51 protein-coding genes (2 of these 51 running past the window's edge) are annotated in these 56,929 nt (G+C 64.3%); 36 read left to right on the top strand and 15 right to left on the bottom strand.

The window, feature by feature from the left end:
• From AC1DMA_RS02195 to def, 4 genes are all read left to right on the top strand, one after another.
• A protein-coding gene (locus tag AC1DMA_RS02195; RefSeq protein WP_478126357.1) for a cell division protein ZipA C-terminal FtsZ-binding domain-containing protein crosses the window boundary here: on the top strand, positions 1–858 show its 3' portion. 237 nt of this gene lie to the left of the window's left edge; the window shows 858 of its 1,095 coding nt (coding positions 238–1,095); the start codon falls outside the window, past its left edge; the stop codon is at positions 856–858.
• A 133-nt stretch (positions 859–991) separates the two neighbouring features.
• The gene (gene ligA, locus AC1DMA_RS02190) at positions 992–3,079 is read left to right on the top strand and encodes an NAD-dependent DNA ligase LigA (RefSeq protein ID WP_478143093.1); all 2,088 of its coding nucleotides are present in this window, start codon (positions 992–994) and stop codon (positions 3,077–3,079) included.
• 97 nt (positions 3,080–3,176) lie between these two features.
• Positions 3,177–3,560, top strand: coding sequence for a hypothetical protein (locus AC1DMA_RS02185; RefSeq protein WP_478143092.1), 384 nt, complete (start codon positions 3,177–3,179; stop codon positions 3,558–3,560).
• 27 nt (positions 3,561–3,587) lie between these two features.
• Positions 3,588–4,127 (top strand): peptide deformylase, encoded by a 540-nt coding sequence (def, locus tag AC1DMA_RS02180; protein WP_478143091.1) that lies wholly within the window; start codon positions 3,588–3,590, stop codon positions 4,125–4,127.
• Here the strand turns inward: def and AC1DMA_RS02175 are convergent, their stop codons facing one another.
• Positions 4,128–4,532: a DoxX family protein gene (locus AC1DMA_RS02175; protein WP_478126353.1), complete on the bottom strand. Its 405-nt coding sequence runs from the start codon at positions 4,530–4,532 to the stop codon at positions 4,128–4,130. It lies immediately after the preceding gene.
• A gap of 159 nt (positions 4,533–4,691) precedes the next feature.
• Here AC1DMA_RS02175 and AC1DMA_RS02170 point away from each other — a divergent pair, with 159 nt between their 5' ends.
• Genes AC1DMA_RS02170 through AC1DMA_RS02160 form a run of 3 tightly spaced genes read left to right on the top strand, consistent with a single transcriptional unit; the run spans position 4,692 to position 7,785 of the window.
• Positions 4,692–5,723, top strand: coding sequence for an amino acid ABC transporter substrate-binding protein (locus AC1DMA_RS02170; protein WP_478126352.1), 1,032 nt, complete (start codon positions 4,692–4,694; stop codon positions 5,721–5,723).
• Positions 5,720–6,724, top strand: a complete 1,005-nt coding sequence (locus AC1DMA_RS02165; RefSeq protein ID WP_478143090.1) for an amino acid ABC transporter permease — start codon at positions 5,720–5,722, stop codon at positions 6,722–6,724. Before AC1DMA_RS02170 ends, AC1DMA_RS02165 begins: the two co-directional genes overlap by 4 nt.
• A complete protein-coding gene (locus AC1DMA_RS02160; protein WP_478126350.1) occupies positions 6,721–7,785 on the top strand; it encodes an amino acid ABC transporter permease in 1,065 nt (354 codons plus the stop codon). Before AC1DMA_RS02165 ends, AC1DMA_RS02160 begins: the two co-directional genes overlap by 4 nt.
• Positions 7,786–7,800: 15 nt before the next feature.
• Here AC1DMA_RS02160 and AC1DMA_RS02155 read toward each other — a convergent pair whose 3' ends face one another.
• Positions 7,801–10,386 carry a [protein-PII] uridylyltransferase gene (locus AC1DMA_RS02155; protein ID WP_478143089.1) on the bottom strand — a complete coding sequence of 862 codons (2,586 nt, stop codon included), beginning with the start codon at positions 10,384–10,386 and terminating at the stop codon, positions 7,801–7,803.
• A gap of 29 nt (positions 10,387–10,415) precedes the next feature.
• Positions 10,416–11,246, bottom strand: a complete 831-nt coding sequence (gene map / locus AC1DMA_RS02150) for a type I methionyl aminopeptidase (RefSeq protein WP_478126348.1) — start codon at positions 11,244–11,246, stop codon at positions 10,416–10,418.
• A gap of 127 nt (positions 11,247–11,373) precedes the next feature.
• Here map and purL point away from each other — a divergent pair, with 127 nt between their 5' ends.
• Entirely contained in the window at positions 11,374–15,402 is a 4,029-nt protein-coding gene (gene purL, locus AC1DMA_RS02145; protein WP_478143088.1) for a phosphoribosylformylglycinamidine synthase, read from the top strand.
• A gap of 37 nt (positions 15,403–15,439) precedes the next feature.
• Here purL and AC1DMA_RS02140 read toward each other — a convergent pair whose 3' ends face one another.
• The 7 genes from AC1DMA_RS02140 to AC1DMA_RS02110 form a co-directional block, all read right to left on the bottom strand.
• Positions 15,440–16,912, bottom strand: coding sequence for a hypothetical protein (locus tag AC1DMA_RS02140; protein WP_478143087.1), 1,473 nt, complete (start codon positions 16,910–16,912; stop codon positions 15,440–15,442).
• A 148-nt stretch (positions 16,913–17,060) separates the two neighbouring features.
• Entirely contained in the window at positions 17,061–17,423 is a 363-nt protein-coding gene (locus AC1DMA_RS02135) for a hypothetical protein (RefSeq protein ID WP_478143086.1), read from the bottom strand.
• Positions 17,424–17,727: 304 nt separating this feature from the next.
• Positions 17,728–18,513 carry a peptidylprolyl isomerase gene (locus AC1DMA_RS02130; RefSeq protein ID WP_478126344.1) on the bottom strand — a complete coding sequence of 262 codons (786 nt, stop codon included), beginning with the start codon at positions 18,511–18,513 and terminating at the stop codon, positions 17,728–17,730.
• A gap of 78 nt (positions 18,514–18,591) precedes the next feature.
• Positions 18,592–18,855 carry a BolA family protein gene (locus tag AC1DMA_RS02125; RefSeq protein ID WP_478126343.1) on the bottom strand — a complete coding sequence of 88 codons (264 nt, stop codon included), beginning with the start codon at positions 18,853–18,855 and terminating at the stop codon, positions 18,592–18,594.
• Positions 18,852–19,391, bottom strand: coding sequence for a septation protein A (locus tag AC1DMA_RS02120; RefSeq protein ID WP_478126342.1), 540 nt, complete (start codon positions 19,389–19,391; stop codon positions 18,852–18,854). Before AC1DMA_RS02120 ends, AC1DMA_RS02125 begins: the two co-directional genes overlap by 4 nt.
• Before the next feature lie 8 nt (positions 19,392–19,399).
• A complete protein-coding gene (gene msrB, locus AC1DMA_RS02115) occupies positions 19,400–19,819 on the bottom strand; it encodes a peptide-methionine (R)-S-oxide reductase MsrB (protein WP_478126341.1) in 420 nt (139 codons plus the stop codon).
• Positions 19,816–21,297 (bottom strand): protein adenylyltransferase SelO, encoded by a 1,482-nt coding sequence (locus tag AC1DMA_RS02110; RefSeq protein WP_478143085.1) that lies wholly within the window; start codon positions 21,295–21,297, stop codon positions 19,816–19,818. The genes msrB and AC1DMA_RS02110 overlap by 4 nt, the downstream gene beginning before the upstream one ends.
• 67 nt (positions 21,298–21,364) lie before the next feature.
• Between AC1DMA_RS02110 and AC1DMA_RS02105 the strand changes: the two genes are divergently transcribed.
• The 20 genes from AC1DMA_RS02105 (at position 21,365) to AC1DMA_RS02010 (ending at position 44,554) form a co-directional block, all read left to right on the top strand.
• Positions 21,365–23,005, top strand: coding sequence for a carboxylesterase/lipase family protein (locus AC1DMA_RS02105; protein ID WP_478143084.1), 1,641 nt, complete (start codon positions 21,365–21,367; stop codon positions 23,003–23,005).
• A 146-nt stretch (positions 23,006–23,151) separates the two neighbouring features.
• Complete coding sequence (locus AC1DMA_RS02100) at positions 23,152–24,795, top strand: 3-(methylthio)propionyl-CoA ligase (protein ID WP_478143083.1); 1,644 nt, start codon at positions 23,152–23,154, stop codon at positions 24,793–24,795.
• A 165-nt stretch (positions 24,796–24,960) separates the two neighbouring features.
• Positions 24,961–26,196 (top strand): branched-chain amino acid ABC transporter substrate-binding protein, encoded by a 1,236-nt coding sequence (locus AC1DMA_RS02095; protein ID WP_478126337.1) that lies wholly within the window; start codon positions 24,961–24,963, stop codon positions 26,194–26,196.
• Positions 26,197–26,276: 80 nt separating this feature from the next.
• Entirely contained in the window at positions 26,277–27,230 is a 954-nt protein-coding gene (locus tag AC1DMA_RS02090; protein WP_478126336.1) for a branched-chain amino acid ABC transporter permease, read from the top strand.
• A 162-nt stretch (positions 27,231–27,392) separates the two neighbouring features.
• On the top strand, positions 27,393–28,736 hold the full coding sequence (locus AC1DMA_RS02085; protein ID WP_478143082.1) for a branched-chain amino acid ABC transporter permease: 1,344 nt from the start codon (positions 27,393–27,395) through the stop codon (positions 28,734–28,736).
• Positions 28,733–29,503: an ABC transporter ATP-binding protein gene (locus tag AC1DMA_RS02080; protein ID WP_478143081.1), complete on the top strand. Its 771-nt coding sequence runs from the start codon at positions 28,733–28,735 to the stop codon at positions 29,501–29,503. The genes AC1DMA_RS02085 and AC1DMA_RS02080 overlap by 4 nt, the downstream gene beginning before the upstream one ends.
• A gap of 1 nt (position 29,504) precedes the next feature.
• Positions 29,505–30,200 (top strand): ABC transporter ATP-binding protein, encoded by a 696-nt coding sequence (locus tag AC1DMA_RS02075; RefSeq protein ID WP_478126333.1) that lies wholly within the window; start codon positions 29,505–29,507, stop codon positions 30,198–30,200.
• A 304-nt stretch (positions 30,201–30,504) separates the two neighbouring features.
• Positions 30,505–32,610, top strand: a complete 2,106-nt coding sequence (locus tag AC1DMA_RS02070; RefSeq protein ID WP_478143080.1) for a 3-hydroxyacyl-CoA dehydrogenase NAD-binding domain-containing protein — start codon at positions 30,505–30,507, stop codon at positions 32,608–32,610.
• 31 nt (positions 32,611–32,641) lie between these two features.
• Entirely contained in the window at positions 32,642–34,111 is a 1,470-nt protein-coding gene (locus AC1DMA_RS02065; RefSeq protein ID WP_478143079.1) for a M20 family peptidase, read from the top strand.
• Between the two features lie 43 nt (positions 34,112–34,154).
• The gene (locus AC1DMA_RS02060; RefSeq protein ID WP_478123152.1) at positions 34,155–35,330 is read left to right on the top strand and encodes an acetyl-CoA C-acyltransferase; all 1,176 of its coding nucleotides are present in this window, start codon (positions 34,155–34,157) and stop codon (positions 35,328–35,330) included.
• Between the two features lie 59 nt (positions 35,331–35,389).
• Positions 35,390–35,785, top strand: a complete 396-nt coding sequence (locus AC1DMA_RS02055; RefSeq protein ID WP_478143344.1) for a PaaI family thioesterase — start codon at positions 35,390–35,392, stop codon at positions 35,783–35,785.
• Between the two features lie 51 nt (positions 35,786–35,836).
• A complete protein-coding gene (locus AC1DMA_RS02050; protein WP_478143078.1) occupies positions 35,837–37,669 on the top strand; it encodes an acyl-CoA dehydrogenase in 1,833 nt (610 codons plus the stop codon).
• A complete protein-coding gene (locus AC1DMA_RS02045) occupies positions 37,669–37,881 on the top strand; it encodes a hypothetical protein (RefSeq protein WP_478123154.1) in 213 nt (70 codons plus the stop codon). Before AC1DMA_RS02050 ends, AC1DMA_RS02045 begins: the two co-directional genes overlap by 1 nt.
• A gap of 10 nt (positions 37,882–37,891) precedes the next feature.
• Positions 37,892–38,686, top strand: coding sequence for an SDR family oxidoreductase (locus tag AC1DMA_RS02040; protein ID WP_478143077.1), 795 nt, complete (start codon positions 37,892–37,894; stop codon positions 38,684–38,686).
• A 9-nt stretch (positions 38,687–38,695) separates the two neighbouring features.
• On the top strand, positions 38,696–39,157 hold the full coding sequence (locus AC1DMA_RS02035; protein ID WP_478123156.1) for a PaaI family thioesterase: 462 nt from the start codon (positions 38,696–38,698) through the stop codon (positions 39,155–39,157).
• A gap of 125 nt (positions 39,158–39,282) precedes the next feature.
• Positions 39,283–40,299, top strand: a complete 1,017-nt coding sequence (locus AC1DMA_RS02030; protein WP_478143076.1) for an NADP-dependent oxidoreductase — start codon at positions 39,283–39,285, stop codon at positions 40,297–40,299.
• Positions 40,300–40,322: 23 nt separating this feature from the next.
• A complete protein-coding gene (locus tag AC1DMA_RS02025; RefSeq protein ID WP_478143075.1) occupies positions 40,323–41,963 on the top strand; it encodes an isovaleryl-CoA dehydrogenase in 1,641 nt (546 codons plus the stop codon).
• 32 nt (positions 41,964–41,995) lie between these two features.
• On the top strand, positions 41,996–42,934 hold the full coding sequence (locus tag AC1DMA_RS02020) for a glutathione S-transferase family protein (RefSeq protein WP_478143074.1): 939 nt from the start codon (positions 41,996–41,998) through the stop codon (positions 42,932–42,934).
• A gap of 171 nt (positions 42,935–43,105) precedes the next feature.
• On the top strand, positions 43,106–44,011 hold the full coding sequence (locus AC1DMA_RS02015) for an SDR family oxidoreductase (protein WP_478143073.1): 906 nt from the start codon (positions 43,106–43,108) through the stop codon (positions 44,009–44,011).
• A 66-nt stretch (positions 44,012–44,077) separates the two neighbouring features.
• A complete protein-coding gene (locus AC1DMA_RS02010; protein WP_478123161.1) occupies positions 44,078–44,554 on the top strand; it encodes a DUF4262 domain-containing protein in 477 nt (158 codons plus the stop codon).
• On the opposite strand, the gene AC1DMA_RS02005 is transcribed toward AC1DMA_RS02010, so the two are convergent.
• Positions 44,541–45,212 carry an RICIN domain-containing protein gene (locus tag AC1DMA_RS02005; RefSeq protein WP_478143072.1) on the bottom strand — a complete coding sequence of 224 codons (672 nt, stop codon included), beginning with the start codon at positions 45,210–45,212 and terminating at the stop codon, positions 44,541–44,543. The genes AC1DMA_RS02010 and AC1DMA_RS02005 overlap by 14 nt on opposite strands.
• Before the next feature lie 90 nt (positions 45,213–45,302).
• Entirely contained in the window at positions 45,303–45,560 is a 258-nt protein-coding gene (locus AC1DMA_RS02000) for a type II toxin-antitoxin system Phd/YefM family antitoxin (RefSeq protein WP_478123163.1), read from the bottom strand.
• Between the two features lie 97 nt (positions 45,561–45,657).
• Between AC1DMA_RS02000 and AC1DMA_RS01995 the strand changes: the two genes are divergently transcribed.
• On the top strand, positions 45,658–46,017 hold the full coding sequence (locus tag AC1DMA_RS01995) for a DUF1428 domain-containing protein (protein ID WP_478123164.1): 360 nt from the start codon (positions 45,658–45,660) through the stop codon (positions 46,015–46,017).
• A 33-nt stretch (positions 46,018–46,050) separates the two neighbouring features.
• Here the strand turns inward: AC1DMA_RS01995 and AC1DMA_RS01990 are convergent, their stop codons facing one another.
• A complete protein-coding gene (locus AC1DMA_RS01990) occupies positions 46,051–47,067 on the bottom strand; it encodes an alpha/beta fold hydrolase (RefSeq protein ID WP_478143071.1) in 1,017 nt (338 codons plus the stop codon).
• A 308-nt stretch (positions 47,068–47,375) separates the two neighbouring features.
• On the opposite strand from AC1DMA_RS01990, the gene AC1DMA_RS01985 reads away from it, so the two are divergent.
• Positions 47,376–47,939 (top strand): thioredoxin family protein, encoded by a 564-nt coding sequence (locus AC1DMA_RS01985; RefSeq protein WP_478143070.1) that lies wholly within the window; start codon positions 47,376–47,378, stop codon positions 47,937–47,939.
• Positions 47,940–47,965: 26 nt separating this feature from the next.
• Here the strand turns inward: AC1DMA_RS01985 and AC1DMA_RS01980 are convergent, their stop codons facing one another.
• Positions 47,966–48,709, bottom strand: coding sequence for a response regulator (locus tag AC1DMA_RS01980; RefSeq protein WP_478143069.1), 744 nt, complete (start codon positions 48,707–48,709; stop codon positions 47,966–47,968).
• Between the two features lie 158 nt (positions 48,710–48,867).
• Between AC1DMA_RS01980 and AC1DMA_RS01975 the strand changes: the two genes are divergently transcribed.
• Both AC1DMA_RS01975 and AC1DMA_RS01970 read left to right on the top strand, forming a co-directional pair.
• Entirely contained in the window at positions 48,868–50,268 is a 1,401-nt protein-coding gene (locus AC1DMA_RS01975; RefSeq protein ID WP_478143068.1) for an ATP-binding protein, read from the top strand.
• Complete coding sequence (locus tag AC1DMA_RS01970; RefSeq protein WP_478143067.1) at positions 50,262–52,040, top strand: cytochrome c biogenesis protein DipZ; 1,779 nt, start codon at positions 50,262–50,264, stop codon at positions 52,038–52,040. The genes AC1DMA_RS01975 and AC1DMA_RS01970 overlap by 7 nt, the downstream gene beginning before the upstream one ends.
• A 27-nt stretch (positions 52,041–52,067) precedes the next feature.
• Here AC1DMA_RS01970 and AC1DMA_RS01965 read toward each other — a convergent pair whose 3' ends face one another.
• Entirely contained in the window at positions 52,068–53,249 is a 1,182-nt protein-coding gene (locus tag AC1DMA_RS01965; RefSeq protein WP_478143066.1) for an MFS transporter, read from the bottom strand.
• 97 nt (positions 53,250–53,346) lie between these two features.
• Here AC1DMA_RS01965 and AC1DMA_RS01960 point away from each other — a divergent pair, with 97 nt between their 5' ends.
• The 4 genes in view from AC1DMA_RS01960 to AC1DMA_RS01945 are tightly spaced (each overlapping or abutting the next) and all read left to right on the top strand, a layout consistent with a single transcriptional unit that may run on beyond the window.
• Entirely contained in the window at positions 53,347–54,267 is a 921-nt protein-coding gene (locus tag AC1DMA_RS01960) for a LysR family transcriptional regulator (protein WP_478143065.1), read from the top strand.
• Positions 54,264–54,887 (top strand): paraquat-inducible protein A, encoded by a 624-nt coding sequence (locus AC1DMA_RS01955; RefSeq protein WP_478143064.1) that lies wholly within the window; start codon positions 54,264–54,266, stop codon positions 54,885–54,887. The genes AC1DMA_RS01960 and AC1DMA_RS01955 overlap by 4 nt, the downstream gene beginning before the upstream one ends.
• A complete protein-coding gene (locus AC1DMA_RS01950; RefSeq protein ID WP_478123173.1) occupies positions 54,884–55,579 on the top strand; it encodes a paraquat-inducible protein A in 696 nt (231 codons plus the stop codon). The genes AC1DMA_RS01955 and AC1DMA_RS01950 overlap by 4 nt, the downstream gene beginning before the upstream one ends.
• Positions 55,576–56,929: the 5' portion of a PqiB family protein gene (locus AC1DMA_RS01945; RefSeq protein ID WP_478123174.1), read on the top strand. Its footprint extends 284 nt past the window's final position; only the first 1,354 of its 1,638 coding nucleotides appear in the window; the start codon lies at positions 55,576–55,578; the stop codon falls past the right edge of the window. The genes AC1DMA_RS01950 and AC1DMA_RS01945 overlap by 4 nt, the downstream gene beginning before the upstream one ends.

The following is a 56,929-nucleotide window of genomic DNA, read 5'->3' as shown; positions in this document are numbered from 1 at the left end:
GCGCCGGCGGCCTTGCCCCTACCAACGGCGGATCGCCGTGGGGGTCTCGATCCGCTGATCGACGTCATCGCGCCGATATCGCTCGAAGGGCTGGCTTCCGGTGACGCTGCGATTGCCGCGATGCCCTCGACCCGGCGCGCCGGCAGCAAGCCCGTCGCGGTCGAAGGCTTGAACGAACACACGGGCAATTGGGAGCCGCCCGTGCCGGGCCAGCGCTACGGCGCCTTCCAGGTCGGTGTGCAGCTGGCCAATCGGACAGGCGCGCTCAACGAGATCGAATATTCCGAATTCGTCGTCAAGGCACAGGCTTTCGCCGACGCAGTGAACGGTGCGCCCGAGTTCCCCGAAATGCTCGATGAAGTCGCCCGTGGCCGCGAACTTGACCAGTTCGCGAGCACGCATGATGCACAGCTCGGCTTTGTGCTGCGCGCGCGCCATGCCGCCTGGAGCCCTGGCTATGTGCAGCAGAACGCCGCTCGCATGGGCTTCGTCGCCGGGATGATTCCGGGGCGCATGGTTCTGCCCGCCGCCGAACCGGGCTTGCCACCGATCCTTGGCTTGTCCTTTGATACGCAGGCGGCGCTGGCGGACGACCCCGCCCAATCGGCGATCCGCGAGCTCACGCTGAGCCTGGATGTGCCGCAAGTCGGACGCGAAGAACGGCCCTTCGACCGCATGCGAGAGGCTGCCGCGGCGCTGGCCCGCGAAATGGACGGCGTCGTGACCGACAGCGACGGGCAGCCATTGCGCGATGAGACCATGGACGTCATCGGCGCCGATCTCCAGCAGCTCTACGACACGCTCGACTCGCGCGATCTCTCGGCGGGGTCGCCGCTGGCGCGGCGACTTTTTAGTTGACCACCCCCAGGCTTGCCCACTTCGTGTGGCCGCCACCCCCCTTCGAGGGGGCGATACCTGCGGCCCGGCGAAGCCGGTTCCGCGGTATCTCTGGAACTAGGTACAGAACTAGGTACATTGCCATTCGATACCCATGAAGACTACGCATGAAGACGCAGTTCGCGAAGCCGCCGCTCTGAGCGAGCAGCTTCACCGGCACGCTCATCTCTACTACGTTCTCGACGCGCCGGAGTTGCCGGACGCCGAGTACGACAGGCTGTTTCAGCGTCTTCAAGCGCTGGAGGCCGAATTCCCGGAACTGCGCACGCCCGATTCGCCGACGCAACGCGTGGGCGGCAAGCCGCTCGAGGGCTTCATCAAGGTTCGCCACAAGGTGCCGATGCTGTCCATTCGCACCGAGACGGACATCACGCCGGGCGGTGCCAGCGCCTTCGATGCGCGCGTTCGCAGGGAACTCGGGCTCGCGGAAGACGCGGCGCAGGTCGACTATGTCTGCGAACTCAAGTTCGATGGCCTGGCGCTCAACCTGCGCTATGAAAAGGGCGTGCTGGTGCAGGCCGCAACCCGTGGCGACGGCGAAGTCGGCGAAGACGTCACGCAGAACATCCGGACGGTGCAGCAGATTCCGCTCAGGCTGCGCGGCAACGAATCCGAGATTCCGGCGGTCGTGGAAGTCCGCGGCGAGGTCTACATGCGGCGCGACGATTTCGACGCGCTCAACGAGCGTCAACGCCAGAAGATCGCCGCCGGGCAGAAGAACGAAAAGGTGTTCGTCAACCCCCGCAACGCCGCGGCCGGCGCGGTGCGCCAGCTCGATCCCGCGATCGCGGCCGATCGTCCGCTGAGCTTCTTTGCCTACGGCCTTGGCGAGGTCACGCCGCCGGAGCAGGGTGGCCCCAACTGGCCGACGCAGTTCGATTGGCTGCAGCAGTTTCATGCCTGGGGATTTCCGGTTGCCACGCAGACCGCGCGCGCCCGAGGCGCGCTGGAACTGATCGCCTTCCACGAGACGATCGGCCGTCAGCGCGATGCGTTGCCCTACGACATCGATGGTGTGGTCTACAAGGTCGACAGCCTCGAATTGCAGCGGCAACTCGGCTTCGTCTCGCGCGAGCCGCGCTGGGCCGTGGCGCACAAATATCCGGCGCAAGAGCAGATGACCGAAGTTCTCGGCATCGAGGTGCAGGTCGGCCGCACCGGAAAGCTGACGCCCGTGGCCAAGCTCAAGCCGGTGTTCGTCGGCGGCGTGACGGTGACCAACGCCACACTCCACAACGAAGACGAGGTGCGTCGCAAGGACGTGCGGGTGGGCGACACCGTGATCGTCCGACGCGCGGGCGACGTCATTCCCGAGGTGGTCAGCGTACTGCCGGAGAGCGTCGCCAAGGCCGACGACCAGCGGGGGCCGATCTTCACGATGCCTCACAAATGCCCGGTGTGCGATTCGGATGCCGTGCGCGAGGAGGGCGAAGTCGACTACCGCTGCACGGGCGGACTTTTCTGCAGCGCACAACGCAAGGAAGCGATCCTTCATTTCGCGGCGCGGCGCGCGCTCGACATCGAGGGCCTTGGCGGCAAGCTGGTCGAGCAGATGGTCGATACCCAACTGATCCGAACCTTGCCCGATCTCTACAGGCTCGGCTTGTCGACGCTGGCCGGCCTGGACCGGATGGCGGAAAAGTCCGCAAAGAATATCGTCGATGCGCTGGAGGCATCGAAGAAAACCACATTGCCGCGTTTTCTCTTCGGGCTGGGGATTCGCCACGTGGGCGAAAGCACCGCCAAGGACCTTTCCAAGCACTTCGGCAAGCTCGACGCGATCATGGATGCGACCGAAGAGCAACTGCTCGAAGTCAACGACGTCGGCCCCGTCGTAGCGCAGAGCGTGCGTACTTTCTTCGACCAACCACACAACCGCGAAGTGGTCGAGCAGTTGCGCGCCTGCGGGCTGCAATGGGAGGAGGGCGAGCCTGCCGCGCGAGTGCCAAAGCCGCTGGCGGGCAAGACTTTCGTCATTACAGGAACGCTTCCTACGCTGAGCCGCGACGAGGCAAAGGACAAGCTTGAGGCGGCTGGCGCCAAGGTGTCGGGTTCCGTCAGCAAGAAGACCGATTACGTCGTTGCGGGCGCCGAAGCGGGCAGCAAGCTGGACAAGGCGCGCGATCTCGGTGTCGCAGTGATCGATGAGGCGCAGATGCTGGAAATCCTTCGGTCGCCCTGAACGAACCGCAGAAGGCGCTTTACACGCCGGCCCGGCAAGCCCTGTCAACAAGGCGGACGATGGGGCGTTGAACTGATGCGTGTCGACAGGAGTCCTCATGAATCGAATTCGTCGTCTGGGCGCTTGCATCGCCATCGGGGGTGCCGCCTTACTCAGCGGTTGCGTGGCGTACCCGACAGGGCCCTACTACAGCGGTGCCGTGTACTCAGGGGCTTACCCTTACTCCTCCTACCCTTACTACTACCCTTATTCGTATCCCTACGGGGGGTGGGGCGGATCGTCGCTCGTCATCGGCGGCGTCTACGGATCCGGCTATTACGGCGGTGGTTGGGGACGCCCCTATTGGGGGCACGGCGCAGGATGGGGTTACGGCGGTTGGGGTCATGGGGGATGGGGCCACGGCGGTCCCGGTCCAGGACGGGGGGCGGGTGGAGGCGGCGGGCGCTGGGGCGGCGGGGGCGGTGGAGGCCGACACTCCTGACGGCCGTGGCCTCGCGATAATCGCGCCATGGCCATCCGCGAAATCCTGAAAATGGGCGATCCCCGGTTGTTGCGCGTCGCGCAACCGGTCGCTGCCTTCGACACTGACGAGTTGCATCTGCTCATCCGAGACATGTTCGAGACGATGCATGCCGCCAACGGCGCCGGCCTTGCCGCGCCGCAGATCGGAGTCGACCAGCAGATCGTGATCTTCGGCACCGGCGCTGTGAACCCGCGCTACCCCGATGCCCCCATCGTGCCGCGAACGGTGCTGATCAATCCGGTCATCACCCCCATCGGCGACGAAGAAGAAGAGGGCTGGGAAGGCTGCCTCTCCGTGCCCGGCCTGCGCGGCGTGGTGCCGCGCTTTGCAAATCTTCGATACACCGGCTTCGACCCCTACGGCGACCCGGTCGACAGGACCGTGAGCGGCTTCCATGCCCGCGTCGTCCAGCACGAAGTCGACCACCTATGGGGCAAGCTCTATCCGATGCGTGTGCGCGACTTCACGCGCTTCGGCTTCACCGAGGTCCTGTTTCCGGGCCTCGATGCGAGCGAGGACGACTGATCAGTTCAGGCGGCCGCCGCTGCCGGCGACGCTGAATCGACCGCCGCCGAGGAAGGCGAGGGCGAGGGCCCCGAACAGGTACATGCCCTGCAGTTCGAGTGCCCAGCCGCCGTTGCTTCCGAGGGCCCACATCTGCTTGGCATGCACCAGCCAGATTGCCACCAGCATGTTGAGCACCACGATCCACGCCGCCGCGCGCGTGTAGATCCCGACAATCAGAAGCACCGGTGCCAGGACTTCGCCGACCAACACGAGGTAGGCCAAAGCACCCGGGAGGCCCTGCGCGGTGAGCTGGCCGGAGACGAATCCGATGCCGCCGGTGAGCTTGGCGATGCCGTGAAGAAGAATGAGCACGCCAAGCGCAAGGCGCAGAACGAGCTTGCCGGTGTCATCGGAACGGATCATGGACGAGGAACCTTTTTGGTCGTTTGAAGAGGCCCGATTGTGTTCGATCTGGATGAGCATTTTGCGAATTTGCTTCGAACCCCCGGTTCTTTGGCAGACTGTCACCTGCCTCGTAAACTGCCCGCTGCAGCAATTTCCAACAATGAAGAGGGTCTCCCAATGAACCAACGTTTTCGCCCGGCGCTTGCCGCCGCAGCCGCCGCCATGGCTTTCATTGCCGCGCCGGCCTTTGCCGGCAAGACGCTCGACGCGGTCAAGCAACGCGGCAGCGTCAAGTGCGGCGTGACCAACGGGGTCGCCGGCTTCTCCGCGCCTGACACGCAGGGCAACTGGTCGGGGCTGGACGTCGACACCTGCCGCGCCATCGCGGCGGCGGTGCTCGGGGACGGCAAGAAGGTTGAATTCGTACCGCTCAATTCGCAGCAGCGGTTTTCAGCACTGCAGGCTGGAGAGATCGATATCCTCGCGCGCAACACCACCTGGACCCTGACGCGCGATGCATCGCTCGGCTTTCATTTCACGACCATCACCTACTACGATGGCCAGGGCTTCCTTGTACCCAAGAAGATCAAGGTGACGAGCGCCAAGCAGCTCAAGAACGCCACCATCTGCACGCAGTCGGGCACGACCAACGAGAAGAACGTCGCCGACTACTTCAAGGCGCAGAACATTCCGGTCAAGACCGTCGTGTTCGAGAGCTTCGAGGCGTCGTTCAAGGCGTTTTTCTCCGGCCGCTGCCAGGCGTTCACGACCGACGCATCGGCGCTCGCCGGCTTGCGCAACAAGGAGGCATCCAACCCCGATGACTATGTCATCCTGCCCGAGCTGATCTCCAAGGAGCCGCTCGCGCCGCTGGTGCGCCGGGGCGATGACGAATGGTTCGCGATCGCCAAATGGGTGCCCAATGCACTGATCGAGGCCGAGGAGTTCGGCATCACGCAGGCCAACGTCGATGACCTGAAGGCCAACAGCAAGGACCCGCAACAGCAACGGCTGCTGGGCACGAGCGAAGACCTCGGCAAGCTGCTCGGTCTCGACAAGGACTGGTCTTACCGCGCGATCAAGGCGGTGGGGAACTACGGCGAGGTCTTCGAGCGCAACGTCGGTCCGAAGTCGGTGCTCAAGCTGCCCCGCGGCGTCAACAACCTCTGGAACAAGGGCGGCCTGATGTACGGATTGCCGGTCCGATGAATCGGCCGGCGGCCAGCGGGCGCCGCGCCGTCTGGCTTGCCTGGGCGGTGCAGGCTTTGCTGATCGCGCTGGTGGTGGGCGCCGCCTTCTGGCTCGTCCTGCACGCCCTCGAAGTGCTTCGGGGGCGCGGCGTGCGGTCCGGCTTCGACTTCCTTCTTCAGCCAGCCGGTTTCGAGATCTCGGAAGGATGGCTCGACTTCAACGCGGGCCAGCCCTTCTGGCGTGCCTTTCTGGCCGGTTTGATCAACACGATCCGAGCGGCGATTCCCGCTGCCGTCATCGCGGTGGTGTTCGGGACGCTGCTCGGTATCGGCAGGCTTGCGCCGCATGTGCTGATGCGTGGCCTTTGCGGTGCCTACGTCGAGACGATTCGCAACGTGCCGCTGCTGGTGCAGTTGCTGATGTTGTACTTCGCCCTCACGCAACTGCTGCCGGATTCGACCGAGCCGATTGAACTGGCGAGCGGCTTCTGGCTCAGCAAGGGCGGTCTCTCGATGCCGTGGCCGGTCATCGAAGATGGGGGCTGGTGGCCGAGCCACTTCGAATGGCCCGAGCGTGGCAGCTTCAACATCAGCGGCGGCGCGGCGCTCAGCCCGGAATATCTTGCCGTGGTGATCGCGCTGGCGCTGTACACGGCGGCCTTCGTCGCCGAGATCGTGCGAGCCGGCATCACTTCGGTCTCGCAGGGGCAGAAACTCGCAGCGCAAGCGCTCGGGCTTTCGCCGCGGCAACAGCTTCGAATCGTCGTGCTGCCGCAAGCGCTGCGCGTGATCGTGCCGGCGCTCACCAACCAGTTGCTGAGCCTGACCAAGAACTCTTCGCTCGCCGTCGCGGTGGGCTATCCGGAACTGGTGTCCATCGCCAACACGTCGATCAATTCAACCGGCCGCGCCTTCGAGTGCATCGCTGTGATCATGGCGGTGTACCTGGCGCTGTCGCTGCTTATTTCAGGCGGGATGAATCGCTACAACGCGCGCGTCGCGCTCAGGGGCTGGCGGTGAGCGGCGCGAGAAGCGCAAGCCAGGCCATCGCATGGCGCGCCGAGCTGTGGGGATCGCCGCTGCGTGCAGCTTCGACGATTGCGCTGATCCTTGTGTTCGCCTGGGCCGGTTTTCACATCGTCGACTGGGCTGTGCTGCATGCCGTGTTTCGACCGGATGCCGAAGCTTGCCGGGCGGTGCAGCACGGCGCGTGCTGGGGCGTGATCGCCGAAAAATGGCGTCCGATCCTTTTCGGCCGCTACCCGTACGAAGACCAATGGCGGCCGGCCATCGCCGTCACGGTGCTTTCGGCGACAACCATGCTGAGCGCGTGGCCGCGCACCTGGCGGTGGTGGCTGCTGCCGCTTTGGGTGGCGACGCTCGCGTTGTTCCTCGTATTGATGCGCGGCGGCATTTTCGGGCTCGACTCGGTGCCGACCAACCGCTGGGGCGGGTTGCCGCTCACCATCGGGCTGGCGGTCGTCGGCCTGGCGCTTGCGTTTCCACTGGCGCTGGCGCTTGCGCTGGGGCGGCGCTCGCAATGGCCGGCGGTCCGTACGCTATGCGCGACCTACATCGAACTGGTGCGGGGCGTGCCGCTGATCTCGGTGCTGTTCATGGCCTCGTTCCTGTTGCCGTTGCTCTGGCCAGCGGGATGGCAGCCCGATGTGTTGATCCGTGTTCTTGCAGGGCTTTCGCTGTTCGTTGCGGCCTATCTGGCGGAGATCATTCGTGGCGGACTGCAGGCGGTGCCGCGCGGGCAGACTGAAGTCGCGATGGCGCTGGGATTCGGGCGGTGGCCGGTGCAGCGCGACATCGTGCTGCCGCAAGCGTTGCGCATCGTGGTTCCGGCGCTCACCAACAGCGTGGTGGGCACCTTGAAGGACACCTCATTGGTGACGGTCGTTGGCTTGTTCGAGCTGACGGGCGCGCTGGGGCTTGCCCTCGGCGGCGATCCCACGTGGAGGCCGTTCTACCTGGAGGGCTACCTGTTTATCGCGCTGGTGTACTGGGTGCTGTGCTTCGGGCTGTCGAGGTATAGCGTGTGGCTGGAGCGGCGGCTGGCGAGCGGGAGGATGTAGCCGCCAAGTCCAAAGTCACGAAGCCAGCGCGTCCAGCAATTCCGTCTCGATCGCCGCCTGCGCCCGTTGCCCTTGCAACTCCGGCCCGCTGATCAGGAACGTATCTTCGACACGCTCGCCCAGCGTCGAAATCTTCGCAAGCTGAAGATTGAGGTGGTGTCGAGCCAGCACCCGCGCGACCGAATACAGCAAGCCCGCACGGTCGCTCGCGGAGATGCTGAGCAGCCAGCGCTGCGCTTTTTCGTCGGGCAGCAGACTGACGCGCGGCTTGATCGGGAAGCTGCGCACCCGGCGTGACACACGACCCTTGCTCGGCGTCGGCAGCGGCCCGGCTTCGCTCAGCGTCTTGGTCAGCCCGGCTTCGACCATGTTGATCAGATCGCGGTAGTGCTCCGGAATGAAGGTGGTGACCACCTGGAAGGTATCGAGCGCAAAGCCATTGGTGGTGGTGTGCACCTTGGCATCCAGAATGCTGAAGGACGACTGGTCGAAATAGCCGCAGATCCGCACGAAGAGATCGGGCTGATCGGGCGTATACACGGCCACCTGCAAGCCTTCGCCCACCGGCGACAGGCGCGCGCGGACGAGCGGCGGCGTGCGCGGATCGATGGGCACGCCCCGGTGCGGCACGTGGCGCGACAACTGCTTCGCGTGCCAGGCGATCTCGGATGCATCGTGCCGCATGAAATAGCCGACGTCGAGCGTTTCCCAGAGCGCCTTGTGCGAGTCCAGAGGCTCCGCATGCAGCGCGAGTTGCACCAGCGCTTCGCGCTTGCGCGATTCGATCTCCGCACCCGGATCGGGCATGCGGCCGCCCAAGGCGCGCAATGTCAGGCGATACAAGTCTTCGAGCAGCTTGCCCTTCCACGCATTCCAGACGCGCGGTGACGTTCCCCGGATGTCCGCGATGGTGAGCAGATAGAGCGCCGTCAGGTAGCGCTCATTGCCCACGCGCTTGGCAAAGGCGCCGATCACTTCCGGATCGCCCAGGTCCTGCTTCTGCGCGACCTGGCTCATCACCAGGTGTTCGCCGACCAGGAATTCGATCAGCTTGGCGTCTTCGCGCGGAATCTCGTGCTGGCGGCAGAAGCGCCGCACGTCGCGCGCGCCCAGCGTCGAATGGTCGCCGCCGCGGCCCTTGGCAATGTCGTGGAAGAGTGCAGCGATGTACAGGATCCACGGCTTGTCCCAGCCCGCCGCGAGCTGTGAGCAGAAGGGGTATTCGTGCGCGTGCTCGGCGATGAAGAAGCGCCGCACGTTACGCACCACCATCAGGATGTGCTGGTCGACCGTGTAGACATGGAACAGGTCGTGCTGCATCTGCCCCACGATGCTGCGAAAGACGCGCAGGTAGCGGCCCAGCACCGACGTCTGGTTCATGAGCCGCAGCGCATGCGTGATGCCGCGCGGTTGCAGCAGCATGCGCATGAAGGTCATGTGGTTCACGCGGTCGTTGCGGAACTTGCTGTCCATGACGTGGCGCGCGTTGTAGAGCGCGCGCAGCGTGCGGGCCGATAGGCCGTTGACACCAATGGTCTTCTGGTAGAGCAGGAAGGTCTCGAGGATCGCGTGCGGATCCTTGACGTAGAGATCGTCGCTCGCGACTTCGATCAGCCCGGCCTTTTCATAGAAGCGCTCGTTGATCGGTGTCGGCTGCTCGATCTGCGGTTGGAGACGATCGGCAATGTTCAGGAGCAGGATCTGATTGAGCTGCGTCACTGCCTTGGCCGCCCAGTAGTACCGCCGCATGAGGGCTTCGCTGGCCTTGCGCTGCGATTCGCCGACGTAGCCGAAGGTCGCGGCCACAGCGGTCTGCAGATCGAACACCAGGCGATCCTCGCGGCGGTTGGCTGTCACGTGCAGGCGCGCGCGAATCAGGCTCAGAAGCGCTTCGTTGCGCTTGATCTGCTGGATCTCGAAGGTTGTCGCAAGGCCGTTCTTGGCAAGGTCGTCCCAGCGGTTGCCGAAACCAGCCGCCTTGGTCATCCAGAGGATCGTCTGCAAATCGCGCAGGCCTCCGGGCGATTCCTTGCAGTTGGGTTCGAGCGCGTAGGGCGTGTTTTCGAACTTCTGATGCCGATGGCGCATTTCCTGCGACTTGGCGGTGAAGAACGCTTGCGGATCGATGGCCGCGAAAAAGCTCTTGCGGAAGGTGGCGTAGAGCTTCTTGTCGCCAATGATCAGGCGCGATTCGAGCAGCGAAGTCTGTACCGTGACGTCCTTCGCCGATTCGGCGAGGCATTCGGACACGGTTCGCACGCTGGAGCCGATTTCGAGACCGGCGTCCCAGCAATGGCCGATGAAGGCTTCGAGGCGCGCCGGTTCGATGTCCGTTCCATGGTCTTCGGGCAGCAGCAGCAACACGTCGACGTCCGAATACGGAAACAGCTCGCCACGCCCAAAACCGCCGACGGCGACCAGCGCCAGCTGGGTGCCGAAGCCGGCATCCGCCCAGAGCGCGCTCAGGGTTTCGTCGGCCAGCGCGGCAAGTTGGCGCAGTACCGTATGCACGCTGCGCGCGGGCGCGCGAGCGCTCCGGAGCTGGTCGAACAGCGCCAGCTTGTGGGTTCGGTAGGCGTCACGCAACGAGGAAATATCCACCGTGGCAGCCTTGCAAGGCCAATGCCACGTCAGGCCGCAACGGCAGCGGCGACGAAGGCGGGTGGCGGCGGGCTGCCGGCCGAGAGCGTGAGCACCTCGTAGCCGGTTTCAGTGACGAGCACCGTGTGCTCCCACTGCGCGGACAGCGAGTGGTCGCGCGTCACGATCGTCCAGCCGTCATATTGGCCTCCCCGGGCGTCTTCCTTGATCTCGCGCTTGCCCGCGTTGATCATCGGCTCGATGGTGAAGGTCATGCCGGGCTTGAGCTCTTCGAGCGTGCCGGGCCTGCCGTAGTGCAGCACCTGCGGCTCTTCATGGAACCCGCGCCCGATGCCGTGCCCGCAAAATTCGCGCACCACCGAGAAGCCATTGCTTTCGGCAAAACGCTGGATCGCGAAGCCGATGTCACCCAGGTGGGCCCCCGGCTTGACCTTGACGATGCCGTGCCACATGGCTTCGTAGGTGAAAGCGCAGAGCCGCTTGGCCGCGATGGATGCGTCGCCGACCACGAACATGCGGCTCGTGTCGCCATGCCAGCCGTCCTTGATGACGGTGATGTCGCAGTTGATGATGTCGCCCTTCTTGAGCGGCTTGTCGTTCGGGATGCCGTGGCACACGACGTGATTGACGGAGGTGCAGATCGACTTGGGGTAAGGCACGCTGCTCGCGCCCATGTAGTTCAGCGGCGCCGGGACCGCGCCCTGCACCTGCGTGATGAAGTCGTGTGCGAGCTTGTCGATCTCGTTGGTCGTGACGCCAGGCTTGATGTGGGGGGTGAGGTAGTCCAGCACTTCGGAGGCGAGGCGGCACGCCACGCGCATGCCGGCCACGCCTTCGGCGTCTTTGTAGGTAATGCTCATGGCGGGAATTATCCCATCGGGACCGCTAAAATTCAGGGTTAGCGCGGATGGCCCCAGTCAGCGGTTGCCGCCTCATTTTCTTCATTCCCAACGCGGCCGACCGGCCGATCCGAACGTGACGTTGCCCGTGAAACCGCCCCTTCATTCCGTTGCACCTGTGGTGACTTTCTTCGAGGGCGGCAGCGCACTCAGCGAATTCCGGGCGCAGCAACTGCTGCCGAAGCTTCAGGCGGTCGACTCCCGAATCGAGGGGCTCAGCGCCCGTTTCGTCCATCTCGTCGTCACCGATTCCGCGCTGGACGTTTCGGCGAAGGAGCGCTTTGCAGCGCTGCTGGGCTACGGCGAACCCTTCTTCGCGCCCGGCAGGTCGGGCCCGAAAGTGATCGTGACACCCCGCCTCGGCACTGTGTCACCGTGGGCGTCCAAGGCGACGGACATCGCGCACAACTGCGGCCTTGCACTGCGCCGCGTCGAGCGCGTCACCGAATATCACCTGACACTGAAAGTACCGCTGCTCGACAAGGCGCTGGGCAAGGCGGCCACTCTCGAAGGCGACAAGCTCGCCGCTGTCGCCGATCTGCTGCACGACCGCATGACGGAATCGGTGCTGGCCCAGCTCGACCAGGCCGCCGGTCTTTTTGCGGAGTTGCCGGCCCAGCCGATGGCACAGGTTGACGTGCAGGGCGGCGGCCGCGCCGCGCTGGTGCAAGCCAACAAGACCTTCGGCCTTGCCCTTGCCGAGGACGAGATCGACTACCTCGTCGACGCCTTCACCCGCCTGGGCCGCAACCCGAGCGACGTCGAACTGATGATGTTCGCGCAGGCCAACAGCGAGCACTGCCGCCACAAGATCTTCAACGCCGACTTCATCATCGACGGCCAGCCGCAGCCACAGAGCCTGTTCTCGATGATTCGCCACACCGAGCGGCAGAACCCGCAGCACACCGTCGTCGCCTATTCCGACAACGCGTCGATCATGGAAGGCACACGCATCGAGCGCTTCGTTGCAGCGTCCGACACCGGCGCCTACGCCAAGCAGGACGCGCTGAGCCACGTGCTCATGAAGGTCGAGACGCACAACCATCCGACCGCGATTTCGCCTTTTCCGGGCGCCTCGACCGGTGCCGGCGGCGAAATCCGCGATGAAGGTGCGACGGGCCGCGGCTCCAAGCCGAAAGCGGGCCTGACCGGCTTCACAGTGTCGAAGCTCTGGCCCAAGGACGGCAGCTACGGCAAGCCGGATCACATTGCGAGCCCGCTGCAGATCATGACCGAAGGTCCGCTGGGCGGGGCCGCTTTCAACAACGAATTCGGCCGGCCGAACCTGCTCGGCTATTTCCGCGAATACGAACAGGCTGTCGAGAGCGATGGTGGTACGGTGCAGCGCGGCTATCACAAGCCCATCATGATCGCCGGCGGGCTGGGCAGCATCGACGCCGACCAGACAAAGAAGATCCAGTTCCCGGCCGGCGCGCTGCTGATCCAGCTTGGCGGACCCGGCATGCGCATCGGCATGGGCGGCAGTGCCGCGAGCTCGATGGCGACGGGCGCCAATGCAGCCGAACTGGACTTCGATTCGGTGCAGCGCGGCAACCCCGAAATCGAACGCCGCGCGCAGGAGGTCATCAACCACTGCTGGCAGCAGGGCGATGCGAATCCGATCCTGGCGATCCATGACGTGGGCGCTGGCGGCCTGAGCAACGCCTTTCCGGAACTGACCAACGACGCGGGGCGCGGTGCGCGCTTCGACCTGCGCGCCGTGCCGCTCGAAGAATCCGGCATGGCGCCCAAGGAAATCTGGTGCAACGAGAGCCAGGAGCGCTACGTGCTGGCGATTGCGCCTGAGTCGCTCGATCAGTTTCGCGCTTTCTGCGAGCGCGAGCGCTGCCCGTTTGCCGTGGTGGGCGTCGCGACCGAAGAGCGCCAGCTTCTGGTGGGCGACGAAAGCGCCGAGGCGCAGCCGGTCGACATGCCGATGGATGTCCTGCTCGGCAAGCCGCCCAAGATGCTGCGCGATGTCAAGACTGTCGAACGCCGCTTCAAGCCGCTCGACCTGACCGGCGTCGATCTGCAGAAGGCGGCGATCGACGTACTGTCGCATCCCACCGTCGCGTCCAAGCGCTTCCTCATCACGATCGGTGACCGCACCGTCGGCGGATTGACCCACCGCGACCAGATGGTCGGCCCCTGGCAGGTGCCGGTGGCCGATTGCGCCGTCACGCTGGCCGACTACAAGGGATTTGCCGGCGAGGCGATGAGCATGGGCGAGCGTACGCCGCTGGCTGCTATCGACGCTCCCGCATCCGGCCGCATGGCGGTGGGTGAAGCCATCACGAACCTGCTTGCCGCGCCGATCGAGTTGTCGCGCGTGAAGTTGTCCGCCAACTGGATGGCCGCCTGCGGCGAGCCCGGCGAGGATGCCGCGCTCTACGAGACCGTCAAGGCCGTCGGGATGGAACTGTGTCCGGCGCTCGGCATTTCGATTCCGGTCGGCAAGGATTCGCTGTCGATGCGAACCCAGTGGCTGGACGGCGGCACCCAGAAAAAGGTGACTTCGCCCGTGAGCCTGATCGTGAGCGCCTTCGCAACGCTGACGGATGTGCGCGGCACGCTCACACCGCAGCTTGATGCGCAAGAGGCCGACAGCACGCTGGTCCTCATCGACCTCGGCCATGGCAAGCACCGCATGGCCGGAAGCATCCTTGCGCAGACGCTCGAACAGAGCGGCGATACGGTGCCCGATCTGGATGATCCGCAAGACCTCGTCAAACTGGTCGCTGCCGTCAACGCACTGCGCGCGGAAGGCAAGATCCTCGCCATGCACGACCGCAGCGACGGCGGCCTGTTCGCCGCCGCCTGCGAAATGGCCTTCGCTGGGCACGTCGGCGTGGCGCTGAATGTCGACCTGCTGGTCACCGAAGGCGACGGCATCAGCGACAGCCGCGCCGAATACGGCGACGCCAAGAACTGGGCCGGACAAGTCAGCGCGCGCCGCGAGGAACTCACGCTCAAGGCGCTTTTCAACGAAGAGCTCGGCATGCTGCTGCAAGTGCGCACGGCGGATCGCAACCAAGTCATGCAGACCCTGCGCGCCCACGGGCTGAGCACCCACAGCCATTTCGTCGGCAAGACCCGGCCCGCTGCGTCCACCATGGACGCCGGCAAGGGCAAGGTCGAAGTCTGGCGCGACGCCAAGTCCGTCTTCAGCGCAAACCTGAGCGATCTGCACCAGGTGTGGGATTCCGTCAGCTGGAAGATTTGCCGCGAGCGCGACAACCCCGACTGCGCCGATGCCGAACACGCCGCAGCCGGCGACCCGCAGGACCCGGGCGCGCACGTGCGGCTTGCGGACGGCGTTGCCGAAAACGTCGCCGCGCCTTTCCTGAATCTCGCAAAGCCGAAGGTCGCCATTCTTCGAGAGCAGGGCGTCAATTCGCACGTCGAAATGGCCTATGCCTTTACCGAAGCGGGCTTCGAGGCTTTCGACGTCCACATGACCGATCTTCAGACGGGCAGGGCAGACCTCGCGGACTTCAAGGGGGTCGTCGCCTGTGGCGGGTTCAGCTACGGCGACACGCTGGGTGCCGGCATCGGCTGGGCGCGCAGCATCACCTTCAATCCGAAGCTTGCCGAGCAGTTCAAAGGCTTCTTCGGCCGCACCGACACTTTCGGGCTGGGCGTCTGCAACGGCTGCCAGATGTTCGCCGAACTCGCCGAGATCATCCCCGGCGCCGAGGACTGGCCACGCTTCACCACCAACCAGAGCGAGCGTTTCGAAGCGCGCCTGTCGATGGTCGAGGTTCTCGATTCACCCAGCCTCTTCTTCGCCGGCATGGCCGGAAGCCGTCTGCCAATCGCGGTCGCGCACGGCGAGGGCTACGCCAACTTCAAGCACCGCGGCAACCCAGCCAAAGCCATCGCCGCCATGCGCTTCGTCGACAACCATGGTCAGCCCACAGAGCGCTACCCGTTCAACCCCAACGGCAGCGCAGGCGGCCTCACGTCAGTAACCACCGCCGACGGCCGCTTCACGGCCCTGATGCCCCACCCCGAACGAGTGTTCCGCAACATCCAGATGAGCTGGACCTCCGGCGACAAAAGCGAGTTCAGCCCCTGGATGCGAATCTGGCGCAACGCGCGAAAGTGGATAGGCTAACCAAGCGAACCCCCAGGCTGTCGGAGCCAGGGCGACATCAACGATCGTCACCATCGCGGCCTTCGGATGCGGGCACCGCAGGGCGCACGGACTTTTGGCTTCCGCTCAGCACCCAGCCTCTCTGGCTCGGGGCAAAGCGCGGTGCCAGCATCCCGTCGTTGATCTCACGCGTGACCGCGAAGCGGTCGAAAGAGGTTGGCGGAAGGAACAGCCGTGTGTTGTCCGCGAAGCCATCGGAGGCCGTGTCGACGTCGCCTTCAACGGCCGAAATCACGCCGTCGCCATTGGTGTCGACGCGCTTCACTTCGATCGCGTACGCGTCGAACAAGCGCTGCGGGAACGGCGTACCCGGCTCGAAGGACCTGACCCGCTCGTAGACATCGAGGTAGATCTCGTGCGCCAAGCCGCTCGGGATGAATCGCATCCGGTACTCGCGCTGTGCGTCGGCTTCCCCGTCGAACCTGTCAGGGTCGCGCGGTCCGCTGCCCATCAGCGTGCCGAGGGTGTTCGGGTTGTCGCCATAGGTCAAAGGGTTGTTCTTCATGCCGGCGGGGCCCGACCCCGGCACGAGTGAGGACAGTGCGCCGACCTGGCCGGCCTCGAAGCTGCCCGGCAAGCCGCCGGTGAATGGCAGCTCATAGGTCGGATGGGTCCAGTTCGTCGTGTAGTTGAATTCCCAGTACGAATGGCAGTCGCTTTGCTGCAGGCAGTTGTACGCCCCCATGCTCAATTGGATCGGCACGACGTTGGTCTGCCGGCTCGGGAACTGGTCATTGGCGCTTGGGAAATGCACGTCGCGCCCGTCCATCGTGAAGAATTGGCCCGGCACATTGTGCCCACCGCCCATTGCTTTCAGCGCGGCAGCGTCCTCCGCGGTGATCGTGCCGAACGCCGGCCTGCCGGACGCCGGTGCTGCCACCGGCGCGACGCGGAGATCGTGAATCATCCAGCCTTCGTACCAGCCGCTTTCGTTGTTGATGACGAACAAGCCCGAGAGGTCGGTGAAGATGTCGATGAACGCACGAACGTCGGTCGGGTCGGTCGGCAGCCCCGGTTTGGGTTCCACAACGAGCCTCACCGCTCCGATCGTGGACAGACCGCAGTCGAATCCGGTGGCGGTCAACTGCACCTGGTCGTTGACGCCTGGGAACCGACTGGTGAACGGATTCGGCTCGAAGCCTGTGGTGTCGAGCAGGTAGTACTGGAACAGCTGGCTCGCCTGATCGGCTTCGGCGTAGGCCTGGGTCGGCAGTGCAGAATGCGGACGCTCGGCCAACGCCTCCAGGCGCTCCCTCAATGGATCCGGTAGATGCCGCACGTCGCCGCGTTGCTCGACGGCCTCGCCGTCGGCCCTGGCATGCGGGTTTGGATGGCAAGGCGGCGGCGGCTGGTTCGGCGCTGCGCAAGCCTCGACGCTCCACAGGCCGATGCCGCACGCGGCGGCAAGGCAGGCGCCGGCAACGCGACTGAGGCGAAGCTGATGGGCGGTCAACAACGGTCGGATATTCATGGTTGCCTCCAAGCAGATCGGGACATGGACTCGGACGGCGCTTGCCGACCGGAACGGTTCATTCGCGAAGACGGACGATCGGTTCAATACCCATGTCGGCAAAAGCCCGCACGGCGTTCGCCTGGCACGGGCGGTGGCGACAGGACCCTCAATGGGCGCGCATGGCGCGACGCAGGATGTACGCGAACACGGCGACACCCGCGAGCGCCGCGACAACCACAAGACTCACGCCTGCGTTGTCGGCATCCGAGGATGGCTTCGCAGTGGCTTCATGCGGGTTGTTGGATTTGGATGCGTCGGCGAGGGGGTTGTAGATTGCCCCTCCGGGGCTCACCGTGGCCTCGGTCTTCGCGATATTCGAGTCATCGTCGGGCGACTCGGTGCTCTCGACCGGTCGGTGTGACACGCCACGGTGGGACGGGCCACCGCCCATGACTTCGGTGCGGGCATGGGCAGGCGTCATAGTGGCAAGCACAACAAGAACCGCTCCGATATATGCTCCTGGGGTCATGCCATGCCTCGTTCGCTCGGCGCGCTCCGCAGCCGATTTTGATTCGGACGGCGCTTGCCGACCGGAACGGTTCATTCCCGGAAGCGGACGATCGGTTCAATACGCATGGATGCGCCTCAATGGCAGCCTCAGGGGTGTTCCTTGGAAGGAGAGCCAAGGATCGTATCCAACAAAAAAGCGGCCCAAGGGCCGCTTTTTAAATTCCAGAAACACCGCGGAACCGGCTCCGCCGGGCCACTGGTGTTGCCCCCGGCAGGGGGTAGGCGAAGCGACACGAAGTGCGCGAAGCCTGGGGGCGAGTCAATCACTCAACTTTGGCCTTGGCCCGCAGTTCTTCCTGATACTTCTGCAATCGCTGCTGCTGCAGCTGCTGCACGATCTGCGGCTTCACTTCATCGAACTTCGGCAACTGCGCCTGGCGAACATCGTCCACGCGGATGATGTGATAACCGAACTGCGTCTTCACCGGTGCAGCCGTGGTCTCGCCCTTGTTGAGCTTGATCATCGCTTCGGAGAATTCGGGCACGAAGCTCGACGGCGAAGCCCAATCCAGGTCGCCGCCATTGGCGCCCGAACCCGGGTCCTTGCTTTGCTTCTTGGCGATGTCCTCGAACTTGGCACCCTTCTTCAGGTCGGCGAGGATCTTCTTGGCTTGGTCTTCGGTCTCGACGAGGATGTGACGAGCCTTGTATTCCTTGCCGCTGTTGGCGGCGGCAAACTTGTCGTATTCGGCTTTCGCGTCGGCATCCGAAACGACATTGGACTTGCGATAGTTTTCGAACAATTGGCGGATCAGGATGGCCTGGCGCGCGAGTTCGAGTTGATTCTTGTAGTCATCCGTCGCGTCGAGACCTTGCTTCTGCGCTTCCTGCATGAAGACTTCCCGGGTCACCACTTCTTCGCGCAGTTGCCCTTGCATCTCCGGCGTGACCGGGCGGCCTGCCGCGGCCAGTTGCTGTGCCAGCACGTCCATGCGCGCCTTCGGCACGGGCTTGCCGTTGACGATGGCTGCGTTCTGCGCGAGCGCCGCGAGAGGAACCGCGCCAACGAGCACGGCGGCCGCGAGGGCCTGCAAGATGTGTTTCTTCATAGGGGGAGCGAAAAACGCTGGGATAAAAAAGGGGGGAATCTTTGGCCGCACGGGGCGGCGGGTGTGATCAAGAACGCATCAAAGCGTTTCGATGGCAATCGCGTGAAGACCCTGTGCGATGAAAAGTTGCAGCGCATCATACACAAGCCGATGGCGCGCCACGCGCGGCTTGCCGGCGAACATCGGCGAGGCGATGCGAACCCGGAAATGCGTGCCGTAGCCCTCGGCGTTGGCACCCGCATGACCGGCGTGCGCAGCGCTTTCGTCGATCACTTCGAGATGCGTTGGCGCCAAAGCGTCGCGCAGCCGCGCTTCGAGATCGGCAGGCGTGGGAAGGGTCATGCGGCCGGCTCGTCGGATTTGAGATGGGGCGAGATATACAAGCCCTGCGCGATCAGGAAGACGATGGGAAACGCATAGCCCCAAAGCTTGAAGTTGACCCAGGCCTCGGTGCTGAAATACGCCGCCACATAGCCGTTGAGCACCGCCATGAAGACGCAGTAGGCGATCCAGGCGACGTTCAGGCGACCCCAGATGTTGCCGGGCAATTCGAGTTGCGCACCCAGCAACATCTTGAGGAAGTTCTTCTTGAAGACCCACAGCGCCACGCCGAGCGCCAAAGCCATCGCGCCGTAGAGCACGGTCGGCTTCCACTTGATGAACCGGTCGTCGTGCAATACCAATGTCAGCGTTCCGAAAAGCAGGATCAGCACCAGCGTCGCCTTCTGCATGGGCTGCAGCTTGCGCTCGGTGAACCAGATGATCGCCATCTGGATGACCGTGCCGGCCATGAGGACGCCTGTGGCGGTATAGATGTCGTATAGCTTGAACGCGCCGAAGAACAGCAGGATCGGGAAGAAGTCGAGGATCAGTTTCATGGTGTGGGTCAGTCGGTCTCGCGCTTCTGGAAATCCAGCGAGGCCGAGTTCATGCAGTAGCGCAGGCCGGTTTCGGTTGGGCCGTCCGGAAACACGTGGCCGAGGTGCGCACCGCAATTGGCGCACACGTTTTCAGTGCGGACCATGCCGTGCGAGCGGTCGACGATGTTGCGGATCGCCCCAGGCACTGCCTCTTGCGAAAAACTGGGCCAGCCGCAGCCCGCATCGAACTTGGTGGCCGATTCGAACAGCTTGGCTCCGCAGCAGACGCAATGGTAGGTGCCGTCGTCCCAGTGCGCTTCGTACTTGCCGGTGAAAGGGCGCTCCGTCGCGGCATGGCGAGTGACTTCGAAAGCGGCGGGTTCAGCGCCTTTCTCCGCGAGCAGGGCTTTCCATTCGGCGTCGGTCTTCTGGATGGGTGTGGTCATGATGAGCAGCTGATTTCAATCGTGGAAGCCCAGTCGGGCGGAAAACCGGCAAAGGCATCGTGGCCGGCATGCTCTTCAAATGGGGTTTCGAGCAGCCCGAGCAAGGTGGCAACGCCCGAATAGTCCTTTTGCTGCGCGGCTTCGATGGCTTGCTGGCCCAAGTGGTTGCGCAGCACGAACTTGGGATTGGTCTTGATCATGAGGTCGGCCGACTGTGCTGCCGGAATGCCCGCACGGCGTTCCGAATATGAGGACAGCCAGCCGTCAATGCCGGCGCGGTCGATGAAGAGATCGCGGACGACATCGGGATTGTCGCCTGCCACAAGCCCGGAAAGTCGGCGCCAGAAGATCGTGTAGTCGACCTTTTCCTGTGCGAGCAGTTTGAGCACGCCTTCGATGAGCGCGCGATCGGACTCGGCTGATTCCCTCAAACCCAGCTTGGCGCGCATGCGGGACTCGAATTCGCTCGGGAAGACGGTCTTGTACGACTCCAGCGCCGCAACCGCCACGTCCTGCTCGCCGATCAGCGGCAGCAGCGCCTGGGCGAGGCAGAAAAGGTTCCAGTAAGCGACGTTGGGCTGCTGGTTGTACGCGTAGCGGCCCGCGGTGTCGCTGTGGTTGCAGATGTGGCCGGGGTCGAAGCCGTCGAGAAACTGGAACGGCCCGTAGTCGATGGTGAGCCCCAGGATGCTCATGTTGTCGGTGTTCATCACACCATGGCAAAAGCCGACCGCCTGCCACTGCGCCAGCAGGGCGGCCGTGCGCTCGCTGACTGCTTCGAGCAAGGCCGCGTAGGCATTGCCGTTGAAGCGGTCGGTCGTGCGGCAAGCGGGGTAGTAGCGATCGATGACGAAGTCGGCCAGGGCGCGAAGTTCTTCGTCGCGCTGGTTGGCCGCAAAGTGCTCGAAGTGTCCGAAGCGAACGAAGCTCGGCGCCACGCGGGTGACGACGGCCGCGGTTTCGAGTTCTTCGCGGCGTACGCGCGCGTCGGAACCGGTCACGCACAAGGCGCGGGTCGTCGGGATGCCCAGCGCGTGCATCGCCTCGCTGCAGAGGAATTCGCGGATGCTGGAGCGCAGCACCGCCCGGCCGTCGCCCATGCGGGAGTAGGGCGTGAGTCCGCTGCCCTTGAGCTGGACTTCGAGGCCGCTCGTGGTTTCGCCGAGCAGGATCGCCCGGCCGTCGCCGAGCTGGCCCGCCCAGACGCCGAACTGGTGCCCGCTGTAGACCGTGGCGATCGGCCGAGTACCGGCGATTGGCGCGTTTCCGGTGAAAGCCGCCAGCCCTTCGTCGGATTCGAGCCACGCGGGGTCGAGTCCGAGTGCGCGCGCGGCGGCCAGGCTGCGGCCGACCCAGTAGGGCTCCGGAAGCGGGCGAGGGCGGAGTTCGGTGAAGAATTGGGAACCCAGGCGTGAAAAGCCGGGGACCCAGCGCAGGCCGAGGTCAATGACTTCGGCTTCGTCTGCAAGCATGCTCATGCGCGGATTGTCCCGCACCGGACCCAGCCCCCCAAACTCCAAGGGGAATGGTGCTACCGTCGCGCCCATGGACGGACTCATGGTGCGCGCTACGGCGCAAGGCAAGCTCGAAGGCGTCGACGACACCGTCGGAAGCGGTACCTACTTCTGGAAGGGCATTCCCTTCGCCCAGCCGCCCGTTGGCGATCTGCGCTGGCGCGCTCCCATCGAGCCGGCACCGTGGACCGGGATCCGCCAGGCCCGCGAATTCGGCCATGCCAGCCTGCAGATCGGCCGCATCTACGGGCCGGGCGCCAACAACACGTGCGACGCGACCATCGCCAGCACGCTGAACACACCTGTCGGCGGCGAGGATTGCCTGACGCTCAACATCTGGCGCCCCGCTGGCATCGAAGAAAAGTTGCCGGTGATGCTGTTCATCCATGGCGGCAGCAACATCTCTGGCTACAGCGCGGACCCGCTCTATGACGGCGCGAACCTGGCACGCAAGGCGAACGCCGTGGTCGTCACGGCGAACTACCGGCTCGGTATCTTCGGTTTCCTGAACATGCCGCAGTTGCGCGTCGGCGGATCGGAAGGCGACGACTCCGGCAATTTCGCGCTCCTCGACAACTTGGCGGTGCTGCGCTACATCCAGCAGAACATCGCCGTTTTCGGGGGCGATCCCGGCAATGTCACGGCCATGGGGCAGTCCGCTGGGGCCATCAATCTGCTGGCGCTGATCGCTTCGCCCCTGTCGGCCGGGCTCATTCACAAGGCGATGCCACTGAGCGGCGGGATTTCGCTCCCCAGCAACCTGCCGCAAGGCAGCCTGCCGACGCTGATGCCTGCGTCGGCCTACCTCGCCCAAGGCCACGCGCTGCTGCTGAATCTTCTGGTAGCTGACGGCAAGGCGGCCGACCTGGATGCCGCCGGGGCGTTGGCCGCCAGCCAGACGAATGAGCAAATCGCCGCGTTCATGCGATCGCTGGACGGAAAAGCGATCCTGAACACCGTCCTTGCCAAGGGCCTGACGGGCTCCGGGCCGATTCCGGATGGCGCGCTCTTGCCGACCGACCCGATTGCAGCGCTCGCGGCCGGGCGCTACGCCAGGATGCCCATGGTCGTCGGCGTCACGCGCGACGAGGGAAAGCTGTTCTCGCAGTTCCTGACGCTGTTCGGCGGCAAGCCCGGACTGAAAATCGACGACGCCACGCGCTTCACGATGATGCAGAACTTCGATCCGGATGCGCCGGGCAGCCTGACCGCGGCCGACCTCATCGATCCGTCCTACCTGCCGGTGGAAAAGCCGGATACCGGCTACGACGCGATGACCGGCAGGATCACGCAAAGCTTCATGATGCGCAGCCGGGACAACCTGCTCGACACCCTGAAAACGCAGCAGGCGAACATCTGGCACTACCAGTTCGATTGGGCGCAGGAGCCGGCGCCGTGGGACGCCGTCTACGGTGCGGCGCACGTTTTGGATCTTGCCTTCGTCTTCGGAAATTTCGGACCGTCGCTGTTTTCCAATGTGACGAACAGCGTTGCCAACCGCGCCGGCCGCCTGGCGTTGTCGGACGCGATGATCGCGAGCATCGCCGCCTTCCTCCGCACTGGCGATCCGAACACGCCGGAGCTCGGTGCCCACTGGGCGCCCTGGCCCTCGAAGATCGTCTTCGATGCCAGTCCAGACGCCGCCCGAATCCACGCGCAACAGGCGCAATAAACCTGCCCCGCAGGGGTGATCAGAAGCCCGCAACTGCGGGTTTGTGTCATTGTGTGCGGTGCACAACATCGGCGAACCTCGGGCGGTAAGGGATCGCCGCTTCGGCGCCCCGTTTTCAAGAAGCCCATTCAACAAGGAGCCACTAGATGCTGGGTTTGATGCAGGACCAACCATTGCTGATCTCGTCGCTGATCGAGTTCGCAGAGCGCCATCACGGCGACGCGGAAATCGTTTCGCGACGGGTGGAGGGCGACATCCATCGCTCCACCTGGAGAGAGATCGCGTCCCGCTCCCGCCAGGTCGCCAATGCGCTCGACGATGAGCAGTTGCTGTTCAGCGACCGCGTGGCAACCCTCGCCTGGAACGGGTATCGCCATCTGGAGCTGTATTACGGCGTGAGCGGCTCCGGTCGCGTGCTGCACACGATCAATCCGCGGCTGCACCCCGATCAGATCGCGTGGATTGCCAACCATGCCGAAGACCAGATCCTGTGCTTCGACACGAGCTTCCTTCCGCTCATCCAGGCGGTGCACGCCAAGTGCACGACCGTGCGCAAATGGATCGCGCTCTGCGATGCGGACAAGCTGCCAGCGGACACCGGCATCCCCAATCTCGTCAGCTACGAGGCGTGGATGAGCCAGCGCTCCACCGACTACGCGTGGCCGAGCTTCGATGAAAACTCCGCGTCGAGCATGTGCTACACGAGCGGCACGACGGGCAACCCGAAGGCGGCGCTCTACAGTCATCGCTCGACTCTGCTGCATGCATACGCCGCGGCCTTGCCCGACGTGATGATGTTTTCGGCGCGCGACTCGATCTTGCCCGTGGTGCCGATGTTCCACGTCAACGCCTGGGGCATTCCGTATTCGGCCGCTCTGGTCGGCGCCAAGGTGGTCTTCCCCGGACCGGCCTTGGACGGCAAGTCGGTTTACGACTTGATCGAAGCCGAGAAGGTGAATGTCGCCGCCGGCGTGCCGACGGTCTGGCAGATGCTGCTGGGGCACCTGCAGGCCAACGGGTTCAGGTTCTCCACGCTCAAGCGCACGGTCATCGGCGGTTCCGCATGCCCGCCGGCGATGATCAACGCGTTCCAGCAGCAATACGGCGTGGAAGTGCTGCACGCCTGGGGCATGACCGAGATGTCGCCGCTGGGCACGCTCTGCACGTTGAAGAACAAGCACCTCGACATGTCGCCCGAGCAGCAGACCGCCATCCGCATGAAGCAGGGCCGGGCGATCTTCGGTGTGGACATGAAGATCATCGACGGGGACGGCAAGGAACTGCCCTGGGACGGCAAGGCTTATGGCGACCTGCTGGTCAAGGGGCCGTGGGTGGTCAAGGAATATTTCAAGGGCGAAGGCGGCAATCCGCTGATGCCCGACGAAAACGGCCGCGGCTGGTTCCCGACCGGCGACGTTGCAACCATCGACGCCGACGGCTTTCTCCAGATCACCGACCGCAGCAAGGACGTGATCAAGTCCGGCGGCGAATGGATCAGTTCGATCGACATCGAGAACATCGCCGTGGCGCATCCGTGTGTCGCCATGGCGGCCTGCATCGGCGTCGCGCATCCCAAGTGGGACGAACGGCCCATCGTCGCCATCGTGAAGAAGCCCGGAAGCGAGGTTTCGCGCGACGAACTGCTGGCCTTCTACGAGGGCAAGACAGCCAAGTGGCAGATTCCCGATGACGTGGTGTTCGTGGATGCGATTCCGATCGGTGCGACCGGCAAGATCCTGAAGACGCGCCTGCGCGAGCAACTGCGCGATTACCGGCTTCCGACCGTCTGATGAGGCCGTTCTACCGGCCGGTAGCACCAACGGCTTGTACCGTGTCGCATGAGTGATAGAAACCGCCTTCCCGGCGGTTCCCTTACGGGCATTCCCTGACGGGCGAGGTTCCAAACACTTGTAATCTCGTGCCGCATTCCGACAGCTTGACCCAGGAGACTCACAATGAAGTTCGCTCTGAAAATTGCAACTGCCGCCATCCTTGTAGCGAGCGCCACGGGCGCCTTCGCTCAAAAGGGTGAAACCGTCAAAATCGCATGGCTCGATCCGCTCTCGGGTCTGATGGCAGCGGTCGGGACCAACCAGCTCAAGACCTTCCAGTTCTTTGCCGAGGAGTTCAACAAGAAGAACGCCGCAGGCGTGAAGTTCGAGATCATCGGCATCGACAACAAGCTCAGCCCGCAGGAAACCACAAGCGCATTGCGCTCGGCAATGGACCAGGGCGCGCGCTACATCGTCCAGGGCAACGGCTCCGGCCCGGCGCTGGCGATCATCGATGCGCTCGAGAAGAACAACGCGCGCAATCCGGGCAAGGAAGCGCTCTACCTGAATTACGCCGCGGTCGACCCCGAGCTGACCAACTCCAAGTGCAGCTATTGGCAATACCGCTTCGACGCCGACACGTCGATGAAGATGGAAGCGTTGACCACCTACATGAAGGAACAGCCGGAGATCAAGAAGGTCTACATCATCGGCCAGAACTATTCGCACGGGCAGCAGGTCTCCAAGTACGCCAAGGAAGACCTCAAGGCCAAGCGTCCTGACATCGAGATCGTCGGCGACGACCTGCATCCGCTGGCCCAGGTGCGCGACTTTGCACCGTACATCGCCAAGATCAAACAGTCGGGCGCCGACACCGTGATCACCGGCAACTGGGGTTCCGACCTGGCGCTCCTGATCAAGGCCGCCAATGACGCCGGCCTGAACGTGAAGTTCTACACCTACTACGCCGTGACGACCGGCACGCCCACCGCCATGGGCGCGGCGTCGGATGGCAAGGTCTACCAGGTCGGCTACGCCCACTACAACATGGGCGGCGACATGCAGAGATACGCCAACGAATTCAAGAAGAAGTTCAATGACGACCTCTACACGAGCGACATTTACACCGTGTTCGCTGCGCTGACCGAGGCCTTCGTGAAGGCCAAGTCGACCGACCCGGTGAAGGTCGCCGCGGCCATGGAGGGCCTGCGCTTCAAGAGCTTCAACGGCGACGTCGAACTGCGCAAGTCCGATCACCAGATGCAGCAGGGCCTCTACATTGCACGTTGGGAAAAGGCGAGCGCCAAGTATCCCTACAGCCCTGAGAACACCGGCTACACGCTCGCACCTGTGAAGTACTACGACGCCTATGTCGCCAGCACGCCCACCACGTGCCAGATGAAGCGGCCCAGCCCCTGATTCGATGACAGCACATTGACCGGTCGAGGCCCGACTTCAAAACTCGGGCCTCTTTTTTTTCCTAGCGATCCCAAGGACCGATGAACGTCGAATTCTTCGTCATCTCGCTGCTCAACGGCGTCAGCTACGGCTTGCTGTTGTTCATGCTGAGCTCTGGCCTGACCCTGATCTTCAGCATGATGGGCGTGCTGAATTTCGCTCACACCAGTTTCTACATGCTGGGCGCGTACTTCGCGTTCAGCATCTCGCAGGTCATCGGCTTCTGGCCGGCGCTGATCCTGTCGCCGTTGATCGTGTTCGCGCTTGGCGCAGCCTTCGAGCGCTACTGCCTGCGCCGCGTCCACAAGTTCGGCCATGTCCCTGAACTGCTCGTCACCTTCGGGCTTTCCTACCTGATCCTCGAAGTCGTGCAGTTGGTGTGGGGTCGCTCCACCGTGCCGTATGGCTTGCCGACCCAGTTGCAGGGTCCACTTTTCACGCTCTTCGGCACGCAGTTTCCGAAGTCGCGCTCCTTCATCATGCTCGTCGCGATGCTGATGCTGCTGTCCGTGTGGCTGCTGCTGACGCGCACGCGCATCGGGCTTGTGATCCAGGCGGCACTCAAGCATCCCGAGATGGTCGAGGCGCTCGGACACAACGTGCCGCGCGTCTTCATGCTGGTCTTCGGCGGGGGGGCGGCGCTTGCCGGCCTTGCCGGGGTGATCGGCGGCAATACCTACGTCACCGAACCGGCCATGGCCGCGTCGGTCGGCTCCATCATCTTCGTCGTCGTGGTTGTGGGCGGCATGGGATCGCTGGCGGGTGCGTTCCTCGCGTCGCTGCTGATCGGCATCATCCAGACTTTCGCGGTCGCGATGGATCAATCCTTCGCGGGTGGACTTCAGATGCTAGGACTCACGGTGACGGACCAGACGCCAGGCTACGAGTTGCTTCGCCTCACGATTTCGCAGGTTGCGCCGATTCTTCCCTACCTGTTCCTGGTGCTCATGCTCATCTTCAGGCCCAAGGGTCTGCTCGGCACGCGGGAAGACTAGGATGAAGCTCGCCCCCAGTCTTCGCGCACTTTGTGTCGCTGCGCCAACCCCCTGCCGGGGGCAACACCAGCGGCCCGGCAAAGCCGGTTCCGCGGTATTCCCGGCCTTGACTACGCCAGTCTCACGCGTCGTGGGTCCCGCCTCACGCGGTGGAGCACTGATATGAATCAGCAGAATACACAACCCATTCAAGCAGTCGGCGATAGCAGAGCGGCGCGGCCGTATCAGCGCGCCAAGCCATCGAACGTCTCGCGCATGGTGATCTGGTCGGTGTTCGCGATCGCGCTGATCGTGGCGCCGCTGGTCTTCAAGAGCAGCCTCGCGCTCACGATGCTCTCGCAGATCGGCTATCTCATCATCATCTGCCTGAGCTACAACATGCTGCTGGGGCAGGGCGGGATGCTGAGCTTCGGTCATGCGGTGTATGTGGGCATGGGGTCGTTCATTGCCATTCACACGATGAACCTCGCAGCCAAAGGCAGCGTTCCGGTCCCGCTTGTGCTGATCCCGCTCGTGGGTGGCCTCGGCGGCATGGTCTTCGCCATCCTGTTCGGCTACGTGACGACGAAGAAGGCCGGCACGACCTTCGCGATGATCACCCTCGGGATCGGCGAACTGGTGGCTTCGATGGCGCTGATGTTCCCGAGCTTCTTCGGCGGCGAAGGTGGCATCACGACCAACCGCGTCTATGGCACGCCGTTTCTCGGGTTCACCTTCGGGCCGCAGATGCAGGTGTATTACCTCATCGCGGTGTATTGCTTCATCTGCACGGGGCTGATGTATGCCTTCACGGGCACGCCGCTCGGCCGCATTCTCAACGCAGTGCGCGACAACCCCGAGCGGGTGGCCTTCATCGGCTACAACACGCAGCGCGTGCGCTACTTCGCGTTCATCATCGCGGGCTTCTTTGCGGGCATTGGCGGCGGGCTGGCAGCGATCAACTTCGAGATCGTCAACGCAGCGGACAGCCTGAGCGGCATCCGTTCGGGCGGCTACCTGCTCTTCACCTTCCTGGGCGGGGCGACCTTCTTCTTCGGGCCGATCATCGGCGCGGTGCTGCTGGTGTTCGCCTCGGTGCTGCTTTCCGAACTGAGCAAAGCCTGGCTGCTGTACCTGGGCCTGGTCTTCCTTTTCATGGTGATGTTCGCGCCGGGTGGCGTGGCCAGCCTGATCATGATGAACCTGCGGGTCGCCAAGTTCGGCAAGTTCCATCGCTTCTGGGCGCTCTATGCGGGCCTGATCGCCACGGGCGCGCTCATGGTCGCGGGTGCCGCTGCCATTGTCGAGATGATCTATCACATGCAACTCAACGCAGCGCTGGGTCCCGAGTTGCCCTTCGCCGGGCTGACGCTCGACACTTCATCGAGCACGAGCTGGACGACCGCCGCGGCGCTGTTCTTCGTCGGGCTGGGTCTGTTCGAGATCGTGCGGCGCCGGTTCGTCCGCGCCTGGGGGCATGCGCAAGAAGAAATCGAAGCCGAGATCAAGCGGAGGGAAGCGGCATGACCCACGCACTCGAACTCAAAGACCTGCGCAAGAGCTTCGGCAAGACGGAGATCATCCGCGGTGTCGACCTGGCCATCGAGGCCGGCGACCGCATCGGCATCATCGGCCCCAACGGGGCGGGCAAGTCGACGCTGTTCAACCTGATCAGCGGGAGGCTTGCGCCCACCAGCGGCGAGGTGCTGCTGAACGGCCAACGCGTGGACGGCAAGCAGCCCTTCGAGATCAACCGGCTCGGGCTGTCGCGCAGCTTTCAGATCACCAACATCTTTCCGAAGCTCAGCGTCTTCGAGAACCTGCGCTGCGGCGTTCTGTGGAGCCTGGGCTATCGCTACAGCTTCCTGCGCTTTCTGTCGAGGCTCGACGATGCGAACGAACGCACGGAGGAGTTGATTCACCAGGTCGGCCTGGACAAGAAGCGCGACGTACTGGCGGTGAACCTCACCTATGCGGAGCAACGCGCGCTGGAGATCGGCGTCACCATTGCAGGCGGCGCCAATGTCATCCTGCTCGACGAGCCGACTGCCGGCATGAGCAAGACCGAGACGTCGCACTTCATCGCGCTGATCAAGCAGGTCACGGTCGGCAAGACGCTGCTGACGGTGGAGCACGACATGGGCGTGGTGTTCGGCTTGGCCGACAAGATCGCGGTGGTTGTCTATGGCGAGGTCATCGCCTTCGACACACCGGCCGCCGTGCGCGCCAATCCGCGCGTTCAGGAAGCTTACCTGGGCTCCTCGGTCGCCGATGCGCAAGGGGCTGGACACTGACATGCTGAAGCTTCACGACATCCACGCCTATTACGGCAAGAGCCATGTGTTGCATGGTGTTTCGTTTGACGTTGGCCCCGGAGAGATCGTGGCACTTCTGGGCCGCAACGGCTCCGGGCGCTCGACCACGGCAAAGGCCATCATGGGCCTCGTTCACGCCGAAGGCACTCTGCAGTGGAAAGAGCAGGACATCCTGCGCCGCAAGGCGTATGAGATTGCTCACCAGGGCATCGGCTATGTGCCCGAGAACCGCGACATCTTTCCGAAGCTGACGGTGCATCAGAACCTGCTGCTCGGGCAAAAAGGCAAGGGCAAGGGCAGTCGCTGGTCGTTCGAAGATATGTACACCATGTTCCCGCGGCTGAAGGAGCGCCAGCACACCGAAGCAGGCGTACTGTCGGGCGGCGAACAGCAGATGTTGACGCTCTGCCGCACGCTGATGGGCGATCCGGACCTGATCATCATCGACGAGCCGACCGAAGGCCTCGCGCCGAAAATCGTCGAGCTGGTGGGGGAGTACCTGCGCACCCTGAAGGACAAGGGTGTGTCGGTGCTTTTGATCGAACAGAAACTGACCATCGCCATGCAGATTTCGGACCGCGCGCTGGTGATGGGCCACGGAAGCATCGTCTTCGATGGCACGCCTGATTCGCTCCGCGCAGATGCTGCCACTCGCAAGGAATGGCTGGAGGTCTAGCTCGCCCCCAGTCTTCGCGCACTTCGTGTCGCTTCGCCTACCCCCTACCGGGGGCAATACCAGCGGCCCGGCAGAGCCGGTTCCGCGGTATTTCTGGCATGGAGGCGAGGTCCTGGAGGGGACTGTCTCCGATCAATTTGTCTCCGCAGCGACTTGGGGCTGTTGCCCGCGCATGCGAAACGCCTAGAATTTCACCAAAAAAAGAACACTCGTGCTTTTTAAGTGCGAAGGTTGTGGTGCCGAGGGTGCCATGGCTTTCGAAGACCGGTTTTTTCGATCCTCTCCCATCCCAAAGGAACGCAGCATGACGGCTGAATACAAAGTGCTCGGCGATGTCGCCGTGATCACCATGACCAACCCCCCGGTCAATGGCCTCGGATTCTCGACACGCATCGGCATCACCGACGGTCTCGCCAAGGCGATCGACGATCCGGCCGTCAAGTCGATCGTCATCACCGGTGCCGGCAAGGCTTTCTCGGGCGGCGCGGACATCAAGGAATTCGGCACGCCGAAGGCCCTGCAAGAGCCGAACCTGCTGAGCGTCATCCTCGCGCTCGAAGCGTCGACCAAGCCGATCGTCGCCGCGATCCACTCCGTATGCATGGGCGGTGGTCTCGAGCTCGCGCTCGGCTGTCACTACCGCGTCGCCGCGCCGGGCACCAGCGTTGCGCTGCCCGAAGTCAAGCTGGGGCTCATCCCCGGTGCCGGCGGCACGCAGCGCCTGCCGCGCGTGCTCGGCGTCGAAACCGCGCTCAACATGATCGTGAGCGGCGAGCCGGTCAAGAGCGAATTGCTCGCTTCGCTGCCCGGTCAGAAGCTGTTCGACAAGCTCGCCGGATCGGCAGAGTCCCTGTTCGATGAAGCGGTCGAGTTCGCGAAATCCGTTGCCGGCAAGACCGGCGAAGCACTGCCCTTGGTGCGCAACCTGCCATGCAAGCACCCGCAGGGCGACGCCTATTTCGCGTTCGCTCGCAACATGGTGGGCGGCATGTCGAAGAACTATCCGGCGCCGTTGAAGTGCGTCGACGCAGTCCAAGCCGCGACGAAGATGAAGTTCGACGATGGCATGGCCGAAGAGCGCCGCATCTTCACGGCGCTGATGTTCACGCCCGAATCGATGGCGCTTCGCCACCTGTTCATGGCGGAACGCGCGGCTTCGCGCATTCCGGACGTGCCGGAAGACACGCCCCAGCGCGCCATCAAGTCCGTCGGCGTGATCGGCGCGGGCACCATGGGCGGCGGCATCTCGATGAATTTCCTGAATGCGGGCATCCCCGTCAAGATTCTCGAAATGAAGCAGGAGGCGCTCGATCGCGGCATCGCCACCATCAAGAAGAACTATGAATCCCAGGTCAAGAAGGGCAAGCTCAAGCAGGACAAGTACGAGCAGCGCATGGCGCTCCTGAGCACCACGCTCGACTACAACGACTTGAAGGACGCGGACCTCATCATCGAGGCGGTGTTCGAAGAACTGGGCGTCAAGGAAAAAGTCTTCAAGGAACTGGACCGCGTCGCCAAGCCCGGTGCCATCCTGGCGTCGAACACCTCCACGCTGGACGTCGACAAGATTGCCGCCTTCACGAAGCGTCCGCAGGATGTGGTCGGCATGCACTTCTTCAGCCCCGCCAACGTGATGAAGCTGCTCGAAGTCGTGCGCGGCAAGGCAACGGCCAAGGACGTGCTCGCGACGGTCATGTCCACGGCCAAGAAGATCAAGAAGACGGCGGTGGTCTCCGGCGTGTGCGACGGCTTCATCGGCAACCGCATGATCGAGCAGTACTCGCGCCAGGCGGGCTTCCTGCTGGACGAGGGCGCGACCCCGCAGCAGGTCGACAAGGCGATCGAGAAGTTCGGCTTCGCGATGGGCCCGTTCCGCATGGGCGACCTCGCGGGCAACGACATCGGCTGGGCGATCCGCAAGCGCCGCGCGACCGAGATCGCCGACATGAAGTACAGCCGCACGGCCGACAAGCTGTGCGAACTGGGCCGCTTCGGCCAGAAGACCGGGGCAGGGTGGTACGACTACCAGGCCGGCAAGCGCGACGCGATCCCTTCGGACCTCGTGAACAAGATGATCGAGGACCACCGCAAGGAAATCGGCATCACGCCGCGCAAGATCTCGGACGAGGAAATCGTGCAGCGACTGGTGTATGCGCTGGTCAACGAAGGCGCGCACATCCTCGAAGACGGCATTGCATCGAAGTCCGGCGACATCGACATGGTGTACCTCACGGGCTATGGCTTCCCGATCTGGCGCGGCGGTCCGATGCACTACGCATCGCAGGTGGGCCTGTACAACGTGGCCGAATCGATGAAGCGTTTTGCGAAGAACCCGCATGACGACGCGAAGTTCTGGCAGCCTGCGGCGCTGATCCAGAAGCTGGTGGCCGAAGGCAAGTCCTTCAGCTGATGAAGGCCACCCCCGTTGCTCGATGGCTTCCATGCTGAAACGTGTGTTCCTTGCGTTGGTGCTGGTGCTCGCCGTACTGGTGGCAGCGGTAGCGTTCAATACCTGGCGCACGCCGTCGCGGCAGATTGCCGTGGCGCCGGCGCCGGCGTTGCCGATCGACTTGCCCGCAGCCGCCAAGCGGCTTTCCAGCGCGATCCAGTTCCGCACAGTGTCCAGCTTGGACGATCCGGCCGGCAACGCGGCTGAATTCGACAAGCTGCACGCCTATCTCGAGCAGCAATACCCCAAAGTCCACGCCACCCTGAAGAAGGAAGTCGTGGGCCAGCATGCGCTGCTGTATACATGGACGGGCTCCGACCCCGCGGCCAAGCCCGTCGCGCTGATGGCGCACCAGGACATGGTGCCCATCGCACCCGGCACCGAGAAGGCGTGGTCGGTCGACCCGTTCAGCGGCGAGATCAAGGACGGCTTCGTCTGGGGCCGTGGCGCGCTCGACAACAAAGGCAATCTGTTCGCGCAGATGGAAGCCATCGAGATGCTGATCGGCAGCGGCTTCAAGCCACGCCAGACGATCTATCTGGTGATGGGCGACGACGAGGAAGTCAGCGGCTTGCGCGGCGCGCTCCCCGTCGCGGAGCTGCTCAAGTCGCGCGGCGTGCGGCTCGACTGGGTGCTCGACGAAGGCTTGCTGGTGCTCGACGGCGTGCTGCCCGGCTTGTCGAAGCCGGCGGCGCTGATCGGTCTTGCCGAAAAGGGCTATGGCACTTTCTTCCTTTCGCTGGACACGGCGCCGGGCCACTCGTCGATGCCTCCAACGCACAGTGCCATTGGCATGATGAGCACGGCCTTGTCCAAGCTGGAAGCCTCTCCGATGCCCGGCGGCATCAAAGGCGTGGCGGGCCAGATGTTCGGCACGCTCGCGCCGGAGATGAGCGGCATCAATCGCGTCATGCTGTCCAACCTGTGGCTCACCGGACCGCTGGTCGAAAGCCAGCTCGAAAAAAGCCCGAGCAGCAATGCGATGCTGCGCACCACCACGGCGCTGACCATCGTGCGGGCCGGCAACAAGGACAACGTGCTGCCCGGCCGCGCCGAAGCGGCCGTGAACTTCCGCATCCTGCCGGGCGACACCATCGACAGTGTCGAAGCGCATCTGAAGAAAGCGCTCGGCAATGACGCGATCCAGGTCAAGCGTTATCCCGGCAACTCGGAGCCATCGCCCGTCTCGCCGACCAACGGCGACGGTTACCGCTCCATCGAACAAGCAGTGCGGCAGACCTTCCCCGATGCGATCGTCGCACCGGGCCTGATGACTGCCGCCACCGATTCGCGCCACTTCAGCCTCGTGAGCGATTCGGTCTATCGTTTCTCGCCGTTTCGAGTGAAGAGCGAAGACCTCGCGCGCTTCCACGGCACCAACGAGCGCATCGCCATCGCCAACTATGGCGAAGCGATCCAGTTCTATCACCAGCTGCTGCAAAACACGGCACAGCCCCAGTAATCGTCCCAGTAATCGTCATTCCTCTTTTTCAAAGGACCACATCATGACCAGCGCCGTCATCGTTTCCACCGCCCGCACGCCGCTCGCCAAGAGCTGGAAGGGTGCCTTCAACATGACGCACGGCGCCACGCTCGGCGGGCATGCGGTGCAACACGCGGTGCAGCGTGCCGGCATCGATCCCGCGACGGTGGATGACGTGATCATGGGCTGTGCCACGCCGGAAGGCGCGACGGGTTCGAACATCGCTCGCCAGATCGCACTGCGCGCGGGCCTGCCGATCACGACGTCGGGCATGACCATCAACCGCTTCTGCTCGTCGGGCCTGCAAACCATCGCGACCGCGGCGCAACGCATCATCGCGGGCGAAGGCGAGGTCTATGTGGCGGGCGGGGTAGAAAGCATCTCGTGTGTGCAGAATGAAGCGAACAAGCACATGCTGGCCGATCCATGGCTCGTCAAGCACAAGCCCGAGATCTACTGGAACATGCTGCAGACGGCCGAGCAGGTCGCCAAGCGCTACAACATCGGCCGTGATGCGATGGACGAATACGGCGCCGCCAGCCAGCAGAAGGCGACCGCTGCGCTCGAAGCCGGCCGCTTCAAGGACGAGATCGCTCCGATCACCGTGCTGGCCGGCGTGGCCGATCCGGTGATGGGTCTGCGCACCAAGGAAGTCACCGTCGAGAATGACGAAGGCATCCGCCCTGGAACGACCAAGGAAGGCATCAGCGGCATCCGTCCAGCCATCCCCGGCGGGGTGATTTCCGCTGGCAATGCGAGCCAGTTCTCCGATGGCGGCGGCGCTTGTGTGATCGTCGACGAGAAGTACGCCGAGCAAAAGGGCCTGAAGCCCCTCGGCCGTTTCCTCGGATTCGCAGTCGCGGGTTGCGAGCCCGACGAGATGGGCATCGGCCCGGTCTTCGCGATCCCGAAGGTGCTCAAGCGCCTCGGCCTCAAGGTCAGCGACATCGATCTGTGGGAACTCAACGAAGCCTTCGCCGTGCAGGTCATCTACTGCCGCGACAAGCTCGGCATCCCGGCGGATCGGCTGAATGTCGATGGCGGCGCCATCGCCGTGGGCCATCCTTACGGTGTGAGCGGCCAGCGCCTGACCGGCCACGCGCTGATCGAAGGCAAGCGTCGCGGTGCCAAGAAGGTCGTCGTGACGATGTGCATCGGCGGCGGCATGGGCGCAGCCGGCGTCTTCGAGGTTCTCTGATTTCGAAGGAGAAGGCTGTGTCATCGCCCGAACGGGCCTCGCCCGAAGAGTTTCTGGCCATGGGCCGGAAGGTGCTGGCGACACAGCCATTCAGCGCGTTGATCGGCACGGAGATGCACGCACTGTCGCCAGGTCTGGTCGACATGCAATTGCCGGTGACCGACAAGGTCCTGCAGCAGGACGGCTTCGTGCACGGCGGTGTCGTCAGCTATCTGGCCGACAACGCGCTGACCTTCGCCGGCGGCACGGCCATGCAGGTGCCTGTGCTCACTGCCGAGTACAAGATCAACTACGTCCGCCCGGCCACTGGCGAGCGCCTTATCGCGCGCGCCAAGGCCGTGCACGTGGGCAAGTCGCAGTCCGTCTGCACTTGCGAGGTCTTCGCGGTCAGCAACGGCAAAGAAAAGCTCTGCGCCGTCGCGCAGGGCACCATTGCCCGATTGCCCGAGCGGTAATTCCGGGGACGTCGAGCCCCATCCCCCACTGAGCGCACTGCGTTTCGAATCATGAGCCTTCGTCCCACCCTCGACTTCCTCCTCTACGACTGGCTTCACGCCGAGTCGCTCAACGAGCGCGAGCGCTTCGCCGATCATTCGCGCGAGACCTTTGACGCCGTGCTCGACACCTGCGAGCGCATCGCCCGCGAGAAGTACGCGCCGTTCAATCGCACCGTCGACACGCAGGAACCGCACTTCGATGGTGAGAAGGTGATTCTTCCGCAGGCCACGCATGATGCGCAAAAGGCCTTTGCCGAATCCGGCATGCTCAGCGCCGCGCAGGACTATGACATCGGCGGCATGCAGTTGCCCTACACGGTGCAGGCGGCAGCCAACAGCTTCTTCGCGATGGCTTCGGTGAGCATCGGCTCAGGCATGCTGACCAGCGGCAACGCCAATCTGCTGATGGTTCATGGCACGCCGATGCAGCAGACGGTGTTTGCGAAGAATGAGTTTTCCGGGCGCTGGTCGGGCACGATGTGCCTGTCCGAACCGCAGGCCGGTTCGAGCCTCAGCGACGTCGCCACGCGCGCCGTGCCGGATGGCCCCGATTTCCTGGACGATCCGCTCGGACCGCGCTATCGCCTGACGGGCAACAAGATGTGGATTTCGGCGGGCGACCACGAGCTGACCGAGAACATCGTGCACATCGTGCTGGCAAAAATCCCCGACGCGGACGGCAAGCTGATTCCCGGCACGCGCGGCATCTCGCTCTTCATCGTGCCCAAGCGCATGGTCGATACCGAAGGGCAACTGACCGGCGAACGCAACGACGTCGCGCTGGCAGGGCTCAATCACAAGCTCGGCTGGCGCGGAACGACGAACACGCTGCTCAACTTCGGCGAGGGCAAGTATCCGGTGGGTGGCAAGCCCGGTGCGGTTGGCTATCTCGTCGGGCAGCCCGGCAAGGGCCTGCACTGCATGTTCCACATGATGAATGAGGCTCGCATCGGCGTCGGCACGGCAGCGACGATGCTCGGCATGGCCGGCTACTACGCATCGCTCGAATACGCCAAGACCCGTCCGCAAGGCCGCCCCGCAGGGCCGGCGGGCAAGGATGCGGCCAAGCCGCAAGTGCGAATCATCGAGCACTCCGATGTGCGCCGCATGCTGCTCGCGCAGAAGGCGTACTGCGAAGGCGCGCTGGCGCTCGAGCTGTATTGCGCGCGCCTCGTCGATGAACAGAAGACCGGCAACTCACAAGCCGCCGACGATGCCCGCCTGCTTCTCGAAGTGCTGACGCCGATCGCCAAGAGCTGGCCCAGCGAATGGTGTCTGGAAGCGAATTCGCTCGCGATCCAGATCCACGGCGGCTACGGCTATACGCGTGACTTTCCGGTGGAGCAGTACTGGCGCGACAACCGGCTCAACATGATCCACGAGGGCACGCACGGCATCCAGGCGGCCGACCTGCTCGGGCGCAAGGTGCTGATGGAAGACGGGCGCGGCCTGACGCTGCTGGGTGGACGCATTGCCGAGACGATCGCCCGCGCCGGCAAGGTGCCCGCGCTCGCTGGCCATGCGAAGGCGCTCGGTGCAGCGTTGCAACGCATCGGCAGCGCGACCAAGGCCGCTTGGTCCACGGGCAACCCGCAAGACGCGCTCGCCAACGCAGTGCCCTACATGCAGGCATTCGGGCACGCGGTGCTGGCGTGGATCTGGCTGGACGTCGCGCAGCGCGCACTCGAGCAGGACGCAGCCAAGTCGGCTCCCGCGACCGCGGGACGCATCGGCGCGACCGACTACTTCTTCAACTACGAACTGCCCAAGATCGGCGCCTGGCTGAACGTGGTCGAAAGCCGCGATCCGACCTGCGCGGCGCTGCCCGAGGAGGCTTTCTGATGGCCGAAGCCAAACCCCATGCCACGCTCGAAAAGTGGATATGGATCCTGATCTACGGTGGCCTCTTCCTCGTCATCCTTGGCATCGCCACGGGGCGAACGGAGGAGGGTCTTGGCTGGACCATGGCCGTGCCGGGCGCGATCATTGCGCTGGTGGGCGTCGTGCTCATCTACGTGCGCTCGCGCCTGGACGACCCGAAGGAATCACGATAACGGAGCCAACATGACTGCACGCAACATCCAGAAGCTTTTTGACCTCACCGGCAAGGTGGCGCTCGTCACCGGCGGCTCTCGCGGCCTCGGCTTGCAGATGGCCCACGCACTCGGCGAAGCCGGCGCCAAGATCATGCTGAGCTCGCGCAAGGCCGAAGATCTCGAACAGGCGGCAGCCGAACTCCAGAGCGCCGGCATCGATGCCCGCTGGATCGCAGCCGACTGTTCCAGGGAAGACGACACGCGGCGCCTCGCCGATGAAACCCTGGAGCGCCTCGGCGCGGTCGACATCCTCGTCAACAACGCCGGCGCAAGCTGGGGCGCACCGGCCGAGAACCATCCCATCGAGGCTTGGGACAAGGTCATGAACCTCAACGTGCGCGGCTATTTCGTGCTGGCGCAGCAGATCGCGCGCGGCTACATGATCCCGAAGAAGAGCGGCCGCATCATCAATATCGCGTCGATCGCCGGCCTGAACGGCAATCCGCCGGAGATGCAGACCATTGCCTACAACACATCCAAGAGCGCGGTTATCGGCTTCACGCACACGCTGGCCGCCGAATGGGGCAAGTACGGCATCAACGTCAACGCGATCTGCCCCGGCTTCTTCATGACCAAGCTGGCGGCCGGCCTGATCAAGGCGGTGGGAGAAGAAAAGATGGCCGCCCACGCGCCGCTGGGCCGGCTGGGCGACGATGAAGACCTGAAGGGCATCACGCTGCTCTATGCCAGCGATGCCGGCAAGCACATCACCGGCCAATGGCTGGCAGTCGACGGCGGCGTCAGCGTCGTCCTTGGCGCATGATCCGCTGACATGACTTTGACCAAAGACAACATTCACCTTCGCTCCTACATCGACCGCATTCCCTTCGCGATGTATCTCGGCATCGAGATCGCGAAGTTCGAAGGCGGCGAGTCCGAATTGCACTACACCGCCAAGCCCGAGCACCTGAACACCTTCGACGTGACGCACGGCGGCGCCGTGATGACGATGCTCGACATCGCACAGGCCGCGGCTGCGCGCAGCGACACGCCGGAGATCGGCGTGGTCACCATCGAGATGAAGACCACCTTCATGGCGCCTTCGGTCGGACCGCTGATCGCGCGCGGCAAGCTGCTGCATCGAACCGCGACCATGGCCTTCACCGAAGCCAAGATCTACGACGCCCAGGAGCGTGTCTGCGCGCACGCCACCGGCACCTTCAAGTACGTGAAGCGACGCCTGCCGATCGGCCCGGCGAGCGCCAACGAAATGCGACCCCCTTCCACAGACTAAACGACACACCCCCAGGCTTTCCCACTTCGTGTGGCCTCCACCCCCTTGCAGGGGGCAACACCAGCGGCCCGGCAAAGCCGGTTCCGCGGTATTTCCCAATAAATACGTAGACAGAAAGGTACGCCATGCCGATCAATCGCCAGCAACTTCTCGACAACCGCCCCGAAGGCGAGGCTGTCGCCAGCAACTTCAAGCTGGTCAGCACCGAAACGCCCGCGCTCAAGGACAACCAGGTGCTGGTTCGCCATCACTACATGAGCCTGGACCCCTACATGCGCGGCCGCATGAACGAGTCGAAGAGCTACGCGCAGCCGCAGCCGCTCGGGCAGGTCATGCAGGGCGGCACCGTGGGCGAAGTCGTCGAGAGCAAGCACCCGAAGTACGCCGTGGGCGACAAGGTCGTCGGCTTCGGCGGCTGGCAGGAATACAGCGTGGTCGATGCCTCGCAGCCGGGCGCGCTCAAGAAGGTCGACACGACGCACGTTACGCTGTCGCATTACCTCGGCGCCGTGGGCATGCCGGGTGTGACGGCCTGGTACGGGCTCGTGAAGATCATCAATCCGAAGGCCGGCGAAACCATGGTCGTCACCGCTGCGAGCGGCGCGGTGGGCAGCGCTTTCGGCGCGCTTGCCAAGGCGCGGGGCTGCAGGGTGGTCGGCATTGCCGGCGGCCCGGACAAGTGCAAATACGTGACGGACGAACTCGGCTTCGATGCCTGCATCGACTACCGCGAGCACCCGGACATCAAGAGCATGAGCGCCGCACTGAAGGAGGCCTGCCCGAACGGCATTGATGGCTACTTCGAGAACGTCGGCGGCTACATTTTCGATGCGGTGCTGCTGCGCACGAACAGCTTTGCGCGTGTCGCGCTGTGCGGAATGATCGCGGGCTACGACGGCCAGCCGCTGCCGCTGGCCAACCCTGCGCTGTTTCTCATCAATCGCATCAAGCTCGAAGGCTTCATCGTCAGCGAGCACATGGAAGTGTGGCCGGAAGCGCTGGCCGAACTCGGCGCCCTGGTCGCGAGCGGCAAGCTGCGTCCGCGCGAGTCGATCGCGCAAGGCATCGAGTCGGCACCTGAGGCTTTCCTTGGCCTGCTGAAAGGCAGAAACTTCGGCAAGCAACTCGTCAAGCTGATCTGATTCGCCTCGGAAGGAGACTGGCAATGGATACGACTCACGAGGTCTTCAACCAGCCGGCTCCGCTGACCGGCTACAACCTCTTCGAAACCAACCGGCCGTTGCGCGATGCGTTGAAGTTCAATGCGCCGGACCTTCATCCGGCAGCGCTCAGCCATTTGGGGGCCGCCGTCGGATCGGCGGAGATGCAGACGCATGCGCGTCTCGCCAACATCCATCCGCCGGTGCTGCATACGCACGACCGCTTCGGCCGGCGAGTCGACGAGGTGGAGTTCCATCCGAGCTATCACGCGCTGATGTCCGCGGCCGTGGGCGCCGGGCTGCACGGCTCGCCGTGGGCGGCTTCGGGGCCGTCGGCGCATGTGCATCGCGCTGCGGGCTTCATGCTCTTCACCGAGCTGGAGGCGTCGATTCTCTGCCCCATCTCGATGACCTATGCCGCAACGCCCGCGCTGCGCGGCAATGCGGCCATTCATGCCGACTGGGGTCCGAAGCTCGCAAGCCTCTGGTATGACCCCGCCCTCAAACACTGGAGCGAGAAGCCGGGCCTGACCATGGGCATGGGCATGACCGAGAAGCAGGGCGGATCGGATGTGCGGGCCAACACGACGCGCGCGGTTCGGGTCGGCAGCGACGCCTGGGGCGAGCGCTACGAGATCACCGGACACAAGTGGTTCTTCTCCGCGCCGATGTGCGATGCCTTCCTGGTGCTTGCGCAGGCGCCGGCCGGATTGACGTGTTTCTTTTTGCCGCGAGTGCTTTCAGACGGGAGCCGCAACGCCATCCACATCCAGCGCCTGAAGGACAAGCTCGGCAACAAGGCCAATGCGAGTTCTGAGGTGGAGTTTCACGGCGCGAGCGCATGGCTGGTCGGCGAAGAGGGGCGCGGCATTCCGCAGATTCTCGAAATGGGCACCATGACGCGGCTCGACTGCGCGCTCGGCACCAGCGGGTTGATGCGCCAGGCCCTGAGCCTCGCGCTCAATCACACGACGCAGCGCCAGGCTTTCGGTAAGCCGTTGATCGAGCAGCCCTTGATGAAGAACGTGCTGGCCGATCTCGCGCTCGAAAGCGAGGCTGCGACCGCGCTCGCGGTTCGTCTTGCGCGCGCCTTCGATCGTCAGGATGATGCGCACGAGCGCTTCATGGCCCGGCTTCTCACGCCCGTGGCCAAGTTCTGGATCTGCAAGCGAGGCAGTCACTTCGCCCAGGAGGCCATGGAGTGCCTGGGCGGCAACGGCTACGTGGAAGAGGGCGGCGAAGGCACGATGGCGCGCGTCTACCGCGAGATGCCGCTCAATTCAATCTGGGAAGGCGCGGGCAACATCATGGCGCTCGACCTGCTTCGCGGCCTGCGCAAGGGCGATGCCATTGCAGCGCTCACGGATGAGCTGGCGCCGGCACGCGGCACCGATGCGGCGCTCGACCGCCTCGCCGACGCCCTGCCTGCGCGCATCGAGGCCATGGCGACCGAGGCCGAAGCGCGCCGCCTCGCGCAGGACGTGGCGCTGGCGGTGCAGGGTGCCTTGCTCGCCCAGACCGCGCCGGGGGCCGTCGTCGGTGCGTTCTGCGCATCGCGCATCGGCGGCGACTGGGGGCAAGCCTTCGGCACCCTGGGCGCAGGCATCGATTTCGATTCGATCATTGCGCGTGCGCAGCCCCACTGACCAGCAAGAACTCAAAAGCAAAAAGGACTCTCATGGCCGACCTGATCCTGCATCACTACGCGACCTCGCCGTTTTCCGAGAAGATCCGCCTGATCCTTGGCTACAAGAAGCTGGCGTGGAAGTCGGTGATCATTCCGGCCATCATGCCCAAGCCCGACCTCGTGGCGCTCACCGGGGGCTATCGCAAGACGCCAGTGCTTCAGATCGGGGCCGACATCTACTGCGACACCGTATTGATCTGCGATGTGCTCGAGCACCTGTCGCCGCTGCCTTCGATCTACCCGGAGCCGGGCAAGGGCCTGTCGCGTCTTGTTGCCCAGTGGGCCGACAGCACGATGTTCTGGGCCGCCATGGCCTACAGCCTCAGCGGCAAGGGCCTCGCTGACGCATTCGCGAAGGCGCCGCCCGAAGTCGCCAAGGCTTTCAGCGACGATCGCAAGGCGATGAGTGGCAATTTGGTGCGGCTGCGCCCCAGTGATGCCGCGTCGGCCTACAAGTCGTATCTGCGGCGGCTGTCCGACATGCTGGACGACACCGACTACCTGCTGGGCGGTTTTCCCACGGTGGCGGATTTCTCGTGCTACCACGCGCTCTGGTTCACGCGCAAGCGCACGCCCTCGATGGCGGGCATCCTGCAGCTCACGCCCGCGGTGGTGGATTGGATGGACCGCATGGCAGCTATCGGCCACGGGTCCATGGAGACCTTCGATGCTGCGCAAGCCATCGAAATCGCCGCCGCCTCGACGCCGCACACGCTGCTGTCCGACAGTACCTTCCAGGACGACCATGGCATCGCGCTCGGCTCGCGCGTCTCGATCACGGCCGAGAGCTTCGGCCCGGAGTCGACCGAAGGCGAACTGATCGCCGCCACGCGCACGCACTACACGTTGCGTCGCACCGGAGAGCGCACCGGCGCCGTGCACGTTCACTTTCCGCGCGTCGGATTCGTGCTGCGGCAGGCCGAGGGCTGAGCGGGATCGCGCAGCAGATGGCCGAGCCTGTCCAGAATGGCCTGCATTGCCCGTTCGGCCGTGCGCCGGCTTGAAGCCCGCGTGGACGAGCACCTTTGCGACTGCGGCGTCGCTGATTCCGTATTTCAATAGCGGTTTATTCCAAGACAAGAGACGAAAGGATTGGCGCAAATGATTCAGGATTTCAAGGGCACCACGGCCGTTCTCACTGGCGCGGGTTCGGGCTTCGGGCTTGAATGCGCGCGCATCGGCGCCCAGCGCGGCATGAACCTCGTGCTGGTCGACGTGCAGCAGGACGCGCTCGATCGCGCACAGGCCGAGATGGAAGCCGCCGGGGCGCAAGTTCTGGCGCGCAAGGTCGACGTCTCCGACGGCGGTCAGATGGAGGATCTCGCCAAGGCCGTGCAGAAGCGTTTCGGCGCGCCGCACTTCGTCTTCAACAACGCGGGCGTCGGCGCCGGCGGCCTCGTCTGGGAAAACACCGTCGCCGATTGGGAATGGGTGCTCGGCGTCGATCTCTGGGGCGTGGTGCACGGTGTGCGCCTGTTCACGCCGATGATGCTGGAAGCGGCGGCGAAGGACCCGGCCTACCGTGGCCATATCGTCAACACGTCGAGCATGGCCGGCCTGCTCACGCCGCCCAACATGGGCATCTACAACACCGCGAAGGCCGCAGTGGTGAGCCTGACCGAGACGCTCTACCAGGACCTGAAGCTCGTGACCGACCAGGTCGGCGCCAGCCTCTTGTGCCCGTACTTCGTGCCCACCGGCATCACCCAGAGCGATCGCAATCGGCCGAGCTCACTGCCCGCCGGCCAACTCACCAAGAGCCAACTGATCGGGCAGGCGATGAGCAACAAGGCCGTCAGCAGCGGCAAGGTGACGGCAGCCGAAGTGGCGCAAAAGGTTTTCGAAGCGATCACCGCCAACCAGTTCTATGTGTTCAGCCACCCCAAGGCCCTGGGCAACGTGAAGAGCCGGATGGAAAACATCGTCTCCATCACCAATCCGGCGGATCCTTTCCTGGAGAGGCCGGACATCGGCGCGCAACTGCGGGCACAGCTTCGCGAGGGCTGAATCGCGCTTTCCGAGGGATACTGACGCCGCAGAAATGTTCGGCATCAGATCGATGGAGTGCGATAGATGTTCATCGAGCGCGAGGTTGTCGCGACGCTCAAGCGGCGCATTGCCCGGCAAGGATGGGCCATGGCGGCCGTCGGGACCCGAAGCACGGCCCTGACCTACGTCTATACGGTGGGGCTTCAGAAGACCTTCGCGCATCCTGACCTGATCATCTTCGGCATCGCACCGCCGGAGGCCGAGGGCATTCTGGAAGCCATTGCGCAGCGGGTGAAGGCCGGGGAGCCGCTGTACGAGGGCGTCATGATCGTCGGCGCGGCACCAGCCCCTTTGATGCCTCGGGCCGCCGACGCCGAGCGCCTCGAGCTGTTGATTCCGCCGCAGCTCGCGCGCGGCCGGCATCGATATTTTCAGATCGTCTGGCCCGATGCGAAGGAGCGGTTTCCATGGGAGAGCGGATTCGACAGGAGAAGGCTTCGCGGCCAGTCGTTTCTCTTCGACCTCGATGGAGCAGCGGCAGCGGACCTCACCTCAGGTTGAACGGCGCGTCCCAGTCTTGCACGTCGACCAGTTCCCACTCCTGGTTGGCAGCGTTGGGTGCGCTGAACCTGGCGACGCATTCGCGCGCTTGCAGCCCGGAGCCTTGTTCCGGCAGGCCCGTGATGTGGCCGTTCGCGGCATCCAGGCATCGGCGGCCACGGTCGTGATAGTTTTCCAGCACCGTCCGGCGCCCCATGACACATCGGCTTCGGGGCGCGCATTCAGCCGCCGTCATTGCCACAGCGCGCAGCCGCCACAACTGCGAAGCGTCTCCGCTGCATGTCTCCTGGACCACCGGCGCGCCGGCCTGGAAACCCGTGGTGCCCAGACACTTCGCCGAATGTCGCGCCCTCAACAGGAACCACTGTTCTTGCAAGGGCTCGGTATCGCCTGATCGAGGCAGCCGCTGGATACTGAACTGCTGGCTCGGGCTGCCGTAGTTCGGCCAAAGCACGACCGGCGCCCCATCGTCCGTGCGGTGTGCGAGCACCTCGGCCATCATCAGCGTGCCGGCGTTGACGACGTAGAAGTACGGGACTTGCGCAACCGCGGGGTCAGGCGGGGCGGCGAGCGCGGACGTGGCTGCAAGCATGAGGGCAGCAAAGAGGCGGCCCTTGGGTGCTTTGATTTTGCGAAGCGCGATCGGGTCAGCGTGCATGACAACCTCCGTCCGGCGGGACATGACAAGACTGAACCATCCGGGCGAATGCGTCAACAGCACGCGGAGAGCAGGCGCGTTGGCGTGCGGTTAGAGATCCTCAATGTCCACCTCGACAGCCTGCGACTTCTCGGCCAGCCGGGCGACTGCTTTGCGGTACAGCTCTTGGTCTGCAAGCTCCTCCATCATTGCTTCGAACAGGCAAGGTTCGACCACGAAGAACGCGGCGCGGCTGTGGTTGTGGTTGAACACCGCTACGGGACGGTTGCCCGCCTTTCTCAGAACGGCCGCGGGGTTCATCTTGAATTCGGACACGTTTACGGCGAGTTCAGCAGGAATGGCCTTCATAAATAGTCCATATTTTGCGTGCAGTGATCAACCCGGCTTTGCGAATGCCCCGAGACTCCGCTACTGTTGACGCTCCAGCCCCAAAGGAGACACTTGCATGGCCTACGTCGACGCATACGTCCTCCCCGTTCCCAAGCGCAACATCGAGCAGTACCGCGAGATGGCGACGCGCGCGGGAAAAATCTGGCGCGAACATGGCGCCCTCTCATACCGCGAGTGCATTGCCGAAGACGTGCAGTCCGGCGAACTGACGTCCTTCCCGCAAAGCGTGCACTTGAAGGATGACGAAGTCGTCGTGTTCTCCTACGTCACCTTCGAGTCGCGCGACCGGCGGGATGAGGTCAACGCGCTGGTGATGACCGACCCACGTCTCGCCAACATGATGGATCCCCAGCGCCTGCCTTTCGACGGCAAGCGGATGTTCTGGGGCGGCTTCGACGTGCTGCTCGATGCCTGATCGAGCCGGCTTCGCGTCAGGGCCTTGTTCCTCCTATGCGCGTGCGACGTCGATCACGGCCTTCGTGAAGGCTTGCGGCGCTTCCTGCGGCAGGTTGTGGCCGATGCCGCCGGTCACCAGCCGATGCTCGTAGGGGCCGGAGAACTTCTTCGCGTAGGCACTGGGTTCCGGATGCGGCGCGCCATTGGCATCGCCTTCGAGCGTGATGGTCGGCACGCCGATCACGGGCGCCTTGGCGAGCTTGTCTTCGAGCGCCTGGTACTTCGGCTCGCCCTCGGCGAGACCGAGGCGCCAGCGGTAGTTGTGGATGGTGATGGCCACGTGGTCGGGGTTGTCGAGCGCCACGGCGCTGCGTTCGAAGGTGGCGGCATCGAAGTTCCACTTGGGCGACGCGGTTTGCCAGATGAGCTTGGCGAAGTCGTGGCGGTTCTTCTCGTAGCCCGCGCGGCCGCGCTCGGTCGCGAAGTAGAACTGGTACCACCACTGCAGTTCGGCCTGTGGTGGCAGAGGCGCCTTGCCGGCCTCCTGGCTACCGATCAGATAGCCGCTGACAGAGACCAGCGCCTTGACCCGTTCCGGCCAAAGCGCGGCCATGATGCAGGCGGTGCGCGCACCCCAGTCGCAGCCGGCAACGGTGGCTGACTGGATCTTCAGCGCGTCCATGAGCGCAATGATGTCCGCGGCCACCACGGACTGTTGCCCGTTGCGCGGCGTGTCGGCGGACAGGAAGCGAGTGGTGCCGTAGCCGCGCAGGTGCGGCACGATCACGCGGTATCCCGCCGCCGCAAGTGCCGGCGCCACGTCCACGAACATGTGGATGTCATACGGCCAGCCGTGCAACAGGATCACCGGCGTTCCGCTGGCCGGGCCTGCTTCGTAATAGCCGATGTTGAGAGTGCCCGCGTCGATGCTCTTGAGCGGTTCCAGGCGCTTGAGCGCGCCGGTGGGCTGGGCGAAGGCAGGCGTGACAGCTGCCACTTGAACGGCAGCAGCACTCAGTGCAGTTGCGGTGAGAAAGGCTCTGCGGGGCAGTTGGAAAGAGGTTGTCATCGGGTTCTCCTGGGGAAAGACAGTGGCGTGAAGAGCGAAGGGAGGACTGGCAGGACCTCATGTTGCCGGCGGCGCCGCGCTTCATCCGCCATTGCGTATCGCTCTGTATCTCGCGCTCTTTCTTAGACACTACTTTTCACAGGCGGCGCGTCGATGGTCGTCCGCAAGTGGAGCCGTCTCGATTGAGAAACGTAGTGTGTGCAATGGCAGGGCTGGACACAAAGGCATACGCAATGCCCGCCGCAAGAGAGGAGCGCGGCAAACAATCCGTTCATTCGATCCATACGTTCTTCAAGGAAACCCCCGCCATGACCATGAAATCCAATGTGCTTCTCGGCCTCGCATCCGTTGCGGCGGCCATCGGCATCCTCACCGCTGCGGCGCCGGCATCTGGCGGCGACGTCGCATCCAGCGCCGCGCGGACGGCACCCGAATTCCAGAACATCGAGCAATGGCTCAACTCACGGCCGTTGAAGCTGCAAGACCTGCGCGGCAAAGTGGTGCTCGTCGACTTCTGGACCTACACCTGCATCAACTGTCTCAACCACCTGCCCTACATCAAGGAGTGGAACGCGAAGTACAAGGACCAGGGCCTCGTCGTCGTGGGCGTGCATACGCCGGAGTTCGCCTACGAGAAGTCCACCAGGAATGTGCAGGAAGCAATCAGCCGCTTGCAGATCACTCACGCGGTGGCGCAGGACAACCACTACGCCACCTGGAAGGCCTTCGATAACCAGTACTGGCCAGCGGTCTACCTGATCGACAAGCAGGGAAAGATCGTCTATTCGCACTTCGGCGAAGGCAGTTATGGCACGACGGAGAAAAAGATCCAGGCGCTGCTGGCCGAACAGGTACCGGCAACGGGCGGCTGAGATGAAGAAGCTCTGGGAGAGGACGCTCAGTCGTCCCTTGCTTCGACAGACGAGGCGAAGACATAGCCTTCGCTGCGTACCGTCTTGATGTAGCGCGGCTCGCGGGCATCTTCGCGCAGCCGCTGGCGCAGGCGGCTCACCAGCAGATCGATCGAGCGCTCGAAAAGCTCGGCTTCCCGGCCCTGCGTCAGGCTCAGAAGCTGGTCGCGGCTCAGCACCTTTTGCGGATGGTCCAGGAACACGCGCAACAGGCGGTACTCGGCGCCGCTGAGCGCCACCATCGTGCCGCTGTCGTCCAGGAGATGGCGTGCGATCGTGTCGACATGCCAGTCTCCAAAGACCAGCTTCCGCGATGGCTCTACGGAGCCCATGTTCGGCGGCAGCATGCGCGTGCGCCGCATCACGGCGCGAATGCGCGCAAGCAGTTCGCGCGCGGAAAAAGGCTTTGCCAGGTAGTCGTCAGCGCCCATCTCGAGGCCGAGGATGCGATCGGCCTCTTCGCTGCGCGCGGTGAGCATCAGGATCGGCGTCGCCTTGTATTTGCCTGTGCGCAGGTCGCGGCAGAGCGTGAGTCCGTCTTCGCCCGGCAGCATCAGGTCGAGGATGATCAGATCGAAGGGCCCCGATTCGTCCAGCGCTGCACGCATATGCCGTCCGGTGGGCACCGCCACCACGCGCAGGCCATTCTTGACGAGATAGGTCGTGAGCAGTTCGCGGATTTCCCGGTCGTCATCGACGATGAGGATGTGGTCGGAGGGTCTGGGGGTCATGGCATGAAAGAGTTTGACTGGCGCCGCAGCGGCAATTTAGCGCGCCGCTCTGCCGCTGGCAGCTGCTTTGTATTCGCAAGTATCCGGCAGCGGGCGGCGCGACACTATGTTGCGGACGCCGGCAGTGAAGCGCCTTCCCCGTTCTATAAACAGCTCCCATGGCCACACTCTCCAGCACTGTCATCCCACCGGCACAGACCGCAACCGGCCTGCGCCGCCTGATGCCGCGCTCGCTGTTCTCCCGGGTGACGCTGATCATCGTGGTGGGGCTTGCGATTGCGCAACTGCTGACCTTCGCCGTCATCGGCTACGAGCGCGGCATGGCGATGCGCGAGCTGATGATGATGGGCATCGAGCGTGACATCGCCAGCTCGGTGGCGATCCTCGACCGCTTGCCCGCCGGGGAAAGGCCCGCCTGGCTCGAGCGGTTGGAGCGGCGCAACTACCGCTTTGTCTTGGGCGGCACGGCGGAGGGCGGCGCTCCGCAATCGAAGCTGTCGCAGGAGTTCGCCACGGCCATCGTCGACGCGATGCATCCCTTCGAGATCGTCAAGGTAGGGGAAGTCGCCCAGCCGCCCGAGGGTTTGGAGATCCAGGTGCGGCTGACCGATGGGTCCTCCGTGGTGGTTCATGCCATGCGCGTGGGCATGCCTGTGTCGCCGTGGGTGATGTGGGTGCTGGTCATTCAACTGCTGGTGCTGGCCGTTTGCGCATGGTTGGCCGTGCGGCTGGTCACGCGGCCGCTGGCCGACCTGGCGGCCGCGGCCGACGAACTGGGGCCCGACCTGAAGGCACAGAAGCTGACGGAAGAAGGTCCGACCGAGGTCGCGCACGCCGCGCGCGCCTTCAACGCCATGCAGGAGCGCATCAGCGGCTACATGTCGGAGCGCGTGGAGATCCTCGCGGCCATCTCGCACGACCTGCAGACGCCGATCACGCGGATGCGGCTGCGCACGGAGATGATGGACGACCCCCACGACCGCACCAAGTTCCGGCAGGACCTCGATGCGATGAATTCGCTGGTGCGCGAAGGCGTGACCTATGCCCGCACGCTGCACGGCGCCACAGAGCCGCCGATGCGCATGGATGCCGACGCGCTGCTCGAAAGCATGCTGGCCGACTACGAAGATGCCGGCAAGCGAGTCCACCTGGAAGGCCGTGCCGGTGCGCCCATCGTGAGCCGGCCGAACGCGCTGCGCCGAATCGTCATGAATCTGATCGACAACGCGCTGATCTTCGGCAGCGACGTGCGGGTGCGTGTGTCGCCGGGTGAGGGCCGGCTGGCGATCGCCGTGATCGACAACGGCCCCGGCATTCCGCCCGACGAACTGGACGCCGTGCTCAAGCCGTTCTACCGCGTCGAGAGCTCCCGCAATCGCAGCACTGGCGGCACGGGACTTGGCTTGGCGATCGCGCACCAGCTCGCGATGGCAATGGGCGCCGAGCTGACGCTGAAGAACCGCCCCGAAGGCGGCCTGGAGGCACTCCTCACCATCCACCTCACCATGAACACCTCAAAGGCTCTCCACGCTTCCATGCCGAGGTCCGAACCATGTTGATTCCTCTCATTGCCTACCTGGGCGGGGTGCTCACGATCCTGAGCCCCTGCATTCTCCCGGTGCTGCCCTTCGTGTTCGCGCGGGCTGACCGGCCATTCCGCTCGCACGGGCTGCCGATGTTGCTGGGCATGGCCGTGGCCTTTACCGCCGTCGCCACGCTCGCGGCCGTCGGTGGCGGTTGGGTGGTCGCGGCGAATGAAGGCGGACGCTATGTGGCTATCGCGATGCTCGCGCTGTTCGGTCTGACGCTGCTGTTCCCCGGCATGGCCGATCGCATGAGCCGGCCGCTGGTGGCACTGGGCATCCGCCTGGCCAAATCGCAACCCGATGGCAACGCGACAAAGGAGTCCATGTTCTCGCCGCTGCTGCTGGGCGTCGGCACGGGCCTTCTGTGGGCGCCGTGCGCAGGGCCGATTCTTGGGCTCATCTTGACCGGGGCGGCGCTCAACGGTGCGAGCGCCGGCACCTCGCTGCTGTTGCTGGCGTATGCGGCTGGCGCCTGCACATCGCTGGCGGCAGCGCTGCTGTTCGGCGGACGCATGTTCGCGCTCATGAAGCGTTCGCTGCACACGGGCGAGTGGGTTCGCCGCGCTGCCGGTGCCGCCGTGCTGGTGGGTGTGGGCGCGATTGCGCTGGGGCTCGATACCGGGTTGCTGGCGGGCCTCTCGATTGGCACCACGTCGGCGCTGGAGCAGGCACTCGTGGAGCGGATCGACAGGCCCAGACCTCAAACGCCGCAAGACAAGGACGTGGCGTTCATGCCCGCAGCCAACATCACTCCCGCACCGCAGCCCCTGCGCAAGCTTGGCGTCGGAGGCGACTTCCCATCACTTTCAGGCGCGACCGAATGGATCAATTCGCCACCCCTGACGCCCGAGGCCCTGCGCGGAAAGGTCGTGCTGGTCGACTTCTGGACTTATTCATGCATCAACTGCCTGCGCACGCTGCCTTATGTTCGTGCGTGGGCGGAGAAGTACAAGGACACGGGCCTTGTCGTCATCGGCGTGCATTCGCCGGAATTCGCGTTCGAGAAGCGCTCAGCCAACGTGCGCAAGGCGACCAAGGATCTGGACATCGGCTTTCCGGTGGCGCGGGACAACGACTTCAAGATCTGGCGCGGCTTCGACAACGAATCCTGGCCCGCGTTCTATTTCATCGACGCCCAGGGCCGCATCCGGCATCACCAGTTCGGCGAAAGCGGCTACGGCAGGGCCGAGCAGGTCATCCAGCAGTTGCTCGCCGAAGCGGGACAGCGCAATGTGCCTTCGGGCCTGGTCGCGCCGAAGGGGCAGGGCACGCAAGCTGCGCCCGGCCCTGAGCTCGCGATGTCCGGCGAAACCTATGTGGGCGCCGAGCGTGCCAGTGGCTTCGCGTCGCCCGGTGGCCTCGTGAGCGGTCGCGCGCATGCCTACCAGCGCCCCGCAATGCTGCGCGCCAACCAATGGGCGCTCGATGGCGATTGGACCGTGGAGGCCGAACGTGCCGTGTCGAATCGCTCGAACAGCCACATCGTCTATCGCTTTCAGGCCCGCGACCTGCATCTGGTGCTCGGCCCGACTGCCGATGGCAAGGCGGTGCGCTTCCGTGTGCTGGTGGACGGCAAACCTCCGCTGGCCGACCACGGCGCGGACACCGACGAACAGGGCTACGGCACCATCGAGGCGCAGAAGCTCTATCAGCTCGTGCGCCAGCAGACGAACGGGAAGGATCGCTTGTTCGACATCGAATTTCTCGATAGCGGTGTGCAGGCTTATGCGTTCACCTTTGGTTGAAGCAGCTTGCGGCGCGTCCGGTTCGCCTCAGGCGCCGGCAACCGCGCAAGCGGGTAGCGCTTCGCGACGGTCCAGCGCGCGGCTCCAGAGTGCAATCGCCAAGCCTGCGAGCGTGATCAGCGCCGCTGCCCAGCCGAGCGCCGAAAGTCCAGGCCCGCGATCGATCACCACGCCGCCCACCCACGCGCCGAGCGCATTGCCAAGATTGAAGGCAGCGATGTTGAGGCTGGACGCGAGGTTCTGTCCCGCGCCGGAAGCCTTCTCCAGAACGCGCATCTGAAGCGGCGCAACCGTGGCGAAGGACACGATGCCTAGCAGCAGCACGAAGGCGATGGCGGTGACGGGCGTGTGTATGAGCCACTGCATCGCGCCGAGCACCACGACCAATGCGAGCAGCGATCCCAGCAGCGCCGGCATCAGCGCACGGTCCGCGAGCTTGCCGCCGAGCAGATTGCCGATCGCAAGGCCGCCACCGAACACCAGCAGGATGGGCGACACCGCCGCTTCGGAGACGCCGGTGATTTGCGTCAGCAGCGGCTGGATGTAAGTGAACACGAGAAACACCCCCGCAAAGCCGAGCACGGTCATCGCAAGCCCCAGCAGTACCTGTGGCCGGGCCAGCACAGCGATCTCGTCGCGCAGCGGGGCGTGCCGGGGTTCAGCCTTGCCGCGCGGCACGAAAACAGCCAGCACGATAAAGGCGATGACGCCGATCAGCGCCACGGCCCAGAAAGTGGCGCGCCAGCCGAAGTGCAGGCCGAGCCATGCGCCAGCCGGCACGCCAAGCAGTGTGGCGGCAGTGAGGCCCGTGAACATGATCGAAATCGCCGAAGCGCGGCGCTCGGGCGGCACGAGCCCCGTCGCGACCACCGAGCCGACGCCGAAGAAGGTGCCGTGCGCGAGCGACGTGACGACGCGTGCGGCCATCAGCATCTCGTAGTTGGCCGCGAGGGCACAGGCGATGTTGCCGATCGTGAACACCGCCATCAGCGCGAGCAGCACGGTCTTGCGGGGCAATCGGCGAGTGGCGATGGTCAGCAACGGCGCGCCGACTGCAACGCCGATCGCGTAGCCGGAAATCAGCAGACCGGCAGAGGCGATGGAGACATGAAGATCGGACGAAACCTGCATCAGCAGGCCCATGATGACGAATTCGGTGGTGCCTATTCCGAAGGCGCCGGCGGTGAGGGCAAGGAGAGCGATGGGCATGATGTTCCGTACTGTGCCGTCGCCTGCCTTCAATGACTAGAATGCCGTTCGGAATTGCAACTGTGAGTTCAAGTCACATATACCGACCGTCCCATCCATGCCACGCATCGAGGTGAATCGTTCCGGTGAAATGGAAGCCTTCATCCAGATCGTGGAGCGAGGCAGCTTTTCCGCAGGCGCTCGCGTGCTGGGGATGACTCCATCGGCGGTCAGCAAGCTCATTGCCCGGCTGGAGGCGCGGCTCGCAACCCAACTGGTGCATCGTTCCACCCGCAAGCTGCAACTCACGCCGGAGGGCCGGAATTTCTACGAGCGCAGCGTGCGCGTGCTGGCCGATATGGACGAGGCCGAACGCTCCGCCGCGGCCGGGGCGCTGCCACGCGGCCGAGTCAGCATCAACGCCAGTGTTTCGTTCGGCCAGCACGTGCTTGTGCCGCTCGTTCCGCGTTTTCTCGAGCAATACCCGGAAGTGACGCTGGACATCGTGGTCACCGACCGCGTGGTCGACCTCATCGACGAGCGCACCGACGTGGCGATCCGCTGGGGCGAGTTGCCGGCATCCGATCTCGTCGCGCGCCGTCTCGGTGCAACCCGGCAAGCCATCGTCGCCTCGCCGGCCTATCTGGAACGCTACGGCACGCCGCGTACCCCGCAGGAACTGGAGGCGCACAACCGCCTCGGCTTCAGCTACCGGCGCACGATTCCTGATTGGCCCTTGCGTGTCGACGGCAAGGCGATCGACATGCCCATTGCAGGCAACGTGCGCGCCGGCGATGGCGAAACGCTTCGCGCGCTCCTGATTGCTGGCGTCGGGCTGGGCCGGCTGTCGCTCTATCACGTGCAGTCGGACATCGACGAAGGCAGACTGACGCCCGTGATGGAAGAGTTCAATCCGGGCGACATCGCACCCATTCACGCGGTCTATCTCGGCAAGGCGGGTCGGCTGCCGGCGCGGGTGCGCGCATTGCTTGACTTTCTGGTCGCCAACGTCGCGGACAATGGGCGGCCGAAGCCATGAAAGAAGTACCCGACGCCATCGTCTGCGAAGGCTGCGACGCCATTTATCGTCGCGTGCCGCTGGCTGCGCGCGAGGTTTCGCGCTGCCCGCGCTGCGGCACCGAACTCGACCGTTGCTCCGGGGACCTGAATGCGCGTGTGCTGCCGCTGACCATTGCTTGCCTGATTCTTTTCACCATCGCCAATCTCTTTCCGATCGTCGAGATCCAGCTCCAGGGGCTGACGAGCGAAACGACGCTGGCAGGCGCCGTCATCGCGCTGACGACCGAGGGCATGTCGCCGGTGGCGCTGCTGGTGCTGGCGACCACCATCCTGTTTCCGTTGATGCAGCTTTGCATCCTCTTCTATCTGCTGGTGCCGATGGCGTACGAACGGCGCCCGACCGGATTCACGGTGCTGGTGAACGCGCTGCAGGCGCTTCGGCCCTGGGGAATGATCGAGGTGTTTCTGCTGGGGGTGCTGGTCGCGATCATCAAGCTCGGCAGCATGGCCAAGGTCATACCGGGGCCGGCGCTCTGGGCCTTCGTGGCGCTGACGGTGCTGTTGACTGCAGTGCTGTCGTTCAACCCCCGGTCCTTCTGGGAAATGGCTTTCGAGCCGCGCGCGGGACAGGACGAATGAACGACAACGCTGCGCCGCAGCCCGCCGAGCCCGTCGAGACCGCCGCCGAGCGCGGCCTGATGAGCTGCCATCACTGCAGCGCCGTCTGGGAAGGCGCGCAAGAGGGCGAACGCTGCGGGCGCTGCAGCACGCGCCTGCATACGCGCAAGCCCGACAGCATCAATCGCACCTGGGCGTTGCTGGTCGCGGCGGCCATCCTCTATCTGCCCGCCAACATGCTGCCGGTGATGATCACCAAGAGCCTCTTCGGCACGCAGCAGGACACCATCCTCAGCGGGGTGATCTATTTCTGGGTGTCGGGCGCCTACGGCCTTGCCGCGCTGATCTTCATCGCGAGCTTTCTGGTGCCGCTCTTCAAGCTGACGGCATTGACGCTGCTGAACCTCATGGCGCAGCGCGGCAGCGACTGGCGCCAGCTGGAGCGTGCCAAGCTCTACCGCGTTCTCGAAGTCATCGGGCGATGGTCGATGCTCGACGTGTTCGTGGTGTCGCTGCTGGCCGGGCTGGTGCGCATCCAGGGCTTCGCCGAGATCACCGCGGGCGTCGGCATCGCTGCCTTCGGCGCGGTGGTGGTGCTGACAATGCTGGCGTCGATCAGCTTCGATCCGCGCCTGACGTGGGACATGCGCAAGACTCGCCGGAGCCCGGCGGCGTCGGACGAGCCAATGAAGACAAGTGAAGGAACCCTATGACGACACCTCCGCTGGCGCCACCAGTGGTCGCGAGACGACGAAACTGGCTGCCGTCGCTGGTCTGGCTGATCCCCATCGTGGCCGCGCTGGTCGGCATCACGCTGGTCGCGCGCATCCTGATGGAGCGCGGCCCTGAAATCGTGCTGACCTTCCGCACCGCGGAGGGCCTGGAAGCCGGCAAGACGGCGGTCAAGTACAAGGACGTGCAGATCGGCACGGTGCAGACGATTCGGCTCGCCAACGACCGGTCTCATGTGCGCGTGCTGGTCCAGCTCCGGAAGGAGGCCTCGGCCTTCACCGCCAAGGACACGCGCTTCTGGGTGGTCAGGCCGCGGCTCGATACCTCCGGAATCTCCGGATTGGGGACGCTGCTTTCCGGTGCCTACATCGGCGCCGATGCAGGCACGTCGGAAGACACGGCCGGCGAATTCACCGGGCTGGAGGTCCCGCCCATCGTCACGCGCGATGCCTCGGGGCGGCAGTTCATGCTGCACGCGCGCGACATCGGCTCGCTCGACATCGGCTCGCCGGTGTATTTCAGGCGCATCAAGGTCGGGCAGGTTGCCGCCTTCGAACTCGACGGCGACGGGCGCGGCGTGACGATGCGGGTCTTCATCAACGCGCCTTATGACAAGTTCGTCGGCGTCAACACGCGCTTCTGGCATGCCAGCGGCTTCGACGTCGAACTGGGCGCCGGCGGGCTGAAAGTGCGTACGCAGTCGCTGGTCACTGTGTTGCTGGGCGGCATCGCCTTCCAGTCCCCCGACGATGTGAGCGGGCCAGTCGCACAAGAGAACGCCGCTTTCACGCTCGCGAGCGACGAGGTCATGGCCATGAAGGAGCCTGACGGTCCGTCGCAGACCTTCCTGCTGTATTTCAACCAGTCGCTCCGCGGGCTTTCGCCGGGTGCGCCGGTCGATTTCCGGGGCGTGGTCATCGGCGAGGTCAAGTCGATCGGTGTCGAGTTCGATGTGGGCGAACGTGCCTTCAGGATGCCGGTGGTGGTGCAGATCTATCCGGACCGCCTGAGGCGCAGGGTCGCCGCGGCCGCTGCAACAGGCGCACCGTCTTCGTCGCGCTTTGCGCAGGCAACGCCGGAAGAGCGCTGGAATTTCCTGATCGGCAAGGGGCTCCGCGCCCAGTTGCGCACCGGCAACCTGCTGACGGGGCAGGTGTATGTCGCAATGGATTTCTTCCCGGAAGCGGCGAAGGTCAAGTTCGATTCGAGGCAGTCGCCGATCGAGTTCCCGACTGTTCCCAACAGCCTCGATGAGCTGCAGTCGCAGGTCACGGACATCATGCGCAAGGTCAACAAGGTGCCGTTCGACGAGCTCAGCGCCGATCTGCGCA

It is taken from the genome of Variovorax sp. 05N34 (assembly GCF_056397405.1).
The sequence above is the reverse complement of the archived record's forward strand: the minus strand, read 5'-3'. Positions and strand labels throughout refer to the sequence as shown.

Bases quoted from the DNA above. Each gene is read 5' to 3' on its own strand.
- AC1DMA_RS01980 (WP_478143069.1), bottom strand. From the start codon at position 48,709: ATGACCCCCAGACCCTCCGACCACATCCTCATCGTCGATGACGACCGG.
- AC1DMA_RS02020 (WP_478143074.1), top strand. From the start codon at position 41,996: ATGGCCGACCTGATCCTGCATCACTACGCGACCTCGCCGTTTTCCGAG.
- AC1DMA_RS02050 (WP_478143078.1), top strand. From the start codon at position 35,837: ATGAGCCTTCGTCCCACCCTCGACTTCCTCCTCTACGACTGGCTTCAC.
- AC1DMA_RS02120 (WP_478126342.1), bottom strand. From the start codon at position 19,391: ATGAAACTGATCCTCGACTTCTTCCCGATCCTGCTGTTCTTCGGCGCG.
- AC1DMA_RS02140 (WP_478143087.1), bottom strand. From the start codon at position 16,912: ATGAATATCCGACCGTTGTTGACCGCCCATCAGCTTCGCCTCAGTCGC.
- AC1DMA_RS01970 (WP_478143067.1), top strand. From the start codon at position 50,262: ATGTTGATTCCTCTCATTGCCTACCTGGGCGGGGTGCTCACGATCCTG.
- AC1DMA_RS01990 (WP_478143071.1), bottom strand. From the start codon at position 47,067: ATGACAACCTCTTTCCAACTGCCCCGCAGAGCCTTTCTCACCGCAACT.
- AC1DMA_RS02095 (WP_478126337.1), top strand. From the start codon at position 24,961: ATGAAGTTCGCTCTGAAAATTGCAACTGCCGCCATCCTTGTAGCGAGC.
- AC1DMA_RS02010 (WP_478123161.1), top strand. From the start codon at position 44,078: ATGTTCATCGAGCGCGAGGTTGTCGCGACGCTCAAGCGGCGCATTGCC.
- AC1DMA_RS02185 (WP_478143092.1), top strand. From the start codon at position 3,177: ATGAATCGAATTCGTCGTCTGGGCGCTTGCATCGCCATCGGGGGTGCC.
- msrB (WP_478126341.1), bottom strand. From the start codon at position 19,819: ATGACCACACCCATCCAGAAGACCGACGCCGAATGGAAAGCCCTGCTC.
- AC1DMA_RS02005 (WP_478143072.1), bottom strand. From the start codon at position 45,212: ATGCACGCTGACCCGATCGCGCTTCGCAAAATCAAAGCACCCAAGGGC.
- AC1DMA_RS02015 (WP_478143073.1), top strand. From the start codon at position 43,106: ATGATTCAGGATTTCAAGGGCACCACGGCCGTTCTCACTGGCGCGGGT.
- AC1DMA_RS02025 (WP_478143075.1), top strand. From the start codon at position 40,323: ATGGATACGACTCACGAGGTCTTCAACCAGCCGGCTCCGCTGACCGGC.
- AC1DMA_RS02105 (WP_478143084.1), top strand. From the start codon at position 21,365: ATGGACGGACTCATGGTGCGCGCTACGGCGCAAGGCAAGCTCGAAGGC.
- AC1DMA_RS02130 (WP_478126344.1), bottom strand. From the start codon at position 18,513: ATGAAGAAACACATCTTGCAGGCCCTCGCGGCCGCCGTGCTCGTTGGC.
- AC1DMA_RS02065 (WP_478143079.1), top strand. From the start codon at position 32,642: ATGCTGAAACGTGTGTTCCTTGCGTTGGTGCTGGTGCTCGCCGTACTG.
- AC1DMA_RS01995 (WP_478123164.1), top strand. From the start codon at position 45,658: ATGGCCTACGTCGACGCATACGTCCTCCCCGTTCCCAAGCGCAACATC.
- map (WP_478126348.1), bottom strand. From the start codon at position 11,246: ATGAGCATTACCTACAAAGACGCCGAAGGCGTGGCCGGCATGCGCGTG.
- AC1DMA_RS02165 (WP_478143090.1), top strand. From the start codon at position 5,720: ATGAATCGGCCGGCGGCCAGCGGGCGCCGCGCCGTCTGGCTTGCCTGG.
- AC1DMA_RS02045 (WP_478123154.1), top strand. From the start codon at position 37,669: ATGGCCGAAGCCAAACCCCATGCCACGCTCGAAAAGTGGATATGGATC.
- AC1DMA_RS02110 (WP_478143085.1), bottom strand. From the start codon at position 21,297: ATGAGCATGCTTGCAGACGAAGCCGAAGTCATTGACCTCGGCCTGCGC.
- def (WP_478143091.1), top strand. From the start codon at position 3,588: ATGGCCATCCGCGAAATCCTGAAAATGGGCGATCCCCGGTTGTTGCGC.
- AC1DMA_RS02170 (WP_478126352.1), top strand. From the start codon at position 4,692: ATGAACCAACGTTTTCGCCCGGCGCTTGCCGCCGCAGCCGCCGCCATG.
- AC1DMA_RS02125 (WP_478126343.1), bottom strand. From the start codon at position 18,855: ATGACCCTTCCCACGCCTGCCGATCTCGAAGCGCGGCTGCGCGACGCT.
- AC1DMA_RS02085 (WP_478143082.1), top strand. From the start codon at position 27,393: ATGAATCAGCAGAATACACAACCCATTCAAGCAGTCGGCGATAGCAGA.
- AC1DMA_RS01965 (WP_478143066.1), bottom strand. From the start codon at position 53,249: ATGCCCATCGCTCTCCTTGCCCTCACCGCCGGCGCCTTCGGAATAGGC.
- AC1DMA_RS01975 (WP_478143068.1), top strand. From the start codon at position 48,868: ATGGCCACACTCTCCAGCACTGTCATCCCACCGGCACAGACCGCAACC.
- AC1DMA_RS02075 (WP_478126333.1), top strand. From the start codon at position 29,505: ATGCTGAAGCTTCACGACATCCACGCCTATTACGGCAAGAGCCATGTG.
- AC1DMA_RS02175 (WP_478126353.1), bottom strand. From the start codon at position 4,532: ATGATCCGTTCCGATGACACCGGCAAGCTCGTTCTGCGCCTTGCGCTT.
- AC1DMA_RS02060 (WP_478123152.1), top strand. From the start codon at position 34,155: ATGACCAGCGCCGTCATCGTTTCCACCGCCCGCACGCCGCTCGCCAAG.
- AC1DMA_RS02080 (WP_478143081.1), top strand. From the start codon at position 28,733: ATGACCCACGCACTCGAACTCAAAGACCTGCGCAAGAGCTTCGGCAAG.
- ligA (WP_478143093.1), top strand. From the start codon at position 992: ATGAAGACTACGCATGAAGACGCAGTTCGCGAAGCCGCCGCTCTGAGC.
- AC1DMA_RS02035 (WP_478123156.1), top strand. From the start codon at position 38,696: ATGACTTTGACCAAAGACAACATTCACCTTCGCTCCTACATCGACCGC.
- AC1DMA_RS02040 (WP_478143077.1), top strand. From the start codon at position 37,892: ATGACTGCACGCAACATCCAGAAGCTTTTTGACCTCACCGGCAAGGTG.
- AC1DMA_RS01960 (WP_478143065.1), top strand. From the start codon at position 53,347: ATGCCACGCATCGAGGTGAATCGTTCCGGTGAAATGGAAGCCTTCATC.
- AC1DMA_RS01985 (WP_478143070.1), top strand. From the start codon at position 47,376: ATGACCATGAAATCCAATGTGCTTCTCGGCCTCGCATCCGTTGCGGCG.
- AC1DMA_RS02090 (WP_478126336.1), top strand. From the start codon at position 26,277: ATGAACGTCGAATTCTTCGTCATCTCGCTGCTCAACGGCGTCAGCTAC.
- AC1DMA_RS02030 (WP_478143076.1), top strand. From the start codon at position 39,283: ATGCCGATCAATCGCCAGCAACTTCTCGACAACCGCCCCGAAGGCGAG.
- AC1DMA_RS02000 (WP_478123163.1), bottom strand. From the start codon at position 45,560: ATGAAGGCCATTCCTGCTGAACTCGCCGTAAACGTGTCCGAATTCAAG.
- AC1DMA_RS01950 (WP_478123173.1), top strand. From the start codon at position 54,884: ATGAACGACAACGCTGCGCCGCAGCCCGCCGAGCCCGTCGAGACCGCC.
- AC1DMA_RS02100 (WP_478143083.1), top strand. From the start codon at position 23,152: ATGCTGGGTTTGATGCAGGACCAACCATTGCTGATCTCGTCGCTGATC.
- AC1DMA_RS01955 (WP_478143064.1), top strand. From the start codon at position 54,264: ATGAAAGAAGTACCCGACGCCATCGTCTGCGAAGGCTGCGACGCCATT.
- AC1DMA_RS02070 (WP_478143080.1), top strand. From the start codon at position 30,505: ATGACGGCTGAATACAAAGTGCTCGGCGATGTCGCCGTGATCACCATG.
- AC1DMA_RS02135 (WP_478143086.1), bottom strand. From the start codon at position 17,423: ATGACCCCAGGAGCATATATCGGAGCGGTTCTTGTTGTGCTTGCCACT.
- AC1DMA_RS02055 (WP_478143344.1), top strand. From the start codon at position 35,390: ATGGGCCGGAAGGTGCTGGCGACACAGCCATTCAGCGCGTTGATCGGC.